The organism is Noviherbaspirillum agri (assembly GCF_054780595.1).
Map to the genome: position 1 here is coordinate 1 of NZ_BAAGWA010000005.1, position 54,869 is coordinate 54,869.

Annotated in this window: 59 protein-coding genes (1 of these 59 running past the window's edge); 42 read left to right on the forward strand and 17 right to left on the reverse strand. The window is 61.7% G+C overall.

Annotated elements, in window-relative coordinates; genetic code table 11:
• Positions 1–223: 223 nt before the first annotated feature.
• The 4 genes from ACYVIA_RS10520 to ACYVIA_RS10535 all read left to right on the forward strand — a co-directional run bounded on the left by ACYVIA_RS10520 (position 224) and on the right by ACYVIA_RS10535 (position 4,140).
• Positions 224–1,477, forward strand: a complete 1,254-nt coding sequence (locus tag ACYVIA_RS10520) for a nitrous oxide reductase family maturation protein NosD (RefSeq protein WP_460840546.1) — start codon at positions 224–226, stop codon at positions 1,475–1,477.
• A complete protein-coding gene (locus ACYVIA_RS10525) occupies positions 1,449–2,381 on the forward strand; it encodes an ABC transporter ATP-binding protein (protein ID WP_460840548.1) in 933 nt (310 codons plus the stop codon). Before ACYVIA_RS10520 ends, ACYVIA_RS10525 begins: the two co-directional genes overlap by 29 nt.
• Positions 2,374–3,195, forward strand: coding sequence for an ABC transporter permease (locus tag ACYVIA_RS10530; protein ID WP_460840550.1), 822 nt, complete (start codon positions 2,374–2,376; stop codon positions 3,193–3,195). Before ACYVIA_RS10525 ends, ACYVIA_RS10530 begins: the two co-directional genes overlap by 8 nt.
• Positions 3,196–3,291: 96 nt before the next feature.
• Positions 3,292–4,140: a ParB N-terminal domain-containing protein gene (locus ACYVIA_RS10535; protein ID WP_460840552.1), complete on the forward strand. Its 849-nt coding sequence runs from the start codon at positions 3,292–3,294 to the stop codon at positions 4,138–4,140.
• Between the two features lie 27 nt (positions 4,141–4,167).
• Here ACYVIA_RS10535 and ACYVIA_RS10540 read toward each other — a convergent pair whose 3' ends face one another.
• The gene (locus ACYVIA_RS10540; RefSeq protein ID WP_460840553.1) at positions 4,168–4,575 is read right to left on the reverse strand and encodes a hypothetical protein; all 408 of its coding nucleotides are present in this window, start codon (positions 4,573–4,575) and stop codon (positions 4,168–4,170) included.
• A gap of 116 nt (positions 4,576–4,691) precedes the next feature.
• Between ACYVIA_RS10540 and ACYVIA_RS10545 the strand changes: the two genes are divergently transcribed.
• On the forward strand, positions 4,692–5,567 hold the full coding sequence (locus ACYVIA_RS10545) for a LysR family transcriptional regulator (RefSeq protein ID WP_460840555.1): 876 nt from the start codon (positions 4,692–4,694) through the stop codon (positions 5,565–5,567).
• A gap of 113 nt (positions 5,568–5,680) precedes the next feature.
• Here ACYVIA_RS10545 and ACYVIA_RS10550 read toward each other — a convergent pair whose 3' ends face one another.
• Positions 5,681–5,881, reverse strand: coding sequence for a hypothetical protein (locus ACYVIA_RS10550; protein ID WP_460840557.1), 201 nt, complete (start codon positions 5,879–5,881; stop codon positions 5,681–5,683).
• Positions 5,882–6,062: 181 nt separating this feature from the next.
• Here ACYVIA_RS10550 and ACYVIA_RS10555 point away from each other — a divergent pair, with 181 nt between their 5' ends.
• On the forward strand, positions 6,063–6,311 hold the full coding sequence (locus tag ACYVIA_RS10555) for a hypothetical protein (protein ID WP_460840559.1): 249 nt from the start codon (positions 6,063–6,065) through the stop codon (positions 6,309–6,311).
• A 175-nt stretch (positions 6,312–6,486) separates the two neighbouring features.
• On the opposite strand, the gene ACYVIA_RS10560 is transcribed toward ACYVIA_RS10555, so the two are convergent.
• Entirely contained in the window at positions 6,487–6,687 is a 201-nt protein-coding gene (locus ACYVIA_RS10560; protein WP_460840561.1) for a hypothetical protein, read from the reverse strand.
• A 151-nt stretch (positions 6,688–6,838) separates the two neighbouring features.
• On the reverse strand, positions 6,839–7,657 hold the full coding sequence (locus ACYVIA_RS10565) for a nucleotidyltransferase family protein (protein WP_460840562.1): 819 nt from the start codon (positions 7,655–7,657) through the stop codon (positions 6,839–6,841).
• 202 nt (positions 7,658–7,859) lie between these two features.
• Here ACYVIA_RS10565 and ACYVIA_RS10570 point away from each other — a divergent pair, with 202 nt between their 5' ends.
• The 3 genes from ACYVIA_RS10570 to ACYVIA_RS10580 all read left to right on the forward strand — a co-directional run bounded on the left by ACYVIA_RS10570 (position 7,860) and on the right by ACYVIA_RS10580 (position 11,807).
• Positions 7,860–8,612, forward strand: coding sequence for a metallophosphoesterase family protein (locus tag ACYVIA_RS10570; RefSeq protein ID WP_460840564.1), 753 nt, complete (start codon positions 7,860–7,862; stop codon positions 8,610–8,612).
• Positions 8,613–8,948: 336 nt separating this feature from the next.
• Positions 8,949–10,445: a homospermidine synthase gene (locus tag ACYVIA_RS10575; RefSeq protein WP_460840566.1), complete on the forward strand. Its 1,497-nt coding sequence runs from the start codon at positions 8,949–8,951 to the stop codon at positions 10,443–10,445.
• 63 nt (positions 10,446–10,508) lie between these two features.
• A complete protein-coding gene (locus ACYVIA_RS10580) occupies positions 10,509–11,807 on the forward strand; it encodes an NAD(P)/FAD-dependent oxidoreductase (protein ID WP_460840568.1) in 1,299 nt (432 codons plus the stop codon).
• On the opposite strand, the gene ACYVIA_RS10585 is transcribed toward ACYVIA_RS10580, so the two are convergent.
• The gene (locus ACYVIA_RS10585) at positions 11,808–13,166 is read right to left on the reverse strand and encodes a 3-oxoacyl-ACP reductase (protein ID WP_460840571.1); all 1,359 of its coding nucleotides are present in this window, start codon (positions 13,164–13,166) and stop codon (positions 11,808–11,810) included.
• A gap of 152 nt (positions 13,167–13,318) precedes the next feature.
• Here ACYVIA_RS10585 and ACYVIA_RS10590 point away from each other — a divergent pair, with 152 nt between their 5' ends.
• Complete coding sequence (locus tag ACYVIA_RS10590) at positions 13,319–13,579, forward strand: hypothetical protein (protein WP_460840573.1); 261 nt, start codon at positions 13,319–13,321, stop codon at positions 13,577–13,579.
• Positions 13,580–13,655: 76 nt separating this feature from the next.
• Positions 13,656–14,081 (forward strand): OsmC family protein, encoded by a 426-nt coding sequence (locus tag ACYVIA_RS10595; RefSeq protein ID WP_460841070.1) that lies wholly within the window; start codon positions 13,656–13,658, stop codon positions 14,079–14,081.
• A 34-nt stretch (positions 14,082–14,115) separates the two neighbouring features.
• Here ACYVIA_RS10595 and ACYVIA_RS10600 read toward each other — a convergent pair whose 3' ends face one another.
• Positions 14,116–14,817, reverse strand: coding sequence for a glutathione binding-like protein (locus ACYVIA_RS10600; RefSeq protein WP_460840575.1), 702 nt, complete (start codon positions 14,815–14,817; stop codon positions 14,116–14,118).
• Positions 14,818–15,050: 233 nt separating this feature from the next.
• Here ACYVIA_RS10600 and ACYVIA_RS10605 point away from each other — a divergent pair, with 233 nt between their 5' ends.
• The gene (locus ACYVIA_RS10605; protein ID WP_460840578.1) at positions 15,051–15,305 is read left to right on the forward strand and encodes a DUF1488 family protein; all 255 of its coding nucleotides are present in this window, start codon (positions 15,051–15,053) and stop codon (positions 15,303–15,305) included.
• A gap of 33 nt (positions 15,306–15,338) precedes the next feature.
• Here ACYVIA_RS10605 and infA read toward each other — a convergent pair whose 3' ends face one another.
• Positions 15,339–15,602: a translation initiation factor IF-1 gene (gene infA / locus ACYVIA_RS10610; protein ID WP_460840579.1), complete on the reverse strand. Its 264-nt coding sequence runs from the start codon at positions 15,600–15,602 to the stop codon at positions 15,339–15,341.
• A gap of 221 nt (positions 15,603–15,823) precedes the next feature.
• Between infA and ACYVIA_RS10615 the strand changes: the two genes are divergently transcribed.
• Both ACYVIA_RS10615 and ACYVIA_RS10620 read left to right on the forward strand, forming a co-directional pair.
• Positions 15,824–16,024 carry a hypothetical protein gene (locus ACYVIA_RS10615; protein WP_460840581.1) on the forward strand — a complete coding sequence of 67 codons (201 nt, stop codon included), beginning with the start codon at positions 15,824–15,826 and terminating at the stop codon, positions 16,022–16,024.
• Positions 16,021–16,665 (forward strand): MBL fold metallo-hydrolase, encoded by a 645-nt coding sequence (locus ACYVIA_RS10620; protein WP_460840583.1) that lies wholly within the window; start codon positions 16,021–16,023, stop codon positions 16,663–16,665. Before ACYVIA_RS10615 ends, ACYVIA_RS10620 begins: the two co-directional genes overlap by 4 nt.
• A 13-nt stretch (positions 16,666–16,678) precedes the next feature.
• Here ACYVIA_RS10620 and ACYVIA_RS10625 read toward each other — a convergent pair whose 3' ends face one another.
• A complete protein-coding gene (locus ACYVIA_RS10625) occupies positions 16,679–17,494 on the reverse strand; it encodes an acyl-CoA thioesterase (RefSeq protein ID WP_460840585.1) in 816 nt (271 codons plus the stop codon).
• A 311-nt stretch (positions 17,495–17,805) separates the two neighbouring features.
• Here ACYVIA_RS10625 and ACYVIA_RS10630 point away from each other — a divergent pair, with 311 nt between their 5' ends.
• Complete coding sequence (locus tag ACYVIA_RS10630; protein ID WP_460840588.1) at positions 17,806–18,933, forward strand: ABC transporter substrate-binding protein; 1,128 nt, start codon at positions 17,806–17,808, stop codon at positions 18,931–18,933.
• Between the two features lie 84 nt (positions 18,934–19,017).
• Here the strand turns inward: ACYVIA_RS10630 and ACYVIA_RS10635 are convergent, their stop codons facing one another.
• Together ACYVIA_RS10635 and ACYVIA_RS10640 are read right to left on the reverse strand one after the other, a co-directional pair.
• Positions 19,018–19,224, reverse strand: a complete 207-nt coding sequence (locus ACYVIA_RS10635; protein WP_460840590.1) for a hypothetical protein — start codon at positions 19,222–19,224, stop codon at positions 19,018–19,020.
• Between the two features lie 162 nt (positions 19,225–19,386).
• Entirely contained in the window at positions 19,387–21,249 is a 1,863-nt protein-coding gene (locus ACYVIA_RS10640; RefSeq protein ID WP_460840592.1) for a M48 family metalloprotease, read from the reverse strand.
• A 127-nt stretch (positions 21,250–21,376) separates the two neighbouring features.
• On the opposite strand from ACYVIA_RS10640, the gene ACYVIA_RS10645 reads away from it, so the two are divergent.
• A complete protein-coding gene (locus ACYVIA_RS10645) occupies positions 21,377–21,691 on the forward strand; it encodes a hypothetical protein (RefSeq protein ID WP_460840593.1) in 315 nt (104 codons plus the stop codon).
• A complete protein-coding gene (locus tag ACYVIA_RS10650; protein ID WP_460840595.1) occupies positions 21,688–22,827 on the forward strand; it encodes a methyltransferase in 1,140 nt (379 codons plus the stop codon). The genes ACYVIA_RS10645 and ACYVIA_RS10650 overlap by 4 nt, the downstream gene beginning before the upstream one ends.
• A gap of 7 nt (positions 22,828–22,834) precedes the next feature.
• On the opposite strand, the gene ACYVIA_RS10655 is transcribed toward ACYVIA_RS10650, so the two are convergent.
• Positions 22,835–23,206, reverse strand: coding sequence for a twin-arginine translocation signal domain-containing protein (locus ACYVIA_RS10655; RefSeq protein ID WP_460840596.1), 372 nt, complete (start codon positions 23,204–23,206; stop codon positions 22,835–22,837).
• Between the two features lie 158 nt (positions 23,207–23,364).
• Positions 23,365–25,002: an acyl-CoA synthetase gene (locus ACYVIA_RS10660; protein WP_460840597.1), complete on the reverse strand. Its 1,638-nt coding sequence runs from the start codon at positions 25,000–25,002 to the stop codon at positions 23,365–23,367.
• A gap of 448 nt (positions 25,003–25,450) precedes the next feature.
• Between ACYVIA_RS10660 and ACYVIA_RS10665 the strand changes: the two genes are divergently transcribed.
• Entirely contained in the window at positions 25,451–26,338 is an 888-nt protein-coding gene (locus tag ACYVIA_RS10665) for a patatin-like phospholipase family protein (protein WP_460840599.1), read from the forward strand.
• Between the two features lie 50 nt (positions 26,339–26,388).
• On the opposite strand, the gene ACYVIA_RS10670 is transcribed toward ACYVIA_RS10665, so the two are convergent.
• The 3 genes from ACYVIA_RS10670 to nhaR all read right to left on the reverse strand — a co-directional run bounded on the left by ACYVIA_RS10670 (position 26,389) and on the right by nhaR (position 31,486).
• Positions 26,389–29,076, reverse strand: a complete 2,688-nt coding sequence (locus tag ACYVIA_RS10670) for a bifunctional acetate--CoA ligase family protein/GNAT family N-acetyltransferase (protein WP_460840600.1) — start codon at positions 29,074–29,076, stop codon at positions 26,389–26,391.
• A 183-nt stretch (positions 29,077–29,259) separates the two neighbouring features.
• Entirely contained in the window at positions 29,260–30,186 is a 927-nt protein-coding gene (locus ACYVIA_RS10675; protein ID WP_460841071.1) for a histone deacetylase family protein, read from the reverse strand.
• Positions 30,187–30,577: 391 nt separating this feature from the next.
• Complete coding sequence (gene nhaR / locus ACYVIA_RS10680) at positions 30,578–31,486, reverse strand: transcriptional activator NhaR (protein WP_460840601.1); 909 nt, start codon at positions 31,484–31,486, stop codon at positions 30,578–30,580.
• Between the two features lie 146 nt (positions 31,487–31,632).
• Here nhaR and ACYVIA_RS10685 point away from each other — a divergent pair, with 146 nt between their 5' ends.
• The 10 genes from ACYVIA_RS10685 (at position 31,633) to ACYVIA_RS10730 (ending at position 39,536) form a co-directional block, all read left to right on the forward strand.
• On the forward strand, positions 31,633–31,929 hold the full coding sequence (locus tag ACYVIA_RS10685) for an HPF/RaiA family ribosome-associated protein (RefSeq protein WP_460840602.1): 297 nt from the start codon (positions 31,633–31,635) through the stop codon (positions 31,927–31,929).
• 106 nt (positions 31,930–32,035) lie between these two features.
• Positions 32,036–32,353, forward strand: a complete 318-nt coding sequence (locus tag ACYVIA_RS10690) for a TFIIB-type zinc ribbon-containing protein (protein WP_460840604.1) — start codon at positions 32,036–32,038, stop codon at positions 32,351–32,353.
• 49 nt (positions 32,354–32,402) lie between these two features.
• Positions 32,403–32,570, forward strand: coding sequence for a hypothetical protein (locus ACYVIA_RS10695; protein ID WP_460840605.1), 168 nt, complete (start codon positions 32,403–32,405; stop codon positions 32,568–32,570).
• A 266-nt stretch (positions 32,571–32,836) separates the two neighbouring features.
• Positions 32,837–34,087 (forward strand): diguanylate cyclase domain-containing protein, encoded by a 1,251-nt coding sequence (locus ACYVIA_RS10700; protein WP_460840607.1) that lies wholly within the window; start codon positions 32,837–32,839, stop codon positions 34,085–34,087.
• Between the two features lie 25 nt (positions 34,088–34,112).
• Positions 34,113–34,514, forward strand: coding sequence for a gamma-glutamylcyclotransferase family protein (locus tag ACYVIA_RS10705; RefSeq protein ID WP_460840608.1), 402 nt, complete (start codon positions 34,113–34,115; stop codon positions 34,512–34,514).
• A gap of 77 nt (positions 34,515–34,591) precedes the next feature.
• Entirely contained in the window at positions 34,592–36,322 is a 1,731-nt protein-coding gene (gene argS, locus ACYVIA_RS10710; RefSeq protein WP_460840610.1) for an arginine--tRNA ligase, read from the forward strand.
• A gap of 73 nt (positions 36,323–36,395) precedes the next feature.
• A complete protein-coding gene (locus ACYVIA_RS10715) occupies positions 36,396–37,019 on the forward strand; it encodes an SPOR domain-containing protein (RefSeq protein WP_460840611.1) in 624 nt (207 codons plus the stop codon).
• A gap of 34 nt (positions 37,020–37,053) precedes the next feature.
• The gene (locus ACYVIA_RS10720; RefSeq protein WP_460840613.1) at positions 37,054–37,779 is read left to right on the forward strand and encodes a thiol:disulfide interchange protein DsbA/DsbL; all 726 of its coding nucleotides are present in this window, start codon (positions 37,054–37,056) and stop codon (positions 37,777–37,779) included.
• Between the two features lie 147 nt (positions 37,780–37,926).
• Entirely contained in the window at positions 37,927–38,718 is a 792-nt protein-coding gene (locus ACYVIA_RS10725; RefSeq protein WP_460840615.1) for an SDR family oxidoreductase, read from the forward strand.
• Positions 38,715–39,536 carry a helical backbone metal receptor gene (locus tag ACYVIA_RS10730; RefSeq protein WP_460840618.1) on the forward strand — a complete coding sequence of 274 codons (822 nt, stop codon included), beginning with the start codon at positions 38,715–38,717 and terminating at the stop codon, positions 39,534–39,536. The genes ACYVIA_RS10725 and ACYVIA_RS10730 overlap by 4 nt, the downstream gene beginning before the upstream one ends.
• Here ACYVIA_RS10730 and ACYVIA_RS10735 read toward each other — a convergent pair.
• Both ACYVIA_RS10735 and ACYVIA_RS10740 read right to left on the reverse strand, forming a co-directional pair.
• On the reverse strand, positions 39,520–39,924 hold the full coding sequence (locus ACYVIA_RS10735; protein ID WP_460840621.1) for a hypothetical protein: 405 nt from the start codon (positions 39,922–39,924) through the stop codon (positions 39,520–39,522). The genes ACYVIA_RS10730 and ACYVIA_RS10735 overlap by 17 nt on opposite strands.
• Positions 39,925–40,202: 278 nt before the next feature.
• Positions 40,203–41,243 carry an MBL fold metallo-hydrolase gene (locus ACYVIA_RS10740; RefSeq protein WP_460840623.1) on the reverse strand — a complete coding sequence of 347 codons (1,041 nt, stop codon included), beginning with the start codon at positions 41,241–41,243 and terminating at the stop codon, positions 40,203–40,205.
• 159 nt (positions 41,244–41,402) lie between these two features.
• On the opposite strand from ACYVIA_RS10740, the gene ACYVIA_RS10745 reads away from it, so the two are divergent.
• The 14 genes from ACYVIA_RS10745 to ACYVIA_RS10810 all read left to right on the forward strand — a co-directional run.
• Positions 41,403–41,831: a MerR family transcriptional regulator gene (locus tag ACYVIA_RS10745; RefSeq protein ID WP_460840626.1), complete on the forward strand. Its 429-nt coding sequence runs from the start codon at positions 41,403–41,405 to the stop codon at positions 41,829–41,831.
• Positions 41,832–41,958: 127 nt separating this feature from the next.
• Positions 41,959–43,143 carry an isovaleryl-CoA dehydrogenase gene (locus ACYVIA_RS10750; protein WP_460840627.1) on the forward strand — a complete coding sequence of 395 codons (1,185 nt, stop codon included), beginning with the start codon at positions 41,959–41,961 and terminating at the stop codon, positions 43,141–43,143.
• 84 nt (positions 43,144–43,227) lie between these two features.
• The gene (locus ACYVIA_RS10755) at positions 43,228–43,665 is read left to right on the forward strand and encodes a PaaI family thioesterase (RefSeq protein WP_460840629.1); all 438 of its coding nucleotides are present in this window, start codon (positions 43,228–43,230) and stop codon (positions 43,663–43,665) included.
• A 118-nt stretch (positions 43,666–43,783) separates the two neighbouring features.
• Positions 43,784–45,577 carry a bifunctional isocitrate dehydrogenase kinase/phosphatase gene (aceK, locus tag ACYVIA_RS10760; protein WP_460841073.1) on the forward strand — a complete coding sequence of 598 codons (1,794 nt, stop codon included), beginning with the start codon at positions 43,784–43,786 and terminating at the stop codon, positions 45,575–45,577.
• Between the two features lie 36 nt (positions 45,578–45,613).
• Entirely contained in the window at positions 45,614–46,795 is a 1,182-nt protein-coding gene (locus tag ACYVIA_RS10765; RefSeq protein WP_460840631.1) for an acetyl-CoA C-acetyltransferase, read from the forward strand.
• A 213-nt stretch (positions 46,796–47,008) separates the two neighbouring features.
• On the forward strand, positions 47,009–47,680 hold the full coding sequence (locus ACYVIA_RS10770) for an SDR family oxidoreductase (protein WP_460840633.1): 672 nt from the start codon (positions 47,009–47,011) through the stop codon (positions 47,678–47,680).
• 24 nt (positions 47,681–47,704) lie between these two features.
• Entirely contained in the window at positions 47,705–48,835 is a 1,131-nt protein-coding gene (locus ACYVIA_RS10775) for an acyl-CoA dehydrogenase family protein (protein ID WP_460840635.1), read from the forward strand.
• A 54-nt stretch (positions 48,836–48,889) separates the two neighbouring features.
• Positions 48,890–49,495, forward strand: a complete 606-nt coding sequence (locus ACYVIA_RS10780) for a DsbA family protein (protein ID WP_460840636.1) — start codon at positions 48,890–48,892, stop codon at positions 49,493–49,495.
• Between the two features lie 28 nt (positions 49,496–49,523).
• Entirely contained in the window at positions 49,524–49,931 is a 408-nt protein-coding gene (locus ACYVIA_RS10785; RefSeq protein ID WP_460840638.1) for a rhodanese-like domain-containing protein, read from the forward strand.
• Positions 49,932–49,973: 42 nt separating this feature from the next.
• The gene (locus ACYVIA_RS10790) at positions 49,974–50,381 is read left to right on the forward strand and encodes a YchJ family protein (protein WP_460840640.1); all 408 of its coding nucleotides are present in this window, start codon (positions 49,974–49,976) and stop codon (positions 50,379–50,381) included.
• Positions 50,382–50,395: 14 nt separating this feature from the next.
• On the forward strand, positions 50,396–52,090 hold the full coding sequence (locus tag ACYVIA_RS10795; RefSeq protein WP_460841074.1) for an AMP-binding protein: 1,695 nt from the start codon (positions 50,396–50,398) through the stop codon (positions 52,088–52,090).
• Between the two features lie 27 nt (positions 52,091–52,117).
• Positions 52,118–53,725: a carboxyl transferase domain-containing protein gene (locus ACYVIA_RS10800; protein ID WP_460840642.1), complete on the forward strand. Its 1,608-nt coding sequence runs from the start codon at positions 52,118–52,120 to the stop codon at positions 53,723–53,725.
• A 2-nt stretch (positions 53,726–53,727) separates the two neighbouring features.
• The gene (locus ACYVIA_RS10805) at positions 53,728–54,513 is read left to right on the forward strand and encodes an enoyl-CoA hydratase/isomerase family protein (RefSeq protein ID WP_460840643.1); all 786 of its coding nucleotides are present in this window, start codon (positions 53,728–53,730) and stop codon (positions 54,511–54,513) included.
• 56 nt (positions 54,514–54,569) lie between these two features.
• Positions 54,570–54,869, forward strand: the 5' portion of a protein-coding gene (locus ACYVIA_RS10810; protein WP_460840645.1) for an endonuclease domain-containing protein. It continues 132 nt past the right edge of the window; only the first 300 of its 432 coding nucleotides appear in the window; the start codon lies at positions 54,570–54,572; its stop codon lies off the right edge, out of view.

Genomic DNA, 54,869 nt, shown 5'->3' on the forward strand with positions numbered 1-54,869 from the left:
AGCGCAAGCACCGCGAGCGCGAAGGCCTGCCGCTCACCGCCATCGATGCGAAGGGCTATTTCATTCCGCTCGAGAGCGTGCGCCGCAACCTCTCCGAGAAAACGGCTGAGCTGGCGACGAAGGCGGGGTAAATGTGTCAGCAGGGACGGCAGCGGAAAAGGATGTGCGCAGGCCCGCGCCCACCACGTCGAGGAGACAGGCTGCGGCGCTCGCTGCCGCCTGCATGCTGACAGCGCTGCTGGCCATGCCGGTGGGGTCAGCCTGGAGCGCGGTCCACACGGTCAAGCCGGGCGAGTCGATTGCGGCAGCGATCGCCGCGGCCGCACCCTGGGACACCGTCGAGGTTGAGCGCGGCGATTATGCCGAGCGGCTGGTGATCGACAAGCCGCTGGTGCTCAAGGGCCTCAACCGGCCCACGATACGCGGCGGCTTCACCGGCGACGTGATCCGCGTGCGCGCGCCCGACGTCACCATCCAGGGCTTCATCGTGCGTGACAGCGGCATCGACCAGACCGCGCAGAATTCGGGCATCTATATCCAGCCGAATTCCGACCGGCCGGTGGTGCAGGACTGCGACGTCGTCTTCAACCTGTTCGGCATCTGGCTGGAAGGGTCCGACGATGCGCGCATCGAGCGCAACACCGTCACCGGCCGGCGCGACCTGATGTCGCCGGCGCGCGGCAACGGTATCCAGGTCTACAACGTCACCGACGCGCAGGTCGTCGACAACCACATCAGTTATGCGCGCGACGGCATCTATGTCGACTGGTCGCGCAATGTGCTCTTTCGCGGCAATCGCATCCACAACCTGCGCTACCGCACCCACTACATGAACACCCACCACAGCGTGTGGGAGAACAACGAGGTCTACCTCAACCGTGGCGGCCTGGCGCTGATGGAAGTGCGCAGCCTGACGGTTCGCAACAACATCGCGTGGGGCAACACCGACCACGGCATCATGCTGCGCACGATCCAGGATTCGGTGATCGAGAAAAACACGGTCGCCGACAACGGGCGCGGCTTCTTCATCTACGACGCCGAGTACAACACGCTGAGCGACAACCTCGTCGCGGGCAATGAGGTCGGCATCCACCTTGCGGCCGGCTCGGCCAACAACAAGGTGGACGGCAACGACTTCATCGACAACCGGCAGCAGATCAAGTACGTCGCGTCGCGCGACGTCGAGTGGGGCAAGGCCAAGGGCAATTACTGGAGCAACTACAGCGGCTGGGACCAGAACGGCGACGGCAAGGGCGATGTGCTGTACGAAGCCAACGACGTGGTGGACCGGCTGAACTGGCAATACCCGCTGCTCAAGCTGCTGCTGACGAGTCCTTCAATACAGACCCTGCGTTTCGTGGCGCGGCAATTCCCGATCCTGCGCGCGCCGAGCATCGTGGACAAGAATCCGCGCATGGTCCCGTGGAATCCGGAGTGGAGAAAGTGGAGTGAAAAACGTTCCCATCCAGGTAAGTAACATCAGCAAGCAGTTCGGCGATGTCCGGGCGCTGGACAATGTCAGCCTCTCGGTGGCGCAGGGCGAGATGTTTGGCCTGATCGGCCACAACGGCGCGGGAAAAAGCACGCTGTTCAAGCTGATGCTCGGGCTGATCGCGCCGAGCAGCGGCACGATCAGCATCAACGGCGCACTCGCAGGCAACGGCAACTTCCGCGACGTGCGGCGACGCATCGGCTACCTGCCCGAGAATTTTGTCACCTATGACAACCTCACCGGGCTGGAAGTGCTGCACCTGTTCGCCGACCTGAAGCGGGTGCCGCGCGAAGAGTGCGCACCGGTGCTCGACAGCGTCGGCCTCGGGCATGCGATGCACCGTCGCGTGCGCGGCTACTCCAAGGGCATGCGCCAGCGCCTCGGCTTTGCGCAGGTGTTGGTCGGCAAGCCGGACCTGATCTTCCTCGACGAACCGACCAACGGACTGGATGCGGAAGGCATCCACGAGTTCTATCGTGTCCTGCGCGATGCGCAGTCGCGCGGTGCGACCATCATCATTACCTCGCACATCCTGGCCGAGATCCAGGAACGGGTGGACAGGCTGGTGATCCTGAGCGGCGGGAAGATTACCGCCGAAGGCACGCTCGCCCAGCTGCGCTCGCAACTGGTGCTGCCTTCCACCATCGAAGCCAGTGTGCAGCCCGATTGCCTCGTCCAGGTGCGTGAAGCGCTCGCGGCGCTGTCCGACGTGACGCTGCAGATCGAGACCGGCACGCAGGACGACGTGGTGAAGGTGTACTGCCCGGCGGCGCGAAAGATCGACGTGCTGCATCTGCTGACGGGCATGCGCAACGCCGTACGCGATATCGTCGTGCATGAGCCGACACTGGAAGACCTGTTCTTCGGATACGGAGGTGAGCATGACTAATATCGATCTGGCGCAGGTGCGCATCATCGCCAGCAAGGAATTCCGCGACCGCATCCGCAACCTCTGGGTACTGGCCGTGGCGGTGATCTTCTCCCTGTTTGCGCTGGCCATTGCCTATTTCGGCTCCGCCCAGCAGGGCTCTGTCGGCTTTCGCGGCATTGACGTCACGATTGCCAGCCTGGTCAGCCTGGTGATCTACCTCGTGCCCTTGATTGCGCTGATCCTCGGTTACGACGCCATCGTCGGCGAGCGCGAGCGCGGCTCGCTTGAACTGCTGATGTCGATGCCGATCACCCGCTTCGAGATCCTCTTCGGCAAGTACCTCGGCCTTGCGCTGGCGCTGTCGGTCTCGACGGTGGTCGGCTTTGGCGCCGGGCTGTTGCCGATGGCGTCGCAGCTCGGCATGGCAGACCTGTACCACTATCTCGGCTTCGTCCTGTCCGCGATCCTGATGGGCATGGCCTTCCTCAGCGTGTCGCTGCTGATCTCGGTGCTGGCCGCCGACCGCATGCGCGCGTCGGGCCTCGCCATCGCGCTGTGGTTCTTCTTCGTGCTGATCTTCGACCTGTTGCTGACCGGCGCATTGGTGCTCAGCCAGGGTAACCTGGGCAGCGCGGTATTCGGCACGCTGCTGATGTTAAATCCCGCCGACGTGTTCCGCCTGCTGAACATCTTCAGTTCCGAACAGGTGCAGACCATGTACGGTCTCGCTACCGTGATGCCGGAACGGCTGACCGACCCGCTGGTGCTGACCGGCATCATGCTCGGCTGGATCGTGATGCCGTTTTCGTTTGCCTGCTGGCGCTTTCGCTAGCGCGATGGCGGATCGTCAAGTTTCCCATGCCGGCATCAGCCGGTACAATGCCACGCTTTTCGCGGCAGTTTTCGCGGCAGATAACGCAATACCGGCATGGACATCAAGATCAACGACGAGCTGCGGGCCTACATCGACCCGCTGAACCCCTACGAATACGAGGCGCTGGAGCGCAGCCTGCTGGCGGAAGGTTGCCGCGATGCGCTGGTGCTGTGGGGCGATGTGCTGATCGACGGCCACAACCGTTACGACATCTGCCGCAAGCACGGCATCGAATTCAGGACGGTGCAGAACGACCGCTTTGCCAGCATCGACGACGTGATGCTGTGGATGATCGACAACCAGCTCGCGCGACGCAGCGTGTCGGATTTCCAGCGCGGCATGCTGGCGCTGCGCAAGAAGGCGATCCTCGCCGAGCGCGCGAAGGCGCAGCAGGACAGCGAACCGGACGCAGCACCGGCAGACGCGCCGGCTGCAGACGGTCAGGCACCGGAGCAGGCCGCGAAATCGGCGCAATCGACGAAATCACCGAAGCCGCCGCTCGCCACCCGCGAGGAAGTCGCGAAGATCGCCGGCATCAGCAGCAATGCGGTCAGCCGTATCGAAAAGATCCAGAAAACCGCCACGCCGGAACTGGTGGAAGCAGTGCGCGCTGGCACGATTTCGCTGAATGCCGCCGCAGCCGTTGCGACTTTGCCGGGCGAGCAGCAGGTGGCGGCAGTCAGCGGCGGAAAAAAGGAACTGCAACAGGTGGCGCGCCAGGTGCGTGAAGCGAAGTCGCCGCCCAAACCCCGCGCAGAGGTGCCGGCAGAACCGATCGAGATTCCGACCGATCCGGATGAACTGCGTGCGAAGTTCGAGGCGCTGCATGCGGAAAACGCGGCGCTGAGGGCGAAAGTGGTGGCGCTGACCATCGCGTTGAAAGAGGCGCGGCAGGCCGCATAGCAGCCGCCCAGCCGCTGCCTCGCTGACTCAGGCGGCCGGCGACAGCGGCAGCACACTGGTCACGGTCTCCCGGAAATAATCACAGCGACCATCCTTGCTGTGGCTGATGATCCACGTGGCCGATTCCACATCCTGCGCCTGCACGCCGTAGTAGAACTGCTGGTGCAGTTTGGTCAGCACCCAACCGCCGCCGAGCGGATTGCTGCTGACTTCGATCATCTTCGTTCCCTTCGGAAAGACGTCTGTGCCGAGGCGCTGCAGCAGTGCCAGCATCTCGGTCTTGTTGGTCGCCTTTTGCCATGCGACATCTGCGTCGTCCTGATAGTGATCGATGCGAAAGTCGATGTTGTCATCGATCAAACCAAACAGGCTGGCGCCATCGCCGCGCTCGAACGCACGCAGCAGGGTATCGATCGTTTGGGTTTCGGTTTGCATGAGCATCCGTGTTCTCCTGTCGTGTGGGATGGAGAGGACACTGTAACGAGGCTCAAGCAATAGGCATAATATTTTGTTAATGTGGTTGGACGATAAAATTCCTATGGATGGCCGCCATGTTCGACCTCAGAACCCTGAAGTATTTCGTTGCCGCCTATGAAGAAGGCTCCGTCACCGCCGCAGCACGGCGCTGTTTCATTGCGCAGCCCTCCATCAGTACCGCAATCCAGAACCTGGAGCACACGCTTGGCGTGCGGCTGTTCGACCGTGCAAAGAACGGCATGACGCCAACCGCTGACGGCCAGCGGCTTTATCCACGGGCAAAGGGCTTGCTGGCGGATTCTGCCGCCATCGTGCAGGGCTTTCGCACTGCGCCCCAGCGGGAAATCCGCCTGCATATCCAGGACGACATGCCGGTGCGCCGCGCCGGCCCGCTGATCGAGGCGCTCTATCGGCAGGTACCCGGCGTGCGGCTGAAAGTCACGCAGCAGGATGACGGGTTCGACCTGAAGCTCCTCTCGGCAGACTACAAGCGCGAGAACGAATGGGTGCAGTGGTTGTGGGAAGAGGATTACGTCGTGTTGATGCCGGAGGCGCATCCCTTGCGTCTGAAGCCGCATCTGGAGCTCACCGACTTGCATCAGGTGCCGTTCATCGAGCGGCCTTACTGCGCGCTGAACGCGTTGTTTGCGCAAATGCTGACGCGGCAGCACATCAAGCCAGACATCGTGGCATCAGCAGTGCGCGAAGAGGCGGTACTCGGACTGGTCGAGCTCGGTATCGGCATTGCGGTGGTGCCGGAATCCCACAGCGATGGGCTGCAAAATGTCATCACGCGCCCGCTGCGGCATGACAGCGGTCTGAAGCGCCGCGTTGGTCTCGCTTGTCCTGCAACGGATCTTGATATGGTCGACCTGGCCCGGAATCTGGCGGAGGCTTTGGCCAATCAACCCGCCAACACGTCAGTCGGTACGCATCGGCGCTTGTCTTGATCCGTCGAAAGGAGTGCGATCGCGTGCGACGGCGTGCGGCAGAATCATGCCTTGACAAAAACATGCCGCAATCCCATCTCTGGCGCGAAACCAGCTGCCGCGCATGTCGTGCGTCAGTGCCTTGTTTCGTCCAGCTCGTCTTCCAGGAACAGACGATAGCGTCCCTCCGCATCCGGGCCGCCGTAGGACTCCGTGATGTATTCCCTGTCGTCGAGTTCGAACCGTTTGCCGAGCGGCGGCAGGTCGGACAGGTTGTGGACTCCAAGCAGTGTTTGCGTGCCGTCAGGCTGGCGGTAAATGAGTTCTACGTGCATATCCTGCCTCCAGGTACGTTGCTGGTACGGATAGAGTACAGATTGCGGCAACAGTTCAGTCGGAACCGTTCCAATCCGGCATGCCTTTCGCTTGCCATCCTTTCTCTTCATGCCGATGCGGGAACCGTCCGCTGCAGGCGGTTTCTACACGTGATGAAGCTTGACGGATGAAAGGACGATCATGGACAGCATCAAGGCAACAATCCAGGGCGACGAGATGGACAGCTCGGTCGAGTTTTCCGTGGAGGAAGTCATCGCGCATCAGCGCGGCAAGCGCTGGGGCGACATGAGCGACGAGGAACAGGATGCGGCAATGAAGGAGTACGCATTGCTGCTGGTGTCACGCCAGGGCGGCGGCACCGTTCCCGGCAATCCGCGCGTGAGCCTGCAGGAAGGCACCTTCTCGAAGGAACGCGGGCGCGGCGCATAGCCCTTGCCAAAACAGGAAGCATGAAAATCAACGGGGCCAGGTCTTGCCTGTCACGCACGCCTTGCACACTGACGCCGTCGGGCTGTCAGCTTGCTTGGCCGGCAAGAGGCAAGGCCTGGCCCCGCTTGCGCCGGTTGGGGTACCGGCCGACGCAGACGGGAGGAAGCCGGCATGCTTATGCCTGCTTCGTTTCCTCTCCTGCCGAATAGCCGGGATACTTGGCGAGCCGTTGCTGCAGGCTGCCGGCGACGCGCGTGAGCACGCGCAACCGCGAATGACCCGTATAGTCATCCTTCAGCTTTGCCTTTGTCAGTTCCTGCAGCGCGGAAATCTCTGCCTGGACCCGGTGCAGTCTCCATTCGTAATACCACTTCATCGCATATAACCTGTCGTTGGGAAAAAATTTAGTCGAGCACGCTCATAGACTGAGCGCGGATCGCATTTGTTCCCGAGAAGAAAGACTTAAATCGTAACAACGGAATCGTTGACGTTACGCCATGATGGTCATTGCAAACACATAAGAAGCTTTAGCTGCGATCCGGGATCGCCTGAGTCCAGATCGACACGTCATCGTTCGTCATATTTCCCAAAGGAACGACTCGCCCGTCCTGCAAGCCTTGCGCGTCGATGTCATTCAGATATTGCTCCCGCGACAAGAGGGTGCCGAGACAGAGGTCCTGCTGCGGCGCCGGCGAGTGCGTTTCCCGGCGCAGGCGCTCCATCAATTCATCCATGATCGCTACCGGCACGAGGCCACGTTCGGCGGGATAGACAAAGCCGAACATGACAAGGTGCGCCAGCAGGATGCGCCAGTGCGGCTCGAAGCGGCGGAACAGCCGTTGCCAGTCGATTTGTCCGCCGCAGCTGCGCAGCAGATGTACGACATCGGCGCCGTCGAAACGCTCCCGCTCCATGATGAAGGCCTTGGACCAGATTATTTCCTCGACCGGGCAGATCCGGGTCGGGATGCCCAGCACCTCGGCGGGCGCGGAAAACGCGAACCACGCATCGTCGACCTCGGCAATCGCATTGCCCGAACTGAAAATGAGGTCGATGTACACGCCATTGGCGTGGATCTTCCCCAGCCAGTGCGGAAACGTCAGCTCCGTCTCGTAGCCCGCCTCGGCCAGCGCCGCGCTGATGCGCTCGTAGTCGCTGCGCCGGATGAAGATGTCGAGATCCCTCGTGTGGCGGTTGATGCCGGTGTAGCGGTTGAGCGCATAGGCGCCGCCGACGAGGTAGGGCAGCGCCGAGGCATTCAGCACTTCCAGCACATGCCGGTAAAAGGCCGTGGTATCGCCATCGGGTTCAACGCCGGTCGGCAATGTCGCGTTCAGATTTTGCATGGTCCGGTTTCCAGATACATGACATGGGACTGAATTCATCAAACGGTACGCAAGCCCTTTGTTTGATGAAACAAGTTCTACGAATCAGCAAAACTTATGCCACGCAAGCATTGTCACTACACGCATGGGATGCATCGCGGAGCAAGACAACGACACTGCAGAAAACGACCATGCGCGCCGCGATCACAAACAGGAGCACAACGTGATATCACAAGAAATAATTCGTTTTGCCGCAGTCGGCGACATTCATTGCAGGAAGGAATCGGCAGGCAGCCTGCGTCCCTTTTTTACGCAGGCAGCTGCAGCGGCCGACGCCTTGCTGCTGTGCGGCGACCTGACCGATTACGGCTTGCCGGAAGAAACCCATGTGCTGGTGGAAGAACTTTCCGCCGCACGCATTCCCATCGTCGCGGTGCTCGGCAACCACGACTATGAATCTGGCAAGCAGGACGAGGTGCAGCGCATCCTGACCGAGGCCGGCGTGCGGGTGCTCGACGGGGAAGCCTGCGAAGTGCATGGCGTCGGCATCGTCGGCGTGAAGGGATTCGCCGGTGGTTACGGCCGTGGCGCGCTGGGGCCGTGGGGCGAAACCATCATCAAGCACTTCGTCAACGAAGCGGTGCAGGAGGCACTGAAGCTGGAGTCGGCGCTGGCCAAGCTGCGCACGCAGCAGCGCATCGCGATGCTGCACTACTCGCCGATCGAAGGTACGGTAAAGGGCGAGCCGGTGGAAATTTTTCCTTTCCTTGGCACCAGCCGCCTCGAAGATCCCTTGCTGCGCTACCCGGTCAATGTCGTGCTGCACGGCCATGCGCACCGTGGCTTCCCTGAAGGAAAGACCGTCAACAACATCCCGGTCTATAACGTGGCCAAGCCGTTGCTGCAGCGCTCCTTCACGGACAGGCCGCCGTTTCGGATCATCGAAATCCCCAAAACCGAGGCGGAGACCGTGTAATTACGGCAAGCCATCTATGTAACGCTGACAATTCCACATGTCATTGCGGGCGGCGCCCTTCAAGGCACTGATGCCGGTCAAGCGGAAATTGGCGCCCGTTGTTTGCGGCGCAAAAGTTGGCCGTGCAGAACAGGCATGCTTCGGTCATCGTCCTGCGGCGAACTGCAGCATTGGGAAGGCTATCCTTCCATGAGCGGCAACAGGTACATGCAACCGCGCCGGCATCGGTGTGTCAAATCAACATTCTGTTGCTTTCGAATACCGATGACCTTGTCGCCATTCACCGTCGCTTCCGGCTGAATGCGCGTGCGCGCCGGTCAGCGGAGAAGAACAAAAGTGGATTTGGACAAGATGACACAGTACGCCAAATACGCACGCTTTTCCGGCCACATGGTCATGGTCGGTTTCGGCAGCATCGGGCAGGCCGTCCTGCCGGTCTTGCTGCGGCATCTCGATATCCATCCGGAACAGATCCGCATCATTTCCGCAGCTGACGACGGCATCGGCATCGCGCGCGAGTTCCATGTCAGCTTCAAGGTACTGCCGCTCACGGTGGAGAACTACCGTGCGGAACTTGAGCCGCTGCTCGGCGAGGGCGACTTCCTGCTCAACCTGTCGGTCGATGTGTCCAGCAAGGCGCTGGTGGAATTGTGCCGCGAGCGCGGTGCGCTGTACCTCGACACCTGCATCGAGCCGTGGGCCGGCGGCTATATGGATGCGGCGCGCCCGGCGTCGGAGCGCTCCAATTACGCGCTGCGCGAAGACATGCTGGCACTGCGCATGCGCAACACCTCGCCGGCCGGGAAGCCGGCGCCGACGGCTGTCGTCACCTGCGGCGCCAACCCGGGGCTGGCCTCGCTGTTCGTCAAGCAGGCGCTGCTGAAGATGGCTGCCGACAACGGCATTGCGTTCAGTGGCCCGAAACATCACACCGGCGACGCCGACCACACCCACCACGCCGGCCATGCCGACTGGGCCGGACTGGCGCGACGGCTCGGCATCAAGGTAATCCATATCGCCGAGCGCGACACGCAGGCCGGCGCCCGGCGCAAGCGGCGCGGAGAGTTCATCAATACCTGGTCGACTGCCGGTTTCATCGGCGAAGGCATGCAGCCGTCGGAGCTGGGGTGGGGCACGCATGAGCGCCACTGGCCGGCGGATGCCGCGCGCCACGCATTTGGCTCCGGTGCGGCGATCTATCTGAACCGGCCGGGCGCAGCGACGCGCGTGCGCAGCTGGACGCCGCTGGAAGGGCCGTATCACGGCTTCCTGATCACGCACAGCGAATCAATTTCGATTGCCGATCACCTTACGGTGCGCGACAACGAACGGACTGGCGGCGATGTGCTGTACCGCCCGACCGTGCACTACGCCTACCACCCGTGCGACGACGCGGTGATGTCCATCCATGAACTGGCCGGGCGCAACTGGCGACCGCAGCTCGCGCAGCGCATCCTCCGTGACGATATCGTGTCCGGCATCGATGAGCTGGGCGTGCTCCTGATGGGCAACCCGAAGGGCGTGTACTGGTATGGCTCGCGCCTGTCCATCGAGCAGGCACGCGCGCTTGCACCGTACAACAATGCGACCAGTTTGCAGGTGGTGGCCGGCGTGCTGGCGGGCATTGTCTGGGCGCTGCGCAATCCGCGCGCCGATGTGGTGGAGCCGGACGACCTCGACCCGCGCGAGATACTCGAGATTGCGAAGCCGTACCTGGGGGAGCTCGTCGGCGTCTATGGCGACTGGACGCCGTTGCAGGGCAGGGAAAGGCTGTTTTCCGAGGACATCGACCGCGACGATCCGTGGCAGTTCAAGAACTTCCGCGTGATGTAAGCGCTCCATGCTGCCCGCCGTGTCCGCCTCGGGAGGCGATGCAGACAACATCAGGAATCTTTTGTGCTGCTGAAAAAAGAAACAGGGCTGAACGAGAATTCGTACTACGAGGCCAGCGTGGCACGGCCGCCGGCGCGCGGCGTCTTGCACGGACGGGTCAATGCGGACATCGGCGTCGTCGGCGGCGGCTATGCCGGCATATCGGCGGCGCTGGAACTGGCCGAGCGCGGCTATTCGGTGGTGCTGCTGGAAGCGCGCAGCATCGGCTGGGGCGCATCCGGGCGCAACGGCGGGCAGGTGATCGTCGGCTACGCCGGGCAGGCTGCGATCGAACGCCAGCTGTCGCCTGCGGATGCGAAACGGGCCTGGGACATCTCGGTCGAAGCGATGGACCTGCTGCAGCACCGGATCCGCAGGCACGCGATCGACTGCGGCTACACGTCCGGCTACATGACGCTGGCAACGACGGCAAGGAAGGCGCGCTCGCTGAACGGATGGATCGAGCATCTTGCCCGCATCTACGACTATCCGGTGCAGGCGATCGCCGACGCCGACATCGGCGACTGGATCGCGAGCGAGCAATTCCACGGCGGCGCCTATGACCGGCGTTCCGGCCACCTGCATCCGCTGAAATACTGCCTCGGCATGGCGGATGCCGCCCGTGCGGCCGGCGTGCAGATCTACGAGAATTCGCCGGTCATCGAGGTCAGGCGCGGCGAGCATCCGGTAGCAAGGACGCAGCATGGCGAGCTGGGCTGCCGCTTCATGGTGCTGGCCGGTAATGTCTACCTCGACCAGTTCGGCGGCACCATCGCACCGGAACTCATGCGCCGCATCATCCCGGTCGGCACCTACATCATCGCCACCGAGCCGATGAGCAAGGAGCGCGCCGATACGCTGATCCGCCATCGCGCCGCGGTGTCAGACAACAATTTCGTGCTCGATTATTTCCGCGTCACCGCCGATCACCGCCTGCTGTTCGGCGGCGCCGACGCCTTCAGCGGCGCGACGCCGCCCAACCTCGTCGAACATGTGCGAGAGCGCATGCTGGCAGTCTTCCCGCAGCTGTCCGACCTGTCGGTGCCGTATGCATGGGGCGGCTTCGTCGATGCGACCATCAACCATGCGCCGGACTTCGGCCGCATCGGCCACAACATCTATTACCTGCAGGGCTTCTCCGGCCACGGCCTTGCGCTTGCCGGCATGGCCGGAAAACTGGTCGCGGAAGCGGTGGCGGGACAGGCGGAGCGCTTCGACCTGCTCACCCGCATCCGGCATGCGCCGTTCCCGCGCGGTGCGTGGATTCGCAAGCCTGCGGTCGCGCTGGGCGTGATGTACTACAAGCTGCGCGACTTGCTGTAATCAGGCGCCCACCAATCCCTGTCCGCAGACGCGAATCGTGTCGCCGGAAATGCCATACGCGCCCGGCGTGCTCAGGAAGGTGATCAGTTCCGCCACATCCCGCGGCTTGCCGCCCTGGCTCAGCGAATTCAGTCGCCGCCCCAGTTCGCGCGTCATGAATGGCATCGCATCGGTCATCGCGGTTTCGATGAAGCCCGGCGCCACCGCATTGATGCAGATGCCGCGCGCAGCGAGCTTTGGCGCCTGCGCGGCGACATAGCCGATCAGCGCCGCCTTCGTGGCCGCATAGTTGGTCTGGCCGAAGTTGCCCGCCACGCCGCTGATCGACGACAGGCACACGATGCGGCCGCCGTCGCGCAGCAGGTTCTCGTCGATCAGCATCTTGTCGGCTGCCGCAATCGCCGCGAAGTTGATGCTGACCACCATGTCCCAGAAGTGCTCCTTCATGTTCGCCAGCGTCTTGTCGCGCGTGATGCCCGCGTTGTGCACGACGATGTCGACGCCGCCGAACTTGTCGCGGAAAAAATCGGCGAGCTGGCGCGGCGCGTCGGCGCTGGCGATGTCCAGCGCCAGCGGTGTGGCACCGATCGCGTCGCAGGTCTCGCGCAAGGCATCGGCCGCGCCCGGCACGTCGAGGCACACCACCTGCGCGCCTTCCTGCACCAGCCGTTCTGCCGTGGCACGGCCGATGCCGCGTGCACTGCCGGTCACCAGCGCAACCTTTCCCTTGAGGGCTTCATGCAGCGGCAATGCCGCCGGTGCGGCGACGCGCGCGGTGACATGCACAACCTGGCCGGACACATACGTCGTTTGCACACCACAGAAGAAGCGTACGACGCCCGCAAGCCGGTCGACCGCGTCGCGTGCGACATAAGCGAGGTTCACGGTCGCACCGCGTTTACCCAGTTCCTTCGCCAGCGAGCGGCTGAAACCTTCCGCGCCGCGCGCAGCGGCCGCAGCGACCGGATCGCTTTCCGCTTCCGGCAGTGCGGCGGTGATCAGCACGCGGGCATTGCGCGCGATGCGACGCATGACGGGATGGAAGAAATCGTAGAGCGCGCGGTAATCGGCCGGTGTCGCGCAGCCGGTCGCGTCCATGATCAGGATGTCGGCTTTCACATTCGGATCCTCCGGCAGCGCCTGCAGCGGCTGGGCGCCGCCGTCGCGCACGGCGGATTGCAGGCTGCCCGAAGCGTAGGCATTCGGCGCGCTGCCGAGCAGCACCGTCTTGCCCGCGAACGGCTGCGCCGCATAACCACGCTCCGCTCGGGCGAGCTCCACCGGCGTCGGCAGGCCCAGCATCTTCACGATGGCGGCGGTGGTCGAATTGTTGGACAGTTTGATCAGCAGGTCGGACATCAGCGTTGCTCCTTTGTTGTGTATGGCCTGCAGGTGTCGCCGGCATTCAGGCATGGCTCAGGCATCGGGCGCACATTGTAGCGCCCCGTTGCATGGTAGAAATTTTGCCGTGGCGTGTTACCCACACTGCGCGCAAGACGCCGGAACGTTTGATGCTGCGGTTGTCAAACCGCCATACGCCGACGAAAGCCAATGCAATGAAAAATCCATGGACCAAAAAGAATCCGCTGCTGAGCATGTGGCTGAGCGGTGCCAACGCGGTCGCTGGTTCTGCGCGCAGCCGCGCCACCGCGCAAGCGAAACGCCAGGCAACGGCGATGATGAATGAGGGCATCAGGCAAGTGACGGAGTTCTGGACCGGCGCTTTGCAGCCGCCGGCCAAGCCGCGCAAGAAGAAGCGCCGGTCGCGCTGATGTCGCCTGTCGCCCGCAGGAAATCAGGATGGAGCAGAACAATCAACAAGCTGATTTTTTTGAGAGGAGAATCGTCATGAAACGTACCGCATCGGCCGTCTGGAGCGGTGGCCTGAAAGATGGCAAGGGCAGCATTTCCACGCAAAGCGGCATCCTCGACAACACGCAGTACGGTTTCAGCGCCCGCTTTGAAAGCGGCACCGGCACCAACCCGGAAGAGCTGATCGCCGCCGCCCATGCGGGGTGCTTCACGATGGCGCTGTCCGCGCAGCTTGGCGAAGCCGGGCTGACGGCGGACAACCTGCGCACGACGGCAACCGTCACCCTCGACAAGGTGGAGGACGGCTTCGCGATCACCAAAATCCACCTCGACCTCTCGGCGAAAATCCCCGGCGCGGACCAGGCAAAATTCGAAGCGGCCGCCAACAAGGCGAAGATCGGCTGCCCCGTATCCCGTCTGCTGAAGGCCGAGATCACGCTGGACGCGAAACTGGAAACCTGAGCGGCTGCCGGCCGTTCAGGTTCTGGGCAAATCCTTAGGTCTTGGACGACGCTGAACTCTGCCCGAACAACACCTTGCGTTCCTCGTCCGACATCTTGTCGGTGCGGGAATAGCTGTCGGTGGTGTTCGCGTAGGCACGCATGGTGGCGGGGCGTGCCGCAATCGTCTCGAACCAGCGCCGCACATGCGGGAAGTTGTCGATGTCCTGCCCGTGCGGCTTGTGCGGCACGATCCACGGATAGCAGGCGATGTCGGCAATCGAATACTCGCCCGCAATGAACTCGCGGTCGGCCAACTGCTTGTCCAGCACGCCGTACAGGCGGCTGACTTCCTTCGTATAGCGGTCGATCGCATACGGCACCTTCTCCGGCGCAAAGACATTGAAGTGACCGACTTGCCCGGCCATCGGCCCCAGTCCGCCGACCTGCCAGAACAGCCACTTCAACACCTCGGCACGACCGCGCAGATCGGCCGGCAGCAGCTTGCCGGATTTCTCCGCGAGATACAGCAGCATCGCGCCGGACTCAAACAGCGTCACCGGCGCGCCGCCATCCTGCGGCGCATGGTCGACCAGCGCCGGGATCTTGTTATTCGGCGAGATCGCAAGGAACTCCGGTGCGAACTGCTCTCCCTTGCCGATATCGACCGGAATCTTCCGATACGGCAGTCCGGTCTCTTCGAAAAACATCGTCATCTTGTGGCCATTCGGCGTCGCACAGTAATAGAGATCGATCATCGTTCTTCCTGTTCTTGTTGAATGATGGTGGCGTGAATGCGGCCAATGAGTATGACCGGACTTGCAATCGCTTGCAGGCGCAGCCTCTACTAATGCCGTACGGATTTACTCGCTATTGCGGTAGCGCATGCATCCGAAGATATCGCTTGCTATTGCCTCGCCATGCGCGCATTCTCGATGGATGCCATTTGGCTAAATCTTTCATCGACCGATGTACTCACCAAGGAAACATCATGACTCTACCCATCGAACCACCTCAGGTGACGGGCAACGGTATCGCTTTTTACGTACGGGTCGACTCCGAAAAACGGGAGTGCCTGATTTCGACGGAAGCCTTGTTGAAGCTGTGCAGAATGAAAAACGGCGCGAAGGCGCCGATGGAAATGTATCTCGCGTTTGAAGCCACCATCAATGGCGTGGCGCGGCGGATGGTGGCAGCGAGAGTGCCTGGTACGCCGATGCTGATCGGCCCGGACAGCTTCCGCTGACCCGGACACGAGTCGCATCAGCCAATCAGCCCATCAGCGGCGGCGATGCGGCGGCGCGCCCGTTGACGGCCCGCGCTTTTCGAGGTGGCGGAAGGTGATGCGGCCCTTGGAGAGATCGTAAGGCGACAGCTCAAGTGAAACCATATCGCCCGCCAGGATGCGGATATGGTTCTTCTTCATCTTGCCTGAGGTATAGGCAATCAGTTGGTGACCGTTGTCGAGATCGACACGGAAGCGGGAATCGGGGAGCACTTCGGCAACCCGGCCATTCATTTCAAGAAGTTCTTCTTTCGCCATTGACTGTTCCAGTAGTGAGAGCGGCGGCCCTTGCAGGCTGCCTGCCTTGTTTCGCCGGCCGGCATGCGCCTGGCCGCTGCGGGAGAACACCGTCTGCCACGGCAGGACGGCACGATTTCGCTGTCGCCGCCTTGTCCGGCGGACGCGCGCGCGAGGAGCACGTTGTGTGGTCTTGAATGATGGCGCAGCAGCGTGCGTCAGGAAGCAAGACGGAAGGTTGAATGAAATTAGCGCACCTGGGAGTGCAATGCGTGCGCCGAGGAGAAGATGCGGATTGGGGTTTCACTCAAGAAACAGAAAGCAACCCGCTCATCGAAACGCTCGATTATACCGCATCGCTGCATGCATCACCGCACCGGGCCGGCGCGGTGCGCACCCTGTGTTATCCTCGGCGCCACCCGATTTTTCCTGCCCAACCATGAAATGCGCCATCGTGCCGGTGACGGCATATCAACAGAACTGCAGCATCCTCGTCTGTGAAGAAACACAGCGTGCCGCGCTCGTCGACCCGGGCGGCGAGCTGCCGCGACTGCGCGCAGCGCTCGAGCAGCTCGGCGTGACGCTGGAAAAAGTCTTCCTCACGCATGGTCACATGGACCATTGCGCTGCTGCCGACGAGGTCCGCAAGGCATGCGGCGTGCCGATCGAAGGGCCGCATCGCGACGACAAGTTCTGGATCGACCAGCTCGCCGAAGCCTGCCGCCGCGTCGGCTTCCCGCCGGCCGAAGCCTTCGAGCCGGACCGCTGGTTGAATGATGGCGACACCGTCACCTTCGGCGCGCAAACGCTGGAAGTGCTGCACTGCCCTGGCCACACACCCGGCCACGTCGTGTTCTTCCATCGCGGCGAACGCGTCGCTTTCGTCGGTGACGTGCTGTTCCAGGGCTCCATCGGCCGCACCGATTTCCCACGCGGCGACTACGACACGCTGGTGCGCTCGATCCGCGAGAAACTCTGGCCGCTCGGCGATGACGTCGTTTTCGTCCCCGGCCACGGCCCGACCTCGACCTTCGGCGCCGAGCGCACGCACAATCCGTTCGTCGCAGACAAGCGCTTCGGGTAAGAATTGCTCGGCGCTATAGCGCCTGATCCCGGAACCACACCAGCTGGTGCGTCGTCGCCAGCAGTGCGCCATCCCGCGACCAGATGCGTCCCTCCTGGTCATAGAAGCCGCCGTTGAAGGCATTTGCCTTCGCGGCGCCGAACGCAAACAGTCCCTGTTGTTGCGCCAGCGTCTCGCTGTCGACATGGAAGTTGATGCTCAGCGTGACGGTCGAGATCGGTGTCGGTGCGCCCTTGCGCACGAAAAGACGGGGAACGAACGAGTCACAGTAGGCGGCAACCGAAGCAAAGTCCAGTTTGCGCGGCGGCACGTCGCCGATCCAGCATCGGGTCGCGCTGTCGTCTGTGCCGCGCAGCGGGTCGCCGTCGACGTAGCGCATGTCGTATCTTTCGAGGAACGGCACGCGTGCCGGCGCGGGGTGCCGTGGCAGCGACTCGGGCGGCGTCACCTCCGGCAAGCGCGCTTCGGTGTCCGACCAGGTGTCGCGCCGCACCGCAAATACAGCGGTGCCGGTAATCGCCGGTTCTTCATCGGCTTCCTGCCGGATCTCCATTTGCCAGTGCTGCGTCGAGCGGCCGGTACGCGCCGGCGACACCTGCACAATGAAGTCGCCTTCCTTGATCGGCCCGGCGAAATTGACAGTCAGCGCCAGTGGGTCACCGAGCCGCTGCGGATGCGTCAGCATCGCGTGTAGCAGCGTGGCGACGGTCGTGCCGCCAAAGGGAGAGATCGCGTTCCAGTAATAACCGGATGTGCGGCCGTGCAGCGTCCCGTCGTCCTTGCGGACGAGGCGGATGGCTTGATCGAAGGGATGGTCGGGAGAATTCATGGGATATCAGGAAAAAGCGGCCGAAAAAAGAACGACCGTGCGATTTGCATGATAATCGCATTGCGGAAAACGTGCTGCAGGGGGAAAATCGGTCTTAAGTTGACCAAAGAAAAGATTTTTTAAAGCAAAATTACATTTTGCAACCTTTTAGAAGACTTTCTCGGTGGAAAACGGTTTAGATTGACAATGCGTTGAGTGAAAGTTACTCAGGTTTTTGCTCTTGCGTATCCTTTATTGGCAGGCCGCACCCTGCTGCAGCACCCCTTCCGCACACAATAATAAATAACCGCGGTTCCTTTAGGAGAGACAACATGTTTTTGAAAAAAGTACTCTGCGTTGCTCTTGCCGCTTCGGCGCTCACCCTGGCCCACGCTGGCGAGGTCGCCATCGGGTCCGTCCTGGGCCTGACCGGCCCGGTTGCATCTACGGCCGGGGATGGCATGAAGATCTCCGAGGGCTATATCTCCATGATCAATGACAAGGGCGGGATCAACGGCAACAAGCTCAAGCTTGTCATGCGTGACGACCACTACGAACCAGCCAAGACGGCGGCGCTGGTAGAGGAAGTGATCGTCAAGGAAAACGTCGTTGCCCTGGTCAATGGACTCGGCACCGCGAATACCGGCGCGCTGATGAAGACCGGCGTGTTGAATCGGTACAAGGTGCCGCTGGTCGGCGTGTTCAGCGGCGCGGATGTCATCCGTGGACCGGGATCGGAACAGATCTTCCATACCCGCGCCAGCTACACCGACGAAGTCATGAAGATTGTGCGCCTGACTTCCACGATCGGCTTGAAGCGCATCGCCGTGCTGTACCAAGACGACCCTTTCGGCGCCGGTATCATCCAGGGCCTCACCAAGGCGGCCGATCACTTCAAGTTTGAACTGATCAACAAGACGGCATACAAGACCGGTGAAACCGATTTCACATCGCACGTAAAGGCAATCCGCGACTCCAAGCCGCAGGCAATCTTCCTGATGGGTGTGCCGGAAGCGGTGTTCCGTTTCATGAAGGAGTACGATGCACCGACAGGTGCTGCACAAATCTACACGCTGTCCTATGTGCCAGCGCAGACCCTTGCGGCTATCGCGGGTGAAAAGCGCGTGCGCGGACTCGGTATCAGCCAGGTCGTGCCGAACCCGAATTCAACCACGTTGCCGCTGGCCAAGGACTTTCAGAATTTCCTGAAGTCGCCCTACGGAAAAGGCGTCGCATCAAATACCCTGAACTTCGAGGTTTACCTGAACATCCGTCTTGCCGTGGAAGCAGTCAAGATGGCAGGTCCGAAGCCCACGCCGGAGAAGGTGACGCAGGCGCTGATGTCGATGGAAGACTTCAAGCTGGGCGGCTATCCGATCAGTTTCGGTCCGACCAACCGCCGCGGTTCGAACTTCCTGGACATTGGCGTGATCGGCGCAAACGCACGTCTTTATTACTGATTGCCGGCAGCACGCGTAAACCGCACCATCCTGTCACGCCGCCGCTTTCAACGGCGGCGTTTTTTATTGCAGCATCGCGCCGTGTCAGTGCTGAGTCGGTTTGTCCTGGTCCGGCCGTTCCGGCTCCTCCGGCCGCAGTTTTTGCATGTCCTCCCGGCTCATGCGATGCGGCCGGTGCGGGTCTTGCGAGGGTTCATCTTCAGGCAGCAGATGCTGGTCGCCGGACTGCTTTTCGCGTTGCTGATCGTGGACCGACTCGTTCCTGCTGCGGTTGGGCTTGGTCTGGCGCATGGTGCGTTCCTTTCCTTGGCACACAAATCCCTTAGAGGCCGCAGTTCAAAGCGAGTTCGGCATGATTGGCACTGACCGCGAGCGTCTTCATCGCGCTCCTTGTTGTTCAGTTCATCCCGCTTTCCGGGCGCGGGAGGCGCATATTCACCAAGCATCCCCGGACTACAGGATGCGCGCACCCCGCATCCACCGGAATTTGCGGCCAAAGCGATAATTGCCGCCGTCGACGTTGACGATCAAGGTTTCGCCCGGGAACCGGACCGAAGTCTGGATCGCTTGCAGCATCTCGGAAACGCGGCGCTTGGTATGCAGCTGCAGCATGCCGGAGGCGCTGAAGCCGAGCACATAGCAGGGATTCTGCGGGAAATGCTGTACCTGCTTGCGCACAAGGTAAGCGCGGTGCAGCCCCGGAATCGCCCGGAGCTGAACCCGCAGCTCCTCCAGTGCCTCCGTCGCCAGGCCGTGTTGCTCGAACTTGTCCTTCACGCGGACCGAATTGCGCTCCCGTTCTGCCGCATCAAGCAGCTGCGTCCGCTCGACCAGCCGCTGGTGCCACAAGCGCGCTTCGTCTTCCTTGCCGCGCTGCCAGAAGTAATCCCGCAACGCGGTACAGCCTTGCAGAATGGCTTGTTCCTCCAGCTGCATCGCGCGCTCAACCATGGCGATGCCTGAGGTCTCGCCGCGCGCAAGCAGGCGTGAGCCGAGGCCGAAGTTGATCCATGCGTTGTCCGGTTCCTGCTCATGCAGGGCCTGGAATTGCACCAGTGCCGCGTCCGGTTTGCCGCCGATGCCTTCGGTCAGCCCGGCGCGCTCGAAGGCTTCTTTCCATGTGAGGGCCGTGCCGCTTTCATGCAGCGCATCCAGCTCGGCCAGCCGGCGCCGGCCTTCCTGCACCTCCCGGTGGCGCTCCTGCCAGGCCGGTTCGATGCTGTCGCGCCAGCGCCGGTCGAATGCCGCGGTCACAGCCTCGAGCGCCGCGCCGAGCAGGCGGTCCGCCGCTTCACCCGGCGCGGGTGGTGCAAGCCGGGCGGTTGCACCGATCGCCTTCAGGCGGTCTGCCAGTGCGGGATGCGTGTCATCCACGGTGGTCTGGCGTGCCAGTGCCTGCTGCAGCCAGACATGAGAGGAGGCCGCGTCCATGTCGGTGGACAAGCCGTGCGCCATGTCGGAATACGGCGCAAAGCCGGGCTGCGGCAGCTCGTCCGCCTGCCGGTGGATCTTCGGCCAGTAGCGCTCGCCGAGATAGCTGTCGATCACATTGACGCTGGTGAGCGCTTCCGCAGCGGCCTCGCGCGACGTGAGGCGCACGGCAGCGGCATCGGCTTCGTATTCGTTGGCACGTGCGAGCGGGAAGGAATATGTGCTGAAGTAAGGCGCGTACCAATTGAGGAAGGGCCTGAACAGCACGCTGCCCTTGCTCTCATGCGCGTCCAGTGCCTGCACCAGGCGGCTCCAGCGTAACCGCTGGCGATAGACCCAGTTCGACAGGCGGCCGTGTCCGCCGGCGAGATGGCCGAACTCATGGGCGAGCACCGCCCGGAACTGTTCGACAGTCAGTGCCTTCATCAGCGGCAGCCCGATCAGCAGGTAATTGCGGTGCCAGCCGAAGATGCCAAGGCGCGGCGCCTGCACCACGCCGGCGTTGAAGTCGTCGGTGACGAGCACATGATGAAAGGCCGGGGCGCCGAGCCGGCGCCGCAACTCGGCGATCATCGCGAACAGCTCCGGCGCATCCTTCGCCTGCAATTCCATGCCGCGCGGCGGGGCGACTTTCACATGCAGCGCCTTGACGATCATCCACAGGAAGAAGCCGACGACCAGCGCGAGTTTCACGCCAAGCGCTTTCAGCACCACGACAGACGCGAGCAATGCCGCGAAGAGAAGCACGATCAGCAACAGCATCGCGCCAAGATAGGCATTGCCGAGCAACGCCAGCGCCATGACACGCTTCTTGTAACCGGAGGGGTCCTGGCTGGCCCGTTCTTCCAGCCGAAGCACAAGGGAATGGAACTGATCGTTAGTCATCTTGTTTTACAAAAATAGATGGGCAAAACGAGCAAGGCAGAAGCCGATTGCTTTGGTGGCAGGAAATAGAGTGTAGGGAATCACCCCTGCAATGTCTATTGAGCAATTAGAGTCAGCATGTTAAAGCTTGCAGGAAGGTAAATCGCTGAAAAAGACGAATTGTTACGAACAGATGCTGAAAGAAGCCGGAGAAGTGCGCGACCATGCGGCGATGCATGCCGGGACGGCGCAGCCCCCGGCAGAAGCGGGTGAAGAGGCGGTGCATTTCACTCACCCGACAGAGGTTTTCGAAAAACATGCTGGCAATATCGGCGGAAAACCAGTATATGGAAGCCAACTGTCTCGCTTGGCCACTCCTGATCCGGAAAACCCGATGCATCTGAACACCCCAATCTGCGCGCGCACGTCGCGCCAATCCCGTGGCACGGAAGCACGCCCATGAACGACCATCCCGTCATTACCTGGACTGAAGGCGGGCAGACGCGTAGTGCGCGCTGGCGCTCCGAAGCTGCCTTGCCGCCACCAAAGCGCGTCGCTGTCGCCGACGACCGCATCAACGCCGACACCGCCTACCGGCTTGCATGTGAAGGCACGGCCTTGCTGTGGCGAGGCGATTTTCAGAATGCGCGGCAACTGCTGCAGGCGCTGGCACGCCGCATCGACCGCAAGGCGAAAAAGCCGGTGGTGCCGCCATCGCCTGCAGATGCCTTCCATCTCAACCGCAAGGCGCTGGCCCAGCGCGCACGCGTGCTCGGCATGTTGCTGATTCCATTCGATGCCGGCCATGTGATTCCGCTGCGGCGAGCGCCGGATGTGCACGCCGCCTGCGAGCAAGCCTACGGCAGCGCGGCCGAGCCCTACGTCGCTTCACTGCGCGAACTGCTGGGCCTGATCGGTGCGCATGAATGGCGCAAGAAAGGGGTGGAGATCCCGGCGCTCGGTGCGCGCATCCATCCGCATTACGGCGTGTTTTCCCCGGTACGCGGCGAGTATGTCGACCTGGTCGCGAAAGCGCCGCTGCCATCGGCGAAGCTGGCCTTCGATATCGGCGTCGGCACCGGCGTCCTGTCGGCTGTGCTTGCGCGCCGTGGCGTTGCGCGCATCGTGGCCACCGACCAGGACCAGCGGGCGCTGGCCTGCGCGCGGGAGAACCTGGAGCGCCTCGGGCTCCTGGCCCAGGTTGAACTGCAGCAGGCGGATCTCTTCCCGGAGGGACGTGCGCCGCTGATTGTGTGCAATCCGCCATGGCTGCCGGCGCGGCCGAGTTCGCCGATCGAATATGCCGTCTACGACCCGGACAGCCGCATGCTGCGCGGCTTCCTCGGCGGACTCGCGGCACATCTGGAGCCGGGCGGAGAAGGATGGTTGATCATGTCCGACTTCGCCGAACATCTCGGCCTGCGCACACGCGACGAACTGCTGGCCGCGATCGATGCCGCCGGCTTGAAAGTGATCGACCGGCTCGACATTCGCCCGCGCCACCCCAAAGCAGCCGATGCCAGCGATCCCCTGCACGCCGCGCGCGCGGCGGAAGTCACGTCATTGTGGCGTCTCGCGCCCGGCAGCGAGCCAAGGTAAAAGCAGATTAATACGGCGCACTCAGGTAGGCCATGCGGATGGAGGGTTGGTCGATGAGCGCTCGCCGCCACTGCTCCTCATACCCGACCGGTACCTGCACGACGAACGTGAGGTTCGCGTCGTTCCGGCTCAGTACTCTCAGGTCGAGGTCGTCGAGCATGAGGGCCGCTTCATTCATCTGTCCCGGTTCGGCTTCGGCAATGACGATGCCCGGCTGGTATTGCGCCACATACGGCGGGACTCGCGGATACCTGGTGTTGTAGACGATCAGGATGCCTTCGTCATAGCGTACGGAGACGTAGTAGCTTCCGCCGCAGCCGGCGACAAGCATCCCGGCTGCCGCGGCGATAGCGGACGACAAGAATTTTCTCCGATCCATGGTCACCTCCTGCAAGTAGTGTGAGGTTACCAGACGCCCGGCGACGGAATGCCGCCGGATTTCCCTTGCCTGTTGCGGACTAAGCACGAACCGATGACGAACTGAAGACGAGCTGGCCGCAAGTGCGGCCGCTCTTGCCTCAGCCCTGCACAGTCCTGCTACTTCAGCGCATCCGACGACTTCACCTGGTTGCGCAGCGCGAACTTCTGGATCTTGCCGGTCGACGTTTTCGGCACCTCGCCGAAAACCACGCTGCGCGGTACCTTGAATCCGGCCAGGTGCTGCTTGCAGTGTGCGATGATGTCTTCCGGCGTGACCGTCGAGCCCGGCTTTACTTCGATGAACGCGCAGGGGGTTTCGCCCCATTTCGGGTCCGGCTTCGCCACCACCGCGGCCGACATCACGGCCGGATGACGGTACAGCACGTCCTCGACTTCGATGCTGGAGATGTTCTCGCCGCCCGAAATGATGATGTCCTTGCTGCGGTCCTTGATCTTCACATAACCGTCCGGATTCATCACCGCCAGGTCGCCGGTGTGGAACCAGCCACCGGCGAAAGCTTCCTGCGTTGCCTTTTCATTCTTCAGGTAGCCCTTCATCGTGATATTGCCGCGGAACATGATTTCGCCCATGGTTTCGCCATCGGCCGGCACCGGCTGCATCGTTTCCGGATCCATCACCGTCACGCCCTGCTGCAGGTGGTAACGCACGCCCTGGCGCGCATTCAGGCGCGCGCGTTCGCCGATGTCGAGTGCATCCCATTCCTCATGCTTCACGCACACCGCGGCCGGGCCGTACACCTCGGTCAGGCCGTAGACGTGGGTAATGTCGAAGCCCATCTTCTCCATGCCTTCGATCATTGCAGCAGGCGGCGCAGCACCGGCGACCATCGCCTTGACGCTGTGGTTGATGCCAGCCTTCAGCTCGTCCGGAGCGGACAGCAGCAGGCTGTGCACGATGGGCGCGCCGCAGTAATGCGTCACCTTGTGTTCGCGGATCAGGTTCAGGATGGTCGCTGCGTCGACGCGGCGCAGGCAGACGTTGACGCCGGCGCGGGCGGCAATCGTCCACGGGAAGCACCAGCCATTGCAGTGGAACATCGGCAGCGTCCACAGGTAGACCGGGTGCTTGGGCATGTCCCATTCGAGGATATTGGACACGGTATTGAGCAGCGCGCCGCGGTGGTGGTACACCACGCCCTTGGGGTTGCCGGTGGTGCCGGACGTATAGTTCAGGCAGATCGCCTGCCACTCGTCGGCCGGCAGCGACCAGGCGAAGTCGGCCTTGCCGCCGGCGACAAACTGTTCGTACTCGATGCCACTCAGGCGCTCGCCTGCGCCGGTGTATTCCGGGTCATCGACATCAACGACGAATGGCTTGTTCTTGCACAGTGCCAGCGCGCCCTTCATCACGCCGGAAAACTCGCGGTCGACGATGACGGCTTTGGCTTCGCCATGGTCAAGCATGAAGGCGATCGATTCGGCGTCGAGGCGGGTGTTGAGCGTATTGAGCACGGCGCCGGTCATCGGCACGCCGAAATGCGCTTCCACCATCGGCGGCGTATTCGGCAGCATGACGGCAACCGTGTCACCCAGGCCGATGCCCTTTGCGCTGAGTGCCGAAGCCAGCTGGCGGCAGCGGTCATAGGTTTGCGCCCAGGTACGGCGGACAGCGCCATGGACGATCGCAAGCCGGTCGGGATAGACACTCGCAGCGCGCTCGATGAACGTCAGCGGCGACAGCGGCGTGTAGTTGGCTTCATTGCGGTCCAGGCCTGTATTGAAAATATCGGACATTCCATTCTCCAGTTGACATACTCAGCAAGAAGAGCCCGCTGCGACAGGAAGCGCGCCGGCATGCAGGACGCCGGCGCCATATGCGCCGACCGGGCACAAAGGTGCTTTCTATCGAAACAGGCTCGAACAGGCTGTTGAAAAACTACTGCGCGGACCGATCCTGCGGCCTGCGGTGCTCTGCGTACCACGCGTACGCGTGCGCTCCTCGGTCCCAATCTCGGCCCGCTTGCTACGTTTCTCAACAGCCTGCCAAGCCGACACTTTAAATCCTGCGGCTGTCGTCGTGCTGACAAACCGCCGCTTTCTTGACCTGGAAACGACTGCGCCGCAGGAGTCAGCCCGAAGCAGGCAGTTTTGAACATGGGTAATTTCCCTTCGAAGCGTGCATGTATTCATGCGCTGCAGCAACAGGTAACATTCGCCTGTACCAGTCATCCAGCAGGCAATCATGTCCGAACAATCAAAGACCGTGTCCCTTGTTCTCGGCGCAGGCGGCGCGCGCGGTCTGGCCCACATCGGGGTGATCCAGTGGCTTACCGAGAACGGCTATACCATCCGCTCCATCGCCGGCTCGTCGATGGGAGCGCTGGTCGGGGGTATTTATGCCAGCGGCAAGCTTTCTACCTATGCCGAATGGGCGCTCGCGCTGGAACGCATGGAGGTGCTGCGTCTGCTCGACCCATCGTTTGACGGCGCAGGCTTGTTCAAGGGCGACCGCGTTATCGGCGTACTGCGCGAGCTGATCGGCGACGGCAATATCGAGAACCTGCCGATCGCGTTCACGGCGGTCGCGATGGAACTCGAGTCGGGAAAGGAAGTCTGGCTGAGGGAGGGCAAGCTATTCGATGCGATTCGTGCCTCCATTGCGATTCCATTGCTGCTCACGCCGTTCCGGCACGGATCCCGCACGCTCGTCGATGGCGGATTGATCAACCCGGTGCCGATTGCGCCCACGCTCAACGATCCGACCGACCTGACCATCGCGGTCAATGTCGGCGGCCGCCCGGAAGCTGCGCCCGCTGTAGTGCCGAGCGCGCCCATCCCGGACGAAAACGACTATCGCCAGCGTATCCACGCATTCATCGAAGGCCTCAATCCTTCCCGTGCCGTCGTTGACGCCACGCCCGGCATGATCGATGTCGCCCTGCGCTCGATGGAAGCGATGGAAAACACCATCGCCCGCCTCAAGCTTGCCGCCTATTCGCCGGACGTCACCGTCGAGATTCCGCGCAATGCCTGCCGCATCCACGAGTTCTGGCGCGCCGAGGAAATGATCACGCTAGGGCGGGAACGCACCGCCCGTGCCTTCGCGAAGGCCGAGCGTATGCCGGCGTAAACCTCCGCTCGCATCAGGCCGCATGCGGAGCAAAGCGGTCCGGCTTCCGGTTAGAGTACCCGCACGCACAGGCGGAAATCCGGATCCTCGTCATACTTCCTGATATCGAAGTCGAGGCTGCGCATCAGCTTCAGCATCGGCGCGTTATTGGTCAGCACCAGCCCTTCGATCTGCGTTAGGCCCTTGCTGCGGGCCACATCCATGATCGACAACATCATGCGCGAGCCCATGCCCTGGCCGTTGAATTCATCCGCAATGGCCAGCGAGAATTCACACGTGGTCAGGTCCGGGTTGGTGACATAGCGCGAGACGCCGACGATGCGCTCGGACTCCGTAAAGCCTCCGTTGCCGTCCGGCGTGCGCTCGCGATAGATTGCCACCAGCGCCATCTCGCGGTCATAGTCGATGAGGGTGAACTTGGCCAGCATCTTCAGCGACAGTTCACGCATCGTCGACACGAAGCGGAAGTAGCGGCTCTCCGGCGACATCTTGCGCACGAAGTCCTGCAGCATCTGCGCGTCGTCCGGATGGATCGGGCGCACGGTGTAGCGGCTGCCGCCGCGCATCGGCCATTCCTGCTCGTAGTCCGTCGGATAGGGCATGATCGCCAGATGCGGATACTTGCCGGAGCCGCTCGGTGCGTGGTCGATCACGATACGGGCATCCACGACGAGCGCGCCGTTGGCGTCGACGATCACCGGGTTGATGTCCATCGCGCGCAGTTGCGGCAGCGCGCACACCATTTCCGACACGCGCAGCAGGATGCGTTCCAGCGCTTCGCGGTCGGCAGCCGGTGCGCCGCGCCATGGGCCCAGCGTCTCCGACGAGCGCGCCCGCGCGATCAGTCGCTGTGCGAGGAACTGGTTAAGCGGCGGCAATTCGATTGCGCGGTCGGCGATCAGTTCAATCATCGTGCCGCCGGCGCCAAAGGAAATAACCGGGCCGAACGGATCGTCCGAGGTCACGCCGATATACAGTTCACGACCGTAGGGCTTGCCCGACATGTTCTGGATCGTCACGCCATTGATGCGCGCATCCGGTCGCAGCCGCGCCACGGTCGCCATCATGTCCTGCCAGGTATCGCGCACCGCAGCCGCGTTCAGCAGATTGAGCGCCACGCCGTGCACGTCCGACTTGTGCGAGATGTCCGGCGAGTCGATCTTCAGCGCGACCGGATAGCCGAGCTGGCTCGCGACCAGGATTGCCTCGCTTGCCGAGCGTGCAAGGATGGTCTTGGTGACCGGAATATGGAAAGCCGACAGCAGTGCCTTCGATTCCATTTCCGTCAGCACCTTGCGGCGCTCGGCCAGCACGCTTTCGATCAGGATGCGCGCGCCTTCCACATCCGGCTTGGACAGCGGCGACAGCGGCGGCGGCGTCTGGTGCAGCAGCTGCTGGTTCTGGTGGAAGGAGGCGATGTTGTTGAAGGCGTCCACCGCCGCTTCCGGCGTGCGATACGTCGGGATGGCCGCGTCGCCCAGGATCTTGCGTGCAGCCGCTGCGCGCTCATCGCCCATCCAGCAGGTGATCAGCGGCTTGCCGAGCGACGGATGCAGTTCGGCGAGTGCCTGTGCAACGGCCGCCGTGTCGAGATCCGGCTTGGGCGACAGGATCACCAGGATCCCGTCGATATCGGGCGATGCCGCACAGGCGCGTACCGATGCGCGGTAATGCTCGGGGTCGGCATCCTCGGCCAGGTCGATCAGCGATTTCAGGCTGGCCAGCGGCGACAGTTGCGGCGCGAGTTCTTCGGCGGCGGCGGCTGTCAAGGTGGCCAGCTCCAGTCCGAGGTCGTTGGCCCAGTCCGCGGCAAGCACGCCGGGCCCGCCGCCGTTGGTAACGATCGCCAGCCGCTTGCCGACGGGGAGATTGCGGGCGGACAGGCCCTTTGCCGCCGAAAACAGTTGCGTAAAACTGCGCACGCGCACCGCGCCCGCACGCTGCAGGGCGGCGTCGAACACATCGTCGCTGCCGACGATCGCGCCGGAATGCGTCAGTGCAGCGGTGGAACCGGCCGGCATGCGGCCGGCCTTCAGCACGATGACGGGCTTGGCGTTGGCGGCGGCGCGCAACGCGCTCATGAAGCGGCGCGCGTTGCGGATGCCTTCCAGGTACACCACGATGCTGTGCGTGCTGCGATCCTCGGCGAGGAAGTCGAGCACCTGCGCCACGTCCACCGAGGTATTGGGGCCGAGCGACACGACGGCGGAGAAGCCGACGCTGTTCTTGACCGCCCAGTCGAGGATGGAGGAGGTCAGTGCACCGGACTGGGACACCACCGCGAGCGATCCTTCCTGTGCAAGCGGACCGAGCACGCCGGCATTCAACCGCAGCCGCGGGCGCTGGAAGCCGAGGCAGTTGGGGCCGAGCAAATGCATCCCGTATTGCCGGGCGATGCCGTGCAACTGGGCTGCGAGCGCTGCATCCACGCCTGCCGAGATGATCACAGCCGTCCGGCAGCGTATGCGGCCGGCGATGTCGAGCGCGGCGACCAGCTGGTCGTTCGGTAAGGCGATGATCGCGAGGTCGGCCTTCGATTGCGCCAGCGCGCTCAGCGTGCCGGTCATGCCGATGTCAAGGTAGTTGACCGGACCGCGATAGCCGCCTTCGGCGACGGCGCGCAACTGTTCGCCGATCAGGCGACCGTAAGGCGTCTGTGCACCGGGCGTATTCTCGTCGCCGGCGAAGACGACGATGGAACCGGGGGAGAAGAGGGGATTGAGATAGTGCTTGTCCATGCTAATCGTCAGATCGTCGTTTATTGTTGTTTGGCTGTACTTCGTACGGCTGGTGCTTCTTCGATACTGCAAATCTGTTGTCGGCTTCTTTGCCAGCTTTCCGTGCCTGGCCGGGCAGTGCGGCAAACGAAGCGGGCCGCAACACGGCGGCCCCTGGTTTCTCGTCGAGACAAGCGACCAGGCCTAATCCGCCCCGATCAGCACCTTCACATGTGCCGCCACGCTGCGTGCCAGCGGCGACAGCACGTAACCGCCTTCCAGACAGGACACCACGCGGCCTTGTGCGTGGCGGTTGGCGACGTCCATCACTTTCTTCGTGACCCATTCATAGTCCGCTTCCACCAGCCCGAGGTTGCCCATGTCATCCTCGCGGTGCCCGTCAAAACCCGCGGAGATGAAGATCATCTGCGGCTTGAAGGCATCCAGCGCCGGGATCCAGCGCGCTTCGACCGCGGCGCGAAACGCTTCACCGCCGGACCGCGGGGGCAGCCCGACGTTCACCATGTTCGAGCCCCTGGGCTCCGAGCCGCAAAACGGATAAAGGTTCTCCTCGAATGTGGAGCACATCAGCACGCGCGGGTCGTCGTGCAGGATGTCCTCGCTGCCGTTTCCGTGGTGCACATCGAAATCAATCAGCGCGACGCGTTCCAGGTTGTGCACGTCGAGCGCATGGCGGATGCCGACAGCCACATTGTTGAAGAAGCAGAAGCCGCCGGCAGCGGCGTATTCGGCATGATGGCCCGGCGGGCGTACATTGCAGAAAGCGACCGGGGCATCGCCGCGCAGCACCAGGTCGGTGGCCATCACGGCAGCACCGGCGGCGCGCAGCGCGGCCTGATAGGTGTGCGGGTTCATCCACGTATCGGGATCGACCTGCTCGTAGTCGACGGCGGGAGACTTCGCCGCGATCTCATGCACATGCAGCAAGGCGTGCGCACGACCCAGTTCGGCCTCGGTGGCCAGCGGTGCATCGTAGGGTTGCATGTAATCGAGCAGGCCCTTGATCAGCAACTGGTCCTTGATGACAGCAATGCGTTCGGGGCATTCGGGGTGCAGCGCCCCCATTTCATGTTTGCTGCAATCGTCGTGAGAAATGTAAGCGGGGAGCATGGGGGTAAAGCGCGGATTGACGAACCTGCGTTGAAACCGTTTTGCATACTTCACACCATAGATCGTGATCCGCACGATGCCAAGCAGGAGTCGGCCGGTGCGGGAAGTCGGACTCAGTAGGGGTGAATATCGCATCGCTGCCCAGAATGCCCTTCATTGCTGCAGGAAGACACAACAAAGTCTGGAAAGCGCTTGATCAAGATAACCGTACTTCATTACAGCAACCTTGCACGTCCCGCCTTCCCGGGCATTTTGCTGCCCGCCAGACAAAACGATCTGCACATGCCTGCCCGTTGGCCGATTCCTGCGATGAAGCATTATCTTTCTGCGCCCCATTGTAATGGCACCAGCCTCTGTACTTTTTTGTATTTACTTGCCTTTTGTCAAAGTTTTACGCGGCTGCCGTCACTACCCGCTTGCGCGCCGCCGCACTGATGGCAACCACTGCAGGATGGGACAGGCGCCGCTCGACCGAGATTGCATAAAACTGTTCGATAACGGTGTCGCTGCGGCCGATTTCCTGCACGCCATACTGGCGGGCGACCTGCGGCGCGACGAGTGCGGGCACCGCAAAAATGCCGGCGCCGGCCTCGCCGAACTCCTTCATCAATGCGCCATCGTCAAATTCGCCGGCAATGCGTGGCCGCACGCGCTCCTTCTCGAACCACTTCAGCAGGCGTGGCCGCACGGCAGCATCTTCGCCGGGGAGCAGGAACGGCGCGTTATCCAGACTCTGGGGAAAACCCTTCTTGTACTGCCGGGCGAGCGCCGGTGCCGCAAGAAAGCGCACACCGCATTCGCCAAGCAAGTGGTTGTAGCCGCGCACATTGCTGTTGGCCGGCATCGGGCCGTCCGCAATAACGAGGTCCAGTCCCTGGATGGCGAGCCCGGCGAGCAGCGTCGCGAGCTTGCCTTCGCGGCACACGATGCGCAGCGTTTCCGGCAGTTTCAGCGCGGGCTCCAGCAGCATGTACGCGATTGACTTCTGCACCGAGTCGGCCACGCCCACCGTAAACTGCAGCGGCCGCTCACCGGGACGGTGGCGCAGCATCTCCTCCAGCTCCTCGCCCAGCGAGAAGATTTCGTCGGCATAGCTGAACACCATGCGCCCCGACTCGTTGAGTTCGAGCCGGCGGCCAATGCGGTTGAACAGCTTGTAGCCGAGCGACTCTTCCAGCAGCGAGATCTGGCCGCTAATGGTCTGCGGCGTCAGATGCAGCTGTTCGCTGGCACGGCCGATGCCGCCGCATTTGGCCACGACCCAGAAATAGTGCAGATGCTTGTAGTTAAGCGCGCTCATCGGACTCCCGCCTATTCGGTTTTCTCGAATCGAAATCTTTGAATATTCGAATTTTAATTCGTTTCTTCGTGGACTACATTGAACTCAAGCCCGGCAGGAAAAGGGCCCGACAAGAACCACGAAGAAGAACCACCAAGGAGTTAGCCATGAAAGTCGATGTCCATGCTCAAGGTTTCACGCTGACCGATGCCCTCAGCTCGCATACCGAGCGCCGCCTGCGCTTCGCGCTGAAACACGCAACCGACCAGGTCCAGAACGTTACGGTGCGCCTGGCTGACATCAACGGGCCGCGTGGCGGCGTCGACAAGCGCTGCAGCATCCATGTCGTGCTGGCCGGCCTGCCGGATATCGTGACCGAGGATACCGAAGCCGATATGTACACCGCGATCAATCGCGCCATCGATCGGGTGGGGCGCACCGTGCTGCGGCGCGTGACGCACTAGATCACCTGCCTGCGCCGGGCTGGAGGCATGCAAGCCCCAGCCCGGCGCTTCTCGTTGAACGCTTCTCTTTTGCAGCTTCTCTGTCGTTTTCCCAGGAGACTTATCGATGCAATGCCCCGTCTGTACCAATACCCAACTCGTGATGTCCGAACGTCAGGGCATCGAGATCGATTACTGCCCGCAATGCCGCGGCGTGTGGCTGGACCGCGGCGAACTTGACAAGATCATCGAGCGCTCGGCAGCAACCGCCCCGGCCCCGGCCTTCGGCCACGGCACTGCACCACCGCCGCGCGACGAACGTCGTTATGGACATCCGGACCAGCACTATCAGCAGCCGCAGCAACACCAGCCTCATTACAAGGACGACTACCACTATCGCAAGAAGAAAAAAGGCTTTCTTGGCGAGCTGTTCGACTTCGACTGATTCGCTTGATCTGCATCCGCGCGACGAAGGCTGTCTGGCGCAGGGCACTTTGGCCGGCTTCGGAAACCGGGGCGTCGGCATTCACGCGCCGGCCTTTCTCGACACATCCACTGCACTGATCACGCTGATCCTTTTCGACACGCCGTTCGTGTGGGGTTCGCTCGGTGTCTGGCTGCTTGCTACCGGCAAGACGGTGGAGGGCATCGGCCTGCGGTGATGTTCGGCCTGGTCGGCATGTTCATGGGGCGGTCATCATCGCGGTGCTGATGACAGTGTGGCGTGAATGGCTTGAAGAGGAAGTGCGGTAGCTGCCACATGAAGTACGCAAGAGTGATTAGCTGGACGGGATGGAATCGCGGCGCTAAGCTTTATTTGCGGTATTGCAGAATCGCATACCGCGTGCCTTGCCGAATGTGTCCTCTGAATGTGTCCTATATAGGCGCTCAACGCGCGATAGTCCACCACAGCCCACCATAACCTGTCATGCCCCGCGAACCTGTCCTGCAAGAAGATGAAGTCCTGCCGCAGTTCGAGCCGGACCGCAGCTTCTGGATGCGCCGCAAGAAATTCCCGCCCCGGATGGAAGCGGCTTTTCAGGCGGAGATGGACCGCTGGCGCGAGCAGCGTGCCGTCAAGAACGGACTGATCGCGGTACTGCTGTACAGCGCGTTTGCCATCAGCGACTTCTTCATGGTGCCCGACATATACCAGCAGGCGTGGACGATCCGCTTCCTGCTGGTGATACCGTTGATGCTTCTTTGTACGTTCACGGTGTACAAGATCGGGCAGCCGGCATGGCGCGAAGCCGTGCTCGCTGCAACCTCTGTCCTTGCCGGCATCAGCCTGGCCTGGATCGCCGGCTTGAGCACCCACCCGAATGCACCGCATTATCAAACCGGCATCACGCTGATTATCCTGTTTGGCAACATCGTGCTGAGCCTGCGTTTTCGCAGCGCGCTGCTGAGCTCCGTCCTCATGGCCGCGGTGTATGCATTCATGCTGTTGCGTGTCCCGGCAGTCCTGCCCGAGGTGCGATTCAATTACTGGCTTTTTTCCTTCTCTGCGGTGGTCATCAGCCTCGTGGCGAATTACCGCATGGACCAGGACCAGCGTCGTGCGTATATCGCCCGCGCACGCGAGCAGACGCGCAATGCCGAACTGAGTCACGCGGTGGAACTGCTCGCAAAGCTGTCGGCTGAGGATGCGTTGACGCACATTGCGAACCGGCGTGAGTTCGATCGCCGGCTCGACGTTGAGTGGAGCCGTGCACGGCGCGACCGCCATCCGCTGGCCCTGATCATGATTGACGTGGACCAGTTCAAGAATTTCAACGACCACTACGGTCATCCTGCCGGCGATGCCTGCCTGCAGCAGATCGCGGCCGCGCTGCGCAGCATCGTGAAGCGCCCCGCGGATCTCGTCGCGCGTTTCGGCGGTGAAGAATTTGTCGCCTTGCTGCCTGCGACCTCGCTGGAGGATGCGACGGAAGTGGCCGAATACATGCGGCAGGCTGTGATCGACTTGCAGATTCCGCATGCGACATCGCGCGTCGCACCCGGTATCACTGCCAGCTTCGGCGTGGCTGTGATTCATCCCTTCATGCATGAAGAGTCGGCTGAACTGGTCGCCGCCGCCGACGCGGCACTGTACGACGCGAAGGAGCATGGCCGCAACCGCGTCGCAGTGCACGCGCCGGCGACGCCGGACGCTGCTGTGTCCCGCATGTTGCACTAAAGTGTCCTGAACTCGCCGCGCCGGCATGCCCTGCCACATCTTCACCTACGGTTCATTGATGTTTGCACCAGTGTGGGAGCGGGTGGTGCAGGGCAAGTATCGATCTGAACCGGCACGACTGGACAATCATGCACGTTTTGCCATCATCGGGGAAACCTATCCCGGCATGGTGGCCCTGGACGGTGCCAGCGTCGCAGGCATGGTGTACTTCGATGTGTCGGACATGGATGTCGCCGCGCTTGATGCTTTCGAGGGAAATGCATACCGGCGCGAACAGGTTCTTGTCGCACTGGAAAGCAGCGAACCGGTCATGGCCGGTACCTTTATCTATCTGTTGCCAGGAAAGTTGTCGCAATCGCCATGGCTCCCGGAAACCTTTCAGCTGGACCGATTCCTGACCTCTGACTGCCCGGACAAGCCGGTCTGATGGGCCGGGCAAGCCGGTATAATTCCGCCATTCTTCAATTTCACGCAGACGACCCCGCGGTCGTCGTTTTTTATCCCATGCTCGCTTCACAAAAACAACAGATTGTCGACCTGTTCCACGCCGCGCTCGCGCCGATCGTTGCCGACTCCGGACTGCAGCCGAATGTGGTGCTCGAACGCCCGCGCGACCCTGCGCATGGCGACATTGCCTGCAACATCGCGATGCAGCTGGCCAAGCCGCTGAAGAAGAATCCGCGCGAGCTTGCTCAAGCCATCGTCGCATCCGTCCTTGCCAACAAGGGCGAGCTGATCGAGTCTGCCGAGATTGCCGGCCCGGGCTTCATCAACCTGCGCGTTGCCGCCGCTGCGAAGCAGGCCGTGGTCAAGGCCGTCCTTGCTGAAGGCGACCGTTTCGGCAAGAGCAACGCCGGTGCCGGCAAGAAGGTAATGGTTGAGTTCGTCTCTGCCAACCCGACCGGTCCGCTGCATGTCGGCCACGGCCGCCAGGGCGCGCTCGGCGATGCGCTGTCGTCCCTGCTCGAGGCGCAAGGCTATGACGTGACGCGCGAGTTCTATTACAACGATGCCGGCGCGCAGATCGGTAATCTGGCTTTTTCCGTGGAAGCGCGCGCACGCGGCTACAAGCCGGGCGACCAGCACTGGCCGGAGTCCGCCTACAACGGCGACTACATCGCCGATATCGCTGCCGATTTCATGCTGAAGAAAACCGTCGCCGCCAGCGACGGCGAGCCGGTGACGGGTTCCGGCGACGAGAACGATATCGAGACGATCCGCAAGTTTGCGGTCGCCTACCTGCGACGCGAACAGGACCTGGACCTGCAGGCATTCGGCGTCAAGTTCGACAACTACTATCTGGAATCGTCGCTGTACACCGACGGCAAGGTCGACGCCGCCGTCGAAGCGCTGGTCAAAGCAGGCAAAACCTACGAGCAGGACGGCGCGCTGTGGCTGCGCACCACCGAATACGGTGACGACAAGGACCGTGTGATGCGCAAGTCCGAAGGCGGCTATACCTATTTCGTGCCCGACGTCGCCTACCACATCACCAAGTGGCAGCGCGGCTATACGAAAGCGATCAACGTGCAGGGCAGCGACCACCACGGCACAATCGCGCGCGTGCGCGCCGGCCTGCAGGCGGTCGGCATGGGCATCCCGGAAGGCTTCCCCGACTATGTGTTGCACAAGATGGTGACCGTGATGAAGAACGGCGAGGAGGTGAAGATCTCCAAGCGCGCCGGTTCCTACGTTACGCTGCGCGACCTGATCGAATGGTCGGCAGGCGATGCGAAGAATGAAAACGGCGAGCGCGATTTGACGCGCGGCCGCGACGCGGTGCGCTTCTTCCTCATCTCGCGCAAGGCCGATACCGAATTCGTGTTCGACGTCGACCTCGCGCTGTCGCAATCCGACGAGAACCCGGTGTACTACGTGCAGTATGCGCATGCACGCATCTGCTCGGTGCTCGCACAGTGGGGTGGTGACGAATCGACACTGAACGCAGTTAGCGATCTGTCACCGCTCACATCGCCGCGCGAAGCGGCACTGTTGGCAAAACTGGCAGAGTACCCGGAGATGCTGCAAAAAGCGCTCGACGAACTCGGGCCGCATCAGGTAGCTTTCTATCTGCGCGACCTGGCCGGCGAGCTGCACAGCTACTACAACGCCGAGCGGGTGCTGGTTGACGACATGTCCACCAGGATGGCGCGCCTTGCGTTAATGCTGGCAACACGCCAGGTGTTGCGCAACGGCCTGGCGCTGATCGGCGTTTCTGCGCCGGTGCGGATGTAGAACCGCTTCGCCATCCCGTGCAAGCATGTGCACGGGATGGCGGGCGGTGTAACAAGGAAGTCATTGAGGAAGTATGCATAACTACAACAGGCAGCAGGGTGGAACACTTGTCGGATTGATCATCGGCCTGATCGTCGGCCTCGGGATCGCGTTGGGCGTGGCCATGGTGATCACCAAGACGCCGATGCCGTTTACCGACAAATCCGGCCGCCAGAAGGCAAGCAGCCCGACTGCCAACCAGACGTCGGATCCCAACAAGCCGATGTACGGCAACAAGGCCGCAATCAAGGACGCCGCGCGCGACTTTGCCAAGGAGCCCGCACCGACCAACACCGCTGCGCCGCAACCGACATCGGACAAGATCGTTGAGGTGAAGGCGGACGCAAAGCCGGCAGACAGCAAGGCACAAGCTGCCGTGCCGGGCAAGGACGGCACCGCGAAGGTGGAGAGTACGGAGGATAAATGGATCTACTATCTGCAGGCTGGCGCATTCCGTGAATCGACCGATGCAGAGGGGATCCGCGCCAAGCTGGCACTGATCGGTGTCGAAGCAAAGATCTCGGAACGCCAGTCGGAAACCGGTGTCCTGTACCGCGTCCGTGTGGGGCCGTTTGCGCAGCTCGATGCAATGAACCGGGTACGCGGCAAATTGTCTGACAATGGCGTTGATGCAGCCGTGGTGCGCGTTGCAAAATAGTGTCTTAGTTATTTACCAAGAGCAAAGGAAATCTATGCGTTTTCTCCAACATGTACTGGCAGCACTGAGCCTTTCCCTTGTCGCTTTCGGCGCAAACGCAACACCGGCCAATCCGCAAAACGGCGTCGACTACCGCACGCTGGAAAAGCCGCAGCAGACCGACGCCGGCAAGAAGGTCGAGGTCACTGAGTTCTTCGGATACTTCTGCCCGCATTGCAATTCCCTGGAGCCGGTTCTGGCCGACTGGGTGAAGAAACAGGGTGACAAGATCGTGTTCAAGCGCGTGCCGGTCGCCTTCCGCGATTCGATGATTCCGCAGCAAAAGCTTTACTACACGCTGGAAACGATGGGCCGGGTCGAGGATCTGCATCCGAAGGTGTTCCAGGCGATCCACGTGCAGCGCCAGTCGCTGGCGACCGATGATGCAATCGTCGAGTTCATCGTCAAGCAAGGAGTCGACAAGCAGAAGTTCCTCGACGTCTACAACTCATTTGCCGTCCAGACCAAGGTGCGCCGCGCAGTCCAGCTGCAGCAGGCTTACCAGGTGGATGGCGTGCCGCTGCTGGCAGTTGATGGTCGTTTCCTGACATCGCCGTCGATCGTCAGCACGGGCCTGGGCAATCGCCCCGAACCGGTGCTGCATGCGGCCACCTTCCAGGTGATGGACTGGCTGATTGCTCAGACTGCCAAGGGCAAGGGCGCAGCGCCTGCACCGACTGCACCGGCTGCACCGGCTGCACCTGTCACGAAAAGCAAGTAAGGCGAGCAAGCCACTTCCGCATTACACTGCAAGTCCGTCTCTCGAAAGAGGACGGACTTTTTTATTGGGCATTGCACTCTGCACGCGGCCGTCGGCGCCGTCGCGATGCCGTCAATGAGATTGATTGAGTAGAGATCGCATCCTGACATGAAACGTGTATTCATTACCGGCGCATCCAGCGGCATCGGCGCTGCACTCGCACAGCACTATGCGGCACAGGGTGCTGCCCTCGGACTAGTGGCTCGCCGCAGCGCGCTGCTGGAAGACCTGGTTGCTGGCATGCCGAATCCGCAGCGGCATCGTACCTATGCGCTCGACGTCACTGACCATGCGGCGCTGACCTCCGCTGCCAACGATTTCCTGGGCCGGCATGGCGGTGTTGACGTGGTGATTGCCAACGCCGGCGTCTCGCAGGGCACGCTGACGGAATATACGGAAGACATTCCCGTCTTCGAGCGCATCTTTGCCACCAACGTGACGGCCACCGTCGCCAGCTTCGCCCCTTTCATCGCATCGATGAAAAAGCAGGCGGCGGCCGGCGAGCGCAACCTGCGGCTGGTCGGCATCGCGAGCGTTGCCGGTATCCGCGGCCTGCCGGGCGCAGGGGCATATAGCGCGTCGAAAGCAGCGGTGATCAGCTATTGCGAATCGCTGCGCGTCGAATTGAAGGGCACCGGCATCAAGGTCGTGACCATTGCACCTGGCTATATCGATACGCCGATGACGCAGGCAAACTCGTATCCCATGCCTTTCCTGATGCCGGTCGAGAAGTTCGCGGCAAAGGCGCATGCGGTGATCGAAGCCGGCGAGAGCTATCGTGTGATTCCCGGTGCAATGGGTGTGGTGGCGAAGCTGCTGCGCCTGCTGCCGAACCCGGTGTACGACTTTGCATTCTCGAGGGCACCGCACAAGGCACGCGAGAAAGAGCAACTGCCATGACACTGATCGATGCGCTTGGCCGTGAGCACCTGCCGGTGCCGGCGGGGAGCATGCCCCGCATCGTATCGCTGGTGCCATCGATAACCGAGCTGCTGTGCGACCTGGGGCTGGCTGCATCGATCGTCGGCCGTACCGGCTTTTGCGTGCATCCGGCCGATATCGTCAAATCCGTTCCCAAGATCGGCGGAACCAAGGATGTGAACACCGACAAGCTGCGCCGGCTTGCTCCGACACACCTGATCGTCAACATTGACGAGAACCCGAAGCCGGTCGTCGATGAACTGGCGCGCTTCATCCCGCATGTGATCGTCACGCATCCGGTCGCTCCGCGCGACAACCTCGCGCTTTACCGCCTCCTTGGGGGTATCTTCCGTGCGCAGGGTAAGGCGGATGCATTATGTGCCGCGTTTGAACAGGAATATGCAGCACTGCGCGCGATGCCGAAGGGCCCGCCGCAAACGATGCTGTACTGCATCTGGAAAGACCCGTGGATGACCGTTTCGCGCGATACCTACATCGCGTGCATGATGGCCGAAATCGGCTGGCAGAGCTGGTCGGCGCCGTCCGCGGACCGGTATCCGTCCTTTGCCTGGTCTGACGAACTGGCGAGATCGATCGACGGTGTGCTGCTGTCAACGGAACCATACCGCTTCACCGAGGCGCATGTGGATGCACTCGAGCGGCAGATCGGCAAGCCGGTACAGCTCGTCGATGGGGAGATGATGTCCTGGTATGGAAGTCGCGCCATTGCCGGCCTGCGCTACCTGAGGCGCCTGGCAATGGGCGACGATGGAGAAGGCCTTACTTCTGGCGATTGAGCCGGACCAGCATGCGAATGAATTCGCGCGCCAACGTCTGGTGGTACTCATCCAGCCGTTGCAGATCGGCAACGAGCTTCACATCCACCGACTCGAACCGAGCCGGCGTACCAGTGGCGTCCAATGCCGAACCGCTCTCCGTGCCGCCAAAACGCAGCCATTCCGCCGGAACACACAACCATTGTGCGAGCGTGCGCAGCTTCTCTTGCGTGGGAATGGCTTCGCCCACTAGCCATTTCCGTGCGGCGTGCACCGTGATCGGGCGGCCTTCAAACCGGATGTTGAATTCGCGCGCAAGCTGTGTCGGGCTGTCCGGCGAATAGTCGGCATTACGCAAGGCCTGTTGCAGGCGCTCGCTAAAGCCTTCTCGTTCAATTGATGGATTCATGACCGCGCACTATTCCATGACGGACATTGACTGTCAGTCTCCGTCCGACATGGACTGGTTGTGACTGGATGTGTTAAGGGACTGTAACACATCTCCATGCACGTGAAATGGCTTTTCTACCAATAAATTCAAATTGTCACGACGCGGATCAAGAATATCGGGACCGCACTGGCCGCAACCAAACCTTTCGGAGGAAAGAAGGGTGCTCCGGCAAGGAGCAAGCGTGCAGCCTGCCGGGAGAGGCGTTATTTTACTAACGAGGATGTTGGGATGGGGTGTCAGGTGCGCCGGAATCGCAAGATGCCATCCTCGCCACGTTCTCGCACCAGGGCACCTTCCAGCCACAGTTTGTGCAGATGAGCCAGCGCCTCGCCCATGGCGAAGGTCAGCTGATGGGCGTCCAGCGCACGGCGGAACATGATTGGTACGATGTCGGCCGCGGATTTCGGCGTTGCGCAGGCTGATAGTACTTCGTCCAGACGCTCCCGGTGATGTTCGACGAGTTGACCGATACGCGTATGCAGGCCACGGAAAGGCTTGCCGTGCGACGGCAGTACCAGCGTATCGTCCGGTAGTTGTTGGTATTTCTTTAATGAGTCGAGATAGAGCTGCACCGGATTCGACTCCGGCTCGACAGCGAAGACGGAGACATTAGTGGAAATCCGCGGCAATACCATGTCGCCGGAAATCAGCAGGCCGAGGCGCGCGCAGTATAGCGAGGCATGTTCCGGTGAATGGCCGAAGCCGGTAATCACGCGCCAGTCGTTCTCGCCGATCGCAAATACCTGCTCGTCCTGCATGCGGTGGTAAGAAGCCGGCACGGCAGGCACCAGCGTCGGATAGTAGCTCTTGCGACCCTGCAGCTTCTCCAGCATTGCCGGATCCGTCAGTCCGTGCCGCTGAAAGTGCGGCAGCATTGCCGTCCCGTCCACACCGGGCAGTGACGCCGACATCATCCGTGCAAACCCATAGTCGCCGGTCGTCATCCACAACGGTGCGTCCCATCGGCTGCACAGCCACTCGGACAAGCCGACGTGATCCGGGTGGCAGTGCGTGGCGATGACCCGCACGATCGGCAGGCCTTCGAGCCCGTTCGCAAAGATCGTTTCCCAGGACGATCGTGTCGCGTCGTTCGCAATCCCGCAATCGACAACCGTCCAGCCATCGTTGTCACGCAAAAGCCACAGGTTGATATGGTCAAGCGCAAACGGCAGTCCCATGCGCAGCCAGTAAACACCTGGCGCAACAGGGTGCAATGTGCCGGGAGCAGGCAGCGTATCGCCGAAAGCGTAGGACAGCTGGGATTCGAGGTGATTCATGAGAAGAAATTTCCAAAGGCGCAATTGGCAGAATTGCATGTTCACATTTTTGGCGGTCGCGCCTACAATACCGAACGATTGACGTTAACGTAAACTGCGGATCGCCTCAGCGATTCTAAACACAAAGCGTGTTTATTGCTGGCGCTCACCTTGGGAAACATGCCTACTTACACCATTACCGAACTCGCACGCGAATTCGACATCACGCCGCGCGCAATCCGCTTCTACGAAGACCAGGGTCTGCTCAGCCCCAAGCGCGAAGGCGCGGGAGGCCGCACGCGCGTGTACAGTTCACGCGAGCGCACCCGGCTCAAGCTGACCTTGCGCGGCAAGCGGCTGGGCCTGTCGCTGCAGGAGATCAAGGCGCTGGTGGACATGTATGAATCGCCGAAGGACACCACGGCGCAGCTCAAGCGCTTCCTGACAGTGCTGGCGCAGCATCGCGAGACGCTGGAGCGTCAGCGCGAAGACCTGGAAGTGACGTTGGCAGAGATTGCCGCGCACGAGGAGGAATGCCAGCGCCTGCTGGCCGGCGGCGAGAGGAAGTCTGCTTCGAGGACAGGAAAGCGCCTGAAGGATGCAGCCTGATTTTCCGCTTGGCTCGCCAAAAAAACAGTACTTTTACGGTATTTGATTGACGTTTACGTAAACGTCAATCAAAGGTATGATTTTGCAACGGTGGTTAATCCGCCAATTCAGATAACACGAGGACGACATGATCCATTTGCCCGGCTTGACCTTTGACCATGGCGAAGATATCGCCGCACTGCGCGAAACCGTGCAGCAGTTTGCCCAATCCGAAATTGCGCCACGTGCCGCGGAAATCGACCGCACCGACCAGTTCCCGATGGACCTGTGGAAGAAGATGGGCGACCTTGGTCTGCTCGGCGTAACGGTGAGCGAGGAATACGGCGGCACCGACATGGGTTACCTTGCGCACATCGTGGCAATGGAAGAAATCTCGCGCGCTTCCGCATCCGTCGGCCTGTCCTACGGCGCGCACTCCAACCTGTGCGTGAACCAGATCAAGCGCAACGGCACCGAAGAGCAGAAAAAGAAATATCTGCCGAAGCTGATTTCCGGCGAGCACGTCGGCGCGCTTGCGATGTCCGAACCGAATGCCGGCTCCGACGTGGTCAGCATGAAGCTGCGCGCGGACTTCAAGGGCGACCGCTGGGTGCTGAACGGCACCAAGATGTGGATCACCAACGGTCCGGACGCTGATGTGCTGGTCGTTTACGCGAAGAACGATCTCGAAGCCGGCCCGCGCGGCATGACCGCATTCCTGATCGAAAAAGGCTTCAAGGGATTTTCGATTGCGCAAAAGCTCGACAAGCTCGGCATGCGCGGCTCGCACACTGGCGAACTGGTGTTCCAGGATTGCGAAGTGCCGGCAGAGAACGTCCTCGGCGGCCTTGGCAAAGGCGTCAACGTGCTGATGTCCGGCCTCGACTTCGAGCGTACCGTGCTATCGGGCGGGCCGCTCGGCATCATGCAGGCTTGCATGGACGCGGTGGTGCCCTACATCCATGAGCGCAAGCAGTTCGGCCAGCCAATCGGCGAATTCCAGCTGATGCAGGGCAAGATCGCCGACATGTACTCGACGATGATGGCATGCAAGGCCTACGTGTACGCCGTCGGCCAGGCTTGTGACCGCGCGAAGACGCCGGAACAGGTGCGCGCACTGCGCAAGGATGCAGCCGGCGCAATCCTGTATTCCGCAGAAAAGGCAACGTGGATGGCGGGCGAAGCAATTCAGACGCTCGGTGGCAACGGCTACATCAACGAATACCCGGTCGGTCGTCTGTGGCGCGATGCCAAGCTGTATGAGATCGGCGCCGGCACCAGTGAAATCCGCCGCATGCTGATCGGCCGCGAATTGTTCGCCGAGACGAAGTAAAGACATGTAAAAGCGAGTCCCTCCCCAGTGTGCCGGCGACAGGCACGGCGGGCGAGGGAACGACAGGACGTTGGCGGAGACACCATGCACGCACCTGATCCAAACTACCGCACAGTCATCGAAGCCGCCTTCCGCGACGCCGCCTTTCTCGGCGACCTCGGCATCCGGCTGGCCGATTGCGGACCGGGATGGTGCGAGAGCACGCTGGAACTCGAGTCGCGCCACTTGCAGCACACCGGCCTCGTGCACGCGGGCGTGCAGGCGACGATTGCCGACCATACGGCCGGCACCGCTGCAATGACGCTGCTCCCCGCGCATGAATACGTGCTGACGGTTGAATTCAAGATTCACCTGTTGCGACCAGGCAAAGGCGAATCATTGCGCTGCCGTGCGCAGGTGCTGAAACCGGGCAAGGCCTTCCATGTCGTCGAATCCGAGGTTCACGCGATGGAAGGCAGCAAGTCCACGCTGGTCAGTAAACTGATCGCCACCATGGCCGTATTGCCGAGGAGCAGCAAGTGAACACTTCGCTCGCGCGTCAGTTCTCATGTGAATCAAGCCGCCTGCACGCTGATCTGCGCGGCACCGGTTCGGATGCGGCTACACTGGAGGTTTGAAGAACTTCCCCCGAGCGATCACGATGCCGCAATCCGCCTTTCCCAAGCTCCTGTCCTCCCAGATCGCGTTCGATATCGCGCGCACGATCCTCGACGGCTTCGACAAGCACTATCGCCTGTTCCGCGCGTCCAGCCAGGAATCGCAGCGCTATTTCGAGCGCTGCGAATGGAAGACGGCGCAGGTGAAGGCGCGCGAGCGGATCGCGTATTACGACACCCGCGTGCAGGAATGCGTGCAGATCCTCGAAGACGAATACGACCAGGAAGAGATCGGCGACGAAGTCTGGCGCGAGGTGAAGCTGCACTACATCGGCCTGCTGATCAATCACAAGCAGCCGGAGCTGGCGGAAACCTTCTTCAATTCCGTCTGCTGCAATATCCTGCACCGGTCCTACTACCACAACGATTTCATCTTTGTGCGCCCGGCGGTGTCGACGGAATACATCGAGCCGGACGAAGCCAAGCCGACCTATCGCGTGTACTACCCGGCCAAGGACGGGCTGCATTACACGCTCAAGCGCATCGTCACCAACTTCCAGCTCGCGTCGCCGTTCGCCGACCTCGACCGCGACGTCGCCCTGGTCGAAGCGCGCATGCGCGCAATGTTCGGCACCGACCTGCTTGAGCCGAACCACCATATCCAGGTGCTGGCTTCCCTGTTCTACCGCAACAAGGGCGCCTACATCGTCGGCAAGGGCATCAACGGCAACCGCGTCTATCCGTTCGTCGTACCGATCCTGTACAACCGCAAGCGCGAGCTGGTGCTCGACACGGTGCTGTTCGACCCGACGCTGATCACGGTGCTGTTCTCGTTTACGCGAGCCTACTTCATGGTCGACATGGAGGTGCCGTCCGGCTACGTACAGTTCCTGCGCACGCTGATGCCCTACAAACCGCGCAGCGAGATCTACACCATCCTCGGCCTGCAGAAGCAGGGCAAGGCGGCGTTCTACCGCGATTACCTGCATCATTTGCACCATTCGTCGGACTGCTTCGAAATTGCACCCGGTATCCGGGGCCTCGTGATGGTGGTGTTTTCGCTGCCGTCCTTCCCGTATGTGTTCAAGGTGATCAAGGATTTCTTCCCGCCGCCGAAGGACACCACGCGACAGCAGGTCAAGGATAAATATCTGCTGGTGAAGCAGCATGACCGCGTCGGCCGCATGGCGGACACGCTGGAATACTCCAACGTCGCATTTCCGCGCGAGCGCTTCGACGACGAACTGCTGGCCGAACTGAAGGAAGTCGCGCCGTCCATCGTCGAAGAAGACCGCGGCGAGATTGTCATCAAGCACGTGTACATCGAGCGCCGCATGACGCCGTTGAACATCTGGTTGACCGAAGCGGAAAAGCGCGGCGACCATGCCGCGCTCGAGCATGGTGTCGTCGAATACGGCAACGCCATCAAGGACCTCGTCGGCGTCAACATCTTCCCCGGCGACATGCTGTACAAGAACTTCGGCGTCACGCGCCATGGCCGCGTCGTGTTCTACGACTACGACGAAATCGAGTACATCACGGACTGCAACTTCCGCACGATCCCGACGCCGCGCAACGAGGAAGACGAGATGTCGAGCGAGCCGTGGTATCCGGTGGCAAAGAACGATGTATTCCCCGAGCAGTTCGCCACCTTCCTGCTCGGAAATCCGGAGGTCAGGAAGTACTTCATGAAGCACCATGCCGACCTGCTGACGCCGCAATACTGGCAGAACGCCAAGCAGCGCCTGCTGGACGGCCATGTCGAAGACGTGTTCCCGTACCCGCAGGAATTGCGATTCAGTTACAAGCCGCTACCACCGGCCGCGCAAGCCGCCTAGGGTGCACAACTATTCATTTTTCTCAGGAGAACCAACATGAACGATCCTATTGTCATTGTCGGCGCAGCCCGTACCCCGATGGGCGCCTTCCAGGGCGACTTCGCTAATGTCCCCGCAGCGGACCTCGGCGCAGTCGCCATCCGCGCCGCTGTCGAGCGCGCCGGCCTCGAGCCGCAATACGTGAACGAAGTCCTGTTCGGCAACTGCCTGATGGCAGGCCAGGGCCAGGCGCCGGCACGCCAGGCAGCGATCAAGGCTGGCATCCCGGTTTCTGCCGGCGCCGTCACGCTGTCGAAAATGTGCGGCTCCGCGATGAAGGCAGCGATGTTCGCCTACGACTCCATCATCGCCGGCACCAACGAAGTGGTCGTCGCAGGCGGCATGGAATCCATGACCAATGCGCCGTACCTGATCCCGAAGGCACGCAGCGGCTACCGCATCGGCCACGCAATGATGTACGACCACATGATGCTCGACGGTCTGGAAGATGCTTACGAGAAGGGCCGCTCGATGGGTACCTTCGGCGAAGAGTGTGCCGCCAAGTACGAGTTCACCCGTGAAGCACAGGACGCATTCGCGATCGAATCCGTCAAGCGCGCTCAGGCAGCGACCAACGACGGTTCCTTCAAGTGGGAAATCGCACCGGTCACGGTGCCAGGCAGGGGCGGCGACGTCGTCATCGACAAGGACGAAGGCCCGCTGAAAGCCAAGCTGGACAAGATCCCGTCGCTCAAGCCGGCATTCAAGAAGGACGGCACCATCACCGCCGCATCTTCGTCGTCGATCAACGACGGTGCTGCAGCACTGGTCATGATGCGCGAATCCACCGCGAAGAAGCTCGGCTGCAAGCCCATCGCCCGCGTGCTCGGCCATGCAACGCATTCGCAGGAGCCGAACTGGTTCACCACCGCGCCGATCGGTTCGATCGAGAAGCTGTACAAGAAGCTCAACATCACGACCAAGGATGTGGACCTGTTCGAGATCAATGAGGCGTTTGCCGTGGTGCCGATGTCGGCAATGCGCGACCTGGAGATCCCGCACGAGAAGATCAACATCCACGGCGGCGCCTGTGCACTCGGCCACCCGATCGGTGCTTCCGGCGCGCGCATCATCGTCACGCTGATCGGCGCACTGAAGAAGACTGGCGGCAAGTTGGGCGTTGCTTCGCTGTGCATCGGCGGCGGTGAGGGGACCGCGATGGCGATTGAGTTGGTGTAGCAAGAACAGTATCGCGATCCAGCACTGGGTTCCCTCCCCCTTGCAGGGGGAGGGTGGGGGTAGAGTGATGGAGCAATCGTTTTCTGTTGCGCGAAGGCTCTACCCCTGCGCGGGCCGCCCCATCCCAACCTTCCCCCTACGCCGGGCGCCCCTGCAAGGGGGAAGGAGCCTGTAGCAGGGTCTTTTAAATTTCTTCTCCGAATCTACTTCATCATGCCTACCGCACTCATCCTCGGCGCTTCACGCGGCATCGGCCGCGAATATGTGCGCCAGTTGCTCGCCGCCGGCTGGAAAGTGATCGCCACCGCGCGCGACGATAGTTCCGTTTCCGAGCTGAAGGCCGCAGGCGCACAGGCGCTCAAGCTTGATGTCGCCAAGCCGGACTCGCTGGCCGGACTGGGCTGGCAGCTGGATGGCGAGAAGCTCGATCTTGCCGTGTATGTCGCCGGCGTCTACGGCCCGCAAGGCCAGAGCACCAAGTCACCGCCGACACAGCAGGATTTTGATTCCGTCATGCACACCAACGTGCTCGGCGCGATGCAGGCGATTCCGATGCTCGCGCCCATGCTCGAGGCCGCGCAGGGCAAGTTTGTCTTCATCAGCAGCGGCATGGGCAGCATCGGCGAAACCGACACCAGTTACGGCTGGCTGTACCGCACCTCGAAAGCCGCGCTCAACATGGCGGTAAAAAGCGCATCGCTCGATTATCCGGCGGCCACCTTCCTCGCAATGTGCCCCGGCTGGGTGCGTACCGACATGGGCGGCGCCAATGCGACGCTTTCCGTCGAGGAAAGCGTGTCCGGGCAGCTGAGCGTGATCGGCCAGCTCAAGCATGAAGACACCGGCACTTACCGCAACTACGCCGGACGCCAGCTCGCCTGGTAGCGGGCCACCACAGGGAGACAAGAAATGGTTCTGTCAGAACAACATGAAATGATCCGCGACGCATTGCGCGCGTTTTCGCAGGAACGCCTAGCGCCCAATGCCGCGCGCTGGGACAAGGAACACCACTTTCCGCAGGACGAACTGAAGGGCTTGGCGCAGCTCGGCGCATTTGGTGTCGCCGTGCCGGAAGAATTGGGCGGCGCCGGCCTCGACTACGTGTCGCTCGCGCTCGTGCTGGAAGAAATCGCGGCCGGTGACGGTGGCACCTCGACCATCATCTCGGTCAACAACTGCCCGGTCTGCAGCATCGCGATGATGTACGCGAACGACGCGCAGAAGGAGCAGTGGCTGCGCCCGCTGGCGCGCGGCGACATGCTCGGCGCGTTCTGCCTGACCGAGCCGCATGTCGGCAGCGACGCCTCCGCGCTGCGCACCACCGCAACACGCGATGGTGACTATTACGTGCTCAACGGCGTGAAGCAGTTCATCACCAGCGGCAAGTACGCGGATGTCGCGATTGTGATGGCGGTTACCGACAAGGAGGCCGGCAAGCGTGGCATCAGCGCATTCTGGGTGCCGACCAACACACCGGGCTACATCGTTGCCCGCCTTGAGGAAAAGATGGGTCAACATTCCTCCGACACCGCACAGATCCTGTTCGAGAACTGCCGCATCCCGGCACAGAACCTGATCGGCGAAGAAGGCCAGGGCTACAAGATCGCGCTGTCCGGGCTCGAAGGCGGGCGCATCGGTATCGCGTCGCAATCGGTCGGCATGGCGCGTGCCGCATTCGAGGCGGCGCTTGCGTATGCGAAGGAGCGCACCAGTTTCGGCAAGCCGCTGTTCGAGCACCAGGCGGTGCAGTTCAAGCTGTCCGAGATGGCGACGCAGATCGAAGCAGCGCGCCAGTTGATCTGGCATGCGGCGAGCCTGAAGGACGCGGGCAAGCCCTGCCTGAAGGAAGCGGCGATGGCCAAGCTGTTTGCATCCGAAATGGCCGAGCGCGTCTGCTCCGATGCGATCCAGGTCCATGGCGGTTACGGCTACGTCAGTGACTTCCCGGTGGAGCGCATCTACCGTGACGTGCGCGTGTGCCAGATTTACGAAGGTACCAGCGATATCCAGAAAATCCTGATCGGCCGTGCACTGGCATAAGGACGGCATAAGGAAGGCATAACAAGTTCATCAAGAACACATCAAGGAGACGCCATGCAGAAATCCATCGACTTCTATTTCGACTTCTCTTCTCCCTACGGCTATTTCGCCGCGATGCGCATTGAAGCGCTCGCGTCGGAGTACGGCCGCCGCGTGAAGTGGCATCCGGTGCTGCTGGGCGCAGTGTTCAAGATGACCGGCGCGCAGCCGCTGCCGCTGGTGCCGCTCAAGGGCGATTATGCGAACCGCGATTTCGAGCGCACTTCACGGTTTCATGGCATCTCCTTCAAGCGCCCGGCAAAGTTCCCGATCCCGACGCAGCTCGCCGCGCGTGCGATGACCTGGGTGGACCAGCACATCGGTGAGGCGAAGGCGATCGATTTCGCCAAGGCTGTGTATGTCGCGTATTTCGTCGATGGCGACGACATTACCGATCCGGATGCAATCGCCAAAGTCGCATCTGCGCTGGGCATCAATGCCAACGAGCTGATCGACGGCGCCAACAGCGGCGACATCAAGGAAAAGCTGAAGGCCGAGGTGGATGCGGCGATTGCGCGCGGCGTGTTCGGTTCGCCGTACATCATTGCCGACGACGAGCCGTTCTGGGGATTCGACCGCTTCGACCAGCTCGAGGCGTATCTGAAAAACGGAAAGATCTGACGAAGCCCGATAAAGAGGAGGAGACATCATGGCATTAAAAAAAGGACACAAGGCATTGGTCGACGAAGCGATGGCGCAGGTGAAAACCTACAGCGTGGAGGAAGCTAAGGCCAGGCTGGGCGACGCCAATGTGCAGTTCGTCGACGTACGTGACGTGCGCGAGCTGGAGCGCGAGGGCATCATCCCCGGCGCGTTTTCCGCACCGCGCGGCATGATCGAATTCTGGGTTGATCCCGATTCGCCTTACTTTAAGCCGGTATTCGGCGAAGACAAGGAATTCATTTTCTTCTGTGCCGCCGGCTGGCGCAGTGCGCTGACGACCAAGACGGTGCAGGACATGGGCATGCCGAAGGTGGCGCATATCGAGGGCGGCTTTTCCGCATGGAAGGCTGCCGGCGCGCCGGTGGGCGTGAAGGAAAGCAAGCACAAGGTCTGATACTCCGCCGCAGCATGACGCTGCGGCAACGGCCAGAAATTCATGAGCAAGAACAACGACACCGGCGCCTGCCCCAGACCTTGCCCCTGTGGCGGCGCATCCTACGCCCAGTGCTGCGGCCGCTTCCATGGCGGCGCGCTGCCGGAGACCGCCGAGCAACTGATGCGTTCGCGTTACAGCGCGTATGTGCTCGGCCTGATGGATTACGTGCACCAGAGCTGGCATGCGAGCACGCGTCCGGCGCGCGAGGAACTCGAACATGATCCGGCCACAAAGTGGCTCGGACTCGAGGTGAAACGGCATGTGCCTGCAGGTGACGAGGCGACGGTGGAGTTTGTCGCGCGCTCCAAGTTTGGTGGCCGTGCGCATCGCCTGCACGAAGTCAGTCGCTTCGTGCGCGAGAACGGAAAATGGTTTTACCTGGACGGTAGTTTTCCTGAAACAAAATGACTGGAGAAGATGGAATGGTGCAGTTGGTTACAAGCTACGACCGTGGATCGTGCGAAACGCCGTTGATCGAACAGACGATCGGCGATTTCTTCGATGCGATGGTCAACCGTTTTCCGGATAACGAAGCGCTGGTGTCTTGCCATCAGCAGATACGTTATACCTATCGTGAATTACAGAGAGAGTCGAACCGACTTGCCAGCGCACTGCTGGGACTCGGGCTGCAGAAGGGCGACCGCGTCGGCATCTGGTCGCACAACAATGCGCAGTGGTTGCTGACGCAGATCGCCACCGCGAAGGCCGGCATCGTGCTGGTGAACATCAACCCGGCCTATCGCATCGCCGAGCTGGAATATGCACTGAACAAGGTCGGCTGCAAGTCGCTGATCTCGATGACCACGTTCAAGACCAGCGACTACCTGGACATGATCCGTGCCGTTGCACCCGAGATCGCCACGAGCACGCCGGGCCAGCTGCAGGCTAAACGTGTACCGGCGCTGAAGACCGTGATCCAGCTCGGCGACGACAACGTGCCCGGCATGATGCGCTTTGCCGACCTGATGGCAACCGGCAATCCGGACGATGCGCGCCTCACGCAAATCGGTGCGACGCTGAAGGCGACCGATCCGATCAATATCCAGTTCACCAGCGGCACCACCGGTTTCCCGAAAGGGGCGACGCTCACGCACCGCAATGTGCTCAACAACGGCTTCTTCATCGGCGAGGCGATGCGCCTGACCGACAAGGACCGGCTGTGCATTCCGGTGCCGCTGTACCACTGCTTCGGCATGGTGCTCGGCAATCTCGCTTGCCTGACGCATGGCGCAACGATCGTCTATCCGAACGATGCTTTCGATCCGCTGCTGGTGCTGCAAGCGGTCCAGCAGGAGCGTTGCACCGGCCTGCATGGCGTGCCGACGATGTTCATCGCGGAACTCGATCATCCGCGCTTCAAAGAGTTCGATTTGTCCACGCTGCGTACCGGCATCATGGCCGGCTCGCCGTGCCCGATCGAGGTGATGAAGCGGGTGGTTGCCGACATGCACATGAGCGAAGTGACGATTGCCTACGGCATGACGGAAACCAGCCCGGTCAGCTGCCAGAGCACGACCGACACGCCGCTGGAAAAGCGCGTGTCCACCGTCGGCAAGACGCAGCCGCACCTGGAAGTGAAGATCGTCAATCCCGATACCGGCGAGACGGTCCCGGTCGGCGCCTCCGGCGAACTGTGCACGCGCGGCTACTCCGTGATGCACGGCTACTGGGAAGATCCGCAGAAAACAGCCGAAGCAATCGATGCGGACGGCTGGATGCACACCGGCGACCTCGCGGTGATGGATGCGGAGGGTTACGTGAACATCTCCGGCCGCATCAAGGACATGGTGATCCGCGGCGGCGAGAACATTTATCCGCGCGAGATCGAGGAATTCCTGTATCGCCATCCCGCCGTGCAGGACGTGCAGGTGGTCGGTGTGCCGGACCGGAAGTACGGCGAGGAATTGTGCGCATGGATCATCCGTCGTCCGGGAGAAAAACTGGATGCGGAAGGCGTTCGGGAATTCTGCAAGGGACAGATCGCGCATTACAAGGTGCCGCGCTACATCCGTTTCGTCGATGCCTTCCCGATGACCATCACCGGCAAGGTGCAGAAGTTCAAGATGCGCGAAGTAATGAAAGACGAGCTCAAGCTCGACGAAGAAAAGACAGCCTGATCAAACAAGGAAATAAGGGAAGCAAACATGCCGCATATCGAAAGCAAGCTGAATCCGCGCAGCGAGGATTTCAAGGTCAATGTCGAGGCCATGCAACGCGTGGTGGATGACCTGAAGGCAAAAGTGGAAAAGATCATGCTGGGCGGCGGCGAGGACGCGCGCAAGAAGCATACGGGTCGCGGCAAGCTGCTGCCGCGCGACCGGGTACAGATGCTGCTCGACCCGGGCACGCCGTTCCTCGAGTTCTCGCAAATGGCCGCGTATGACATGTACCACAATGCCGCGCCGTCGGCCGGCATCATCACCGGCATCGGCCGCGTGTCGGGGCAGGAATGCGTGATCGTGTGCAATGACGCGACGGTCAAGGGCGGCACCTATTACCCGATGACGGTGAAGAAGCACCTGCGCGCGCAGGAGATCGCCGACCAGAACAACCTGCCGTGCATTTACCTCGTCGACTCCGGCGGCGCGAACCTGCCGAATCAGGACGACGTGTTCCCGGACCGCGACCACTTCGGCCGCATCTTCTACAACCAGGCCAACCTGTCGGCCAAGGGCATCCCGCAGATCGCGGTGGTGATGGGCTCCTGCACCGCCGGCGGCGCCTATGTGCCGGCGATGAGCGATGAATCGATCATCGTGAAGGAACAGGGCACGATTTTCCTCGGCGGCCCGCCACTGGTGAAGGCGGCGACCGGCGAAGTGGTGAGCGCGGAAGACCTCGGCGGCGGCGATGTGCATACGCGGCTGTCTGGCGTGGTCGACCATCTTGCGCACAACGACATGCATGCACTGGCGCTGGCGCGCACCATCGTCTCCAACCTGAACCGCAAGAAGCCGCAGCAACTCGTGCTGCGCGAACCGGTTGCGCCGAAATACGACGCGAAAGAGCTGTACGGCGTGATTCCGGTCGATACCCGCAAGCCCTTCGACGTGCGCGAAGTGATCGCACGCATCGTCGACGGTAGCGAATTCGACGAATTCAAGGCGCGCTACGGCACGACGCTGGTGTGCGGTTTTGCGCACATCTTCGGCATGCCGGTCGGCATCATCGCCAACAACGGCATCCTGTTCTCGGAATCGGCGCTGAAGGGTTCGCACTTCATCGAACTGTGCTGCCAGCGCAAGATCCCGCTGGTGTTCCTGCAGAACATCACCGGCTTCATGGTCGGCCGCAAGTACGAGAACGAAGGCATTGCGCGCAACGGCGCGAAGATGGTGACGGCGGTGTCGACCGCGTCGGTGCCGAAGTTCACCGTGATCATCGGCGGCAGCTTCGGCGCCGGCAACTACGGCATGTGCGGCCGTGGATTTTCGCCGCGCATGTTGTGGATGTGGCCGAATGCGCGCATCTCGGTGATGGGCGGTGAGCAGGCAGCAAGCGTGCTGGCGACCGTCAAGCGCGACGGCATCGAAGCCAAGGGCGGCAGCTGGAGCGCGGAAGAGGAAGAGGCATTCAAGAAGCCGATCCGCGAACAGTACGAGCACCAGGGCCATCCGTACTACGCGAGCGCGCGCCTGTGGGACGACGGCGTGATCGATCCGGCGGATACCCGCATGGTACTGGGGCTGGGATTGTCGGCATCGCTGAATGCAGAAATCCCGGAAACGAAGTTTGGCGTCTTCAGGATGTAACGATGAGCTACCAGACACTGCAAGTACACACCGACAACCGCGTCGCCACGGTGACGCTCAATCGTCCGGACGTGCGCAATGCCTTCAATGAAACAACGATTGCCGAAATCACACAGGTCTTCCGTGAACTCGGCAACAACCCGGACCTCCGCGCCATCGTGCTCGCCGCCAACGGCCCGGCCTTCTGCGCCGGTGCAGACCTGAACTGGATGAAGAAAATGGCCAGCTACACGCACGATGAAAACCGTGCGGATGCGGCGCAACTGGCGGAAATGCTGCGCACGATCTACGCCTGCCCCAAGCCGGTCGTGGCAAAAGTGCAAGGCGACTGTTATGCGGGCGGCATGGGACTGGTGGCTGCCTGCGATATCGCTGTTGCGGTTGAGTCCACCAATTTTTGCCTGAGCGAAGTCAAGCTCGGCCTGATTCCTGCGACAATCTCGCCTTACGTGATCAAGGCCATGGGCGAAAACGCTTCACGCCGGTATTTCCTGACGGCAGAGCGATTCTCGGCGCAGGAAGCGCACCGCATCGGCTTTGTTCACCAGGTCGTGGCCGCCGAGGCGCTCGATGCGGCGGTCGCCGACATCGTCAAGGCATTGACCGGCAACAGCCCCAACGCCGTGAAGGAAGCCAAGCGTCTGGTGCAGGATGTCGCCGGCAAGCCTGTTACCGAGGCGCTGATTGCCGATACGGCGGATCGCATCGCGGATATCCGCAGTTCGGAAGAAGGCAGAGAAGGAGTGCGGTCGTTCCTGGAGAAGCGCAAGCCGAACTGGTTGGGGTGATAGAGGAAAAGTCCCTTCCCCCTTGCAGGGGGAAGGTTAGGATGGGGGTAGAGTGCGTGAGCGAAAGCCGCCGTATAAAGCCGGAGCGAACGACCAATGCCAGATCACTCCGCAGCGATATGACGCTAGCCGAACGGAAGTTGTGGCAGGCATTGCGTGGAAAGCAGATCGAAGGTTTTCGCTTCCGTCGCCAACATCCGATCGGCCTCTACATTGCCGATTTCGCTTGTTTAGACAAACTGCTTCTGATTGAACTGGACGGTGGTCAGCATCAGGAACAAAAGGAATATGACGAACGGAGAACAGAATTTCTGCAATCCCAAGGTTGGCGAGTTCTCCGATTCTGGAACAACGAC

Excerpts from the sequence above, each read along its gene's own strand:
- ACYVIA_RS10520 (WP_460840546.1), top strand. The coding sequence starts at position 224 with ATGCTGACAGCGCTGCTGGCCATGCCGGTGGGGTCAGCCTGGAGCGCG.
- ACYVIA_RS10530 (WP_460840550.1), top strand. The coding sequence starts at position 2,374 with ATGACTAATATCGATCTGGCGCAGGTGCGCATCATCGCCAGCAAGGAA.
- ACYVIA_RS10535 (WP_460840552.1), top strand. The coding sequence starts at position 3,292 with ATGGACATCAAGATCAACGACGAGCTGCGGGCCTACATCGACCCGCTG.
- ACYVIA_RS10540 (WP_460840553.1), bottom strand. The coding sequence starts at position 4,575 with ATGCAAACCGAAACCCAAACGATCGATACCCTGCTGCGTGCGTTCGAG.
- ACYVIA_RS10545 (WP_460840555.1), top strand. The coding sequence starts at position 4,692 with ATGTTCGACCTCAGAACCCTGAAGTATTTCGTTGCCGCCTATGAAGAA.
- ACYVIA_RS10550 (WP_460840557.1), bottom strand. The coding sequence starts at position 5,881 with ATGCACGTAGAACTCATTTACCGCCAGCCTGACGGCACGCAAACACTG.
- ACYVIA_RS10555 (WP_460840559.1), top strand. The coding sequence starts at position 6,063 with ATGGACAGCATCAAGGCAACAATCCAGGGCGACGAGATGGACAGCTCG.
- ACYVIA_RS10560 (WP_460840561.1), bottom strand. The coding sequence starts at position 6,687 with ATGAAGTGGTATTACGAATGGAGACTGCACCGGGTCCAGGCAGAGATT.
- ACYVIA_RS10565 (WP_460840562.1), bottom strand. The coding sequence starts at position 7,657 with ATGCAAAATCTGAACGCGACATTGCCGACCGGCGTTGAACCCGATGGC.
- ACYVIA_RS10585 (WP_460840571.1), bottom strand. The coding sequence starts at position 13,166 with ATGTCCGACCTGCTGATCAAACTGTCCAACAATTCGACCACCGCCGCC.
- ACYVIA_RS10590 (WP_460840573.1), top strand. The coding sequence starts at position 13,319 with ATGCTGCGGTTGTCAAACCGCCATACGCCGACGAAAGCCAATGCAATG.
- ACYVIA_RS10595 (WP_460841070.1), top strand. The coding sequence starts at position 13,656 with ATGAAACGTACCGCATCGGCCGTCTGGAGCGGTGGCCTGAAAGATGGC.
- ACYVIA_RS10600 (WP_460840575.1), bottom strand. The coding sequence starts at position 14,817 with ATGATCGATCTCTATTACTGTGCGACGCCGAATGGCCACAAGATGACG.
- ACYVIA_RS10605 (WP_460840578.1), top strand. The coding sequence starts at position 15,051 with ATGACTCTACCCATCGAACCACCTCAGGTGACGGGCAACGGTATCGCT.
- infA (WP_460840579.1), bottom strand. The coding sequence starts at position 15,602 with ATGGCGAAAGAAGAACTTCTTGAAATGAATGGCCGGGTTGCCGAAGTG.
- ACYVIA_RS10615 (WP_460840581.1), top strand. The coding sequence starts at position 15,824 with ATGAAATTAGCGCACCTGGGAGTGCAATGCGTGCGCCGAGGAGAAGAT.
- ACYVIA_RS10620 (WP_460840583.1), top strand. The coding sequence starts at position 16,021 with ATGAAATGCGCCATCGTGCCGGTGACGGCATATCAACAGAACTGCAGC.
- ACYVIA_RS10625 (WP_460840585.1), bottom strand. The coding sequence starts at position 17,494 with ATGAATTCTCCCGACCATCCCTTCGATCAAGCCATCCGCCTCGTCCGC.
- ACYVIA_RS10630 (WP_460840588.1), top strand. The coding sequence starts at position 17,806 with ATGTTTTTGAAAAAAGTACTCTGCGTTGCTCTTGCCGCTTCGGCGCTC.
- ACYVIA_RS10635 (WP_460840590.1), bottom strand. The coding sequence starts at position 19,224 with ATGCGCCAGACCAAGCCCAACCGCAGCAGGAACGAGTCGGTCCACGAT.
- ACYVIA_RS10640 (WP_460840592.1), bottom strand. The coding sequence starts at position 21,249 with ATGACTAACGATCAGTTCCATTCCCTTGTGCTTCGGCTGGAAGAACGG.
- ACYVIA_RS10650 (WP_460840595.1), top strand. The coding sequence starts at position 21,688 with ATGAACGACCATCCCGTCATTACCTGGACTGAAGGCGGGCAGACGCGT.
- ACYVIA_RS10655 (WP_460840596.1), bottom strand. The coding sequence starts at position 23,206 with ATGGATCGGAGAAAATTCTTGTCGTCCGCTATCGCCGCGGCAGCCGGG.
- ACYVIA_RS10660 (WP_460840597.1), bottom strand. The coding sequence starts at position 25,002 with ATGTCCGATATTTTCAATACAGGCCTGGACCGCAATGAAGCCAACTAC.
- ACYVIA_RS10665 (WP_460840599.1), top strand. The coding sequence starts at position 25,451 with ATGTCCGAACAATCAAAGACCGTGTCCCTTGTTCTCGGCGCAGGCGGC.
- ACYVIA_RS10670 (WP_460840600.1), bottom strand. The coding sequence starts at position 29,076 with ATGGACAAGCACTATCTCAATCCCCTCTTCTCCCCCGGTTCCATCGTC.
- ACYVIA_RS10675 (WP_460841071.1), bottom strand. The coding sequence starts at position 30,186 with ATGCTCCCCGCTTACATTTCTCACGACGATTGCAGCAAACATGAAATG.
- nhaR (WP_460840601.1), bottom strand. The coding sequence starts at position 31,486 with ATGAGCGCGCTTAACTACAAGCATCTGCACTATTTCTGGGTCGTGGCC.
- ACYVIA_RS10685 (WP_460840602.1), top strand. The coding sequence starts at position 31,633 with ATGAAAGTCGATGTCCATGCTCAAGGTTTCACGCTGACCGATGCCCTC.
- ACYVIA_RS10690 (WP_460840604.1), top strand. The coding sequence starts at position 32,036 with ATGCAATGCCCCGTCTGTACCAATACCCAACTCGTGATGTCCGAACGT.
- ACYVIA_RS10700 (WP_460840607.1), top strand. The coding sequence starts at position 32,837 with ATGCCCCGCGAACCTGTCCTGCAAGAAGATGAAGTCCTGCCGCAGTTC.
- ACYVIA_RS10705 (WP_460840608.1), top strand. The coding sequence starts at position 34,113 with ATGCCCTGCCACATCTTCACCTACGGTTCATTGATGTTTGCACCAGTG.
- argS (WP_460840610.1), top strand. The coding sequence starts at position 34,592 with ATGCTCGCTTCACAAAAACAACAGATTGTCGACCTGTTCCACGCCGCG.
- ACYVIA_RS10715 (WP_460840611.1), top strand. The coding sequence starts at position 36,396 with ATGCATAACTACAACAGGCAGCAGGGTGGAACACTTGTCGGATTGATC.
- ACYVIA_RS10720 (WP_460840613.1), top strand. The coding sequence starts at position 37,054 with ATGCGTTTTCTCCAACATGTACTGGCAGCACTGAGCCTTTCCCTTGTC.
- ACYVIA_RS10725 (WP_460840615.1), top strand. The coding sequence starts at position 37,927 with ATGAAACGTGTATTCATTACCGGCGCATCCAGCGGCATCGGCGCTGCA.
- ACYVIA_RS10730 (WP_460840618.1), top strand. The coding sequence starts at position 38,715 with ATGACACTGATCGATGCGCTTGGCCGTGAGCACCTGCCGGTGCCGGCG.
- ACYVIA_RS10735 (WP_460840621.1), bottom strand. The coding sequence starts at position 39,924 with ATGAATCCATCAATTGAACGAGAAGGCTTTAGCGAGCGCCTGCAACAG.
- ACYVIA_RS10740 (WP_460840623.1), bottom strand. The coding sequence starts at position 41,243 with ATGAATCACCTCGAATCCCAGCTGTCCTACGCTTTCGGCGATACGCTG.
- ACYVIA_RS10745 (WP_460840626.1), top strand. The coding sequence starts at position 41,403 with ATGCCTACTTACACCATTACCGAACTCGCACGCGAATTCGACATCACG.
- ACYVIA_RS10750 (WP_460840627.1), top strand. The coding sequence starts at position 41,959 with ATGATCCATTTGCCCGGCTTGACCTTTGACCATGGCGAAGATATCGCC.
- ACYVIA_RS10755 (WP_460840629.1), top strand. The coding sequence starts at position 43,228 with ATGCACGCACCTGATCCAAACTACCGCACAGTCATCGAAGCCGCCTTC.
- aceK (WP_460841073.1), top strand. The coding sequence starts at position 43,784 with ATGCCGCAATCCGCCTTTCCCAAGCTCCTGTCCTCCCAGATCGCGTTC.
- ACYVIA_RS10765 (WP_460840631.1), top strand. The coding sequence starts at position 45,614 with ATGAACGATCCTATTGTCATTGTCGGCGCAGCCCGTACCCCGATGGGC.
- ACYVIA_RS10770 (WP_460840633.1), top strand. The coding sequence starts at position 47,009 with ATGCCTACCGCACTCATCCTCGGCGCTTCACGCGGCATCGGCCGCGAA.
- ACYVIA_RS10775 (WP_460840635.1), top strand. The coding sequence starts at position 47,705 with ATGGTTCTGTCAGAACAACATGAAATGATCCGCGACGCATTGCGCGCG.
- ACYVIA_RS10780 (WP_460840636.1), top strand. The coding sequence starts at position 48,890 with ATGCAGAAATCCATCGACTTCTATTTCGACTTCTCTTCTCCCTACGGC.
- ACYVIA_RS10785 (WP_460840638.1), top strand. The coding sequence starts at position 49,524 with ATGGCATTAAAAAAAGGACACAAGGCATTGGTCGACGAAGCGATGGCG.
- ACYVIA_RS10790 (WP_460840640.1), top strand. The coding sequence starts at position 49,974 with ATGAGCAAGAACAACGACACCGGCGCCTGCCCCAGACCTTGCCCCTGT.
- ACYVIA_RS10795 (WP_460841074.1), top strand. The coding sequence starts at position 50,396 with ATGGTGCAGTTGGTTACAAGCTACGACCGTGGATCGTGCGAAACGCCG.
- ACYVIA_RS10800 (WP_460840642.1), top strand. The coding sequence starts at position 52,118 with ATGCCGCATATCGAAAGCAAGCTGAATCCGCGCAGCGAGGATTTCAAG.
- ACYVIA_RS10805 (WP_460840643.1), top strand. The coding sequence starts at position 53,728 with ATGAGCTACCAGACACTGCAAGTACACACCGACAACCGCGTCGCCACG.